The organism is Variovorax sp. YR750 (genome assembly GCF_900109805.1).
In the GTDB taxonomy this organism is placed as follows: Bacteria; Pseudomonadota; Gammaproteobacteria; order Burkholderiales; family Burkholderiaceae_C; genus Variovorax; species Variovorax gossypii.
The window spans coordinates 55,844-99,843 of sequence record NZ_FOBJ01000024.1; the positions used below are offsets into that span (position 1 = coordinate 55,844).

Below are 44,000 nucleotides of genomic sequence, written 5' to 3' on the forward strand. Positions count from 1 at the left end.
CTGTCGTTCGCGCGTGGTGCACCACTGCATCGCCACTTCCAGGCCATGCTCGACATCACGGTCGGCCAGCGGGATGCGGCTGCGGAAATAGTCCAAGCCCGAGGTGTCGATCCACGGATAGTGCGTGGGCCAGCCCGCGAGCCGGTCCTTGTGGATGCGCGGCGCGAACATCTCGGTCAGCGAGGAGATCACGGCCTCCTGCCAAGGCGCCGTGCGCGCGAAGTTGACGTAGGCATCGACGGCGAAGCGCACGCCGGGCAGGACGAGCGCGTGCGACTCCAGCACATCGCGGCGCAGGCCGGTCGCGAGGCCCAGGCGGGTCCATATCTCGATGCCGCCGGCGTGGGCGCCTTCGTGGTCGCCGTGCCCGTCGTGGTCGAGCATCCTCACCACCCAGCGCCTGCGCGTCGCGCGATCGTCGCAGTTGGAGAGGATCGCCGCGTCCTTCACGGGAATGCGGCACTGATAGTAGAACCGGTTCGCCACCCAGCCCCGGACCTGGAAGGGTTGCAGTTCGCCGGCGTTGAGCCGCCGGTTGAACGGATGGTGGCTGTGGTAGCGCGACTCCATCGCGCGCAGCTGCGACTCGAAGACCTGCGGCGGCCAGGGCTCCTGCCGCATCTGTTGTTGCTGGTGCGTCACGCGTCAGATCTCCAGTTCCATGCCGTCGAAGGCCACCTCGATGCCGCGGCGCACGAGCTCGGCGCGCTCCGGCCCGTCTTCGTCGAGGATCGGGTTGCTGTTGTTGATGTGGATGAGCACTTTCCTGCGAGCGGCGCAGGCGTCCAGCGCCCTCAGCATGCCCGGCCCGTGCGGTCCGTCGCACTGCGGCAGGTGGCCCATGTCGGCGGCGTGCTTCTTGCCGAGGCCCGCCGCGACCATCTCGTCCTCGCTCCAGAAGGTGCCGTCGACCAGCACGGTGTCGCAGCCGTCGAGGCACCGGCGCTCGGCCTCGCCGACCCGTGCGAGGCCCGGTGCATAGAGCACGCGCCTGCCACTGGCCGGGTCTTCGATCAGCACGGCCGCGTTGTCGCTTCGCGCCTCGGCCTGCCGGCGCGGCGAGTAAGGGGGCGCCTTGCCGGGCACCGGCACCGCCTGCAGCCGCAGGCCGGCGATCTCGTGCCACGCACCGCCGCCGGGCTCGAGCGGCATCGGGTGCCAGTTCACGCCGCTGTAGCTTTCGAGCGCCTTGAGCAACGGCAGGCTGCCGGTGAGGTCTTCATGGGATTCGGGCGTGCAGTAGAGCTGCAGCCGGGATCCCTCGCGCAGGCTCAGAAGCCCCGCGACATGGTCGATCTGCGAATCCATCAGCACCACGGCCTCGATCGCGGAATCGCGCAGGCCATGGCGAGGCCACAGCACCGGCGAGGCGCGCAACTGCGCGCCGATGTCGGGTGACGCGTTCAGAAGCACCCAGCGTTCGCCGTCGGCCGACACGGCCATCGAACTCTGCGTGCGAGGCAGGGCCCTGACCTGCCCGGTTCGCTGGCCGGCGCACAGGCGGCAGTTGCAATTCCATTGAGGGAAGCCACCGCCCGCTCCCGAACCAAGAACCAGAATCTTCATGGGGCACAAGAAAAAGACGGCACCGGCGCGAAGCCGGTGCCGTCGGGGGCCGCGCTCAGCGCGCGGAGATGTACATCGTGATCTCGAAGCCGAAACGCAGCTCTTCGAACTCAGGCTTGCACCATTTCATCGCATTGCTCCTTCAGTGGTTGGGGGCTAGGAAACGGAATCAGTACACGACGATCTTGCCCGTCGGGCGCGGGCTATGACAGTCGTTGTAGAAGTATTCGCCCGGCGTGTCAAAGGTGTGGGTCGCGGACTGGCCCGGAGCCAGCCTGAAGTCGAACCTGCCTTCGAAGAACTGCGTGGCGCAGTGCGTGTTCGCATTGGTCCCCGGATTGGTGAAGGTCACGGTGGTGTTCGCCGGCACGCGCATGAAGGTCGGCGTCATGGCATTCACGGCCGTCGATTCGGTGGCGCCCGGCTCATTCGCAGCGGTCTGCACACGCGCCAGGAACACCGTGTTGGGCGTCGGCAATGCAGCGCCCTCCACCGCCGAACCCGACACCGGCCGGCGCACGACGGGCGGCACCGGTGTGGGCGCGGGCGCGACGGAGCCTCCGACCTTGAAGGCCCACAGCCGGTCGCCGCGCGGTGCCGAATCGCCGTACGGGATGCCCGTGCCGCCCGAGAACACCGAGATGTACTGCTCGCCATCGATCTCGTAGGAGACCGGGCTGGCACTGATCGCGGCGCCAGTCTGGAAGCGCCACAGTTCGCTGCCGTCATGCGCATCCAGGGCCAGCAGGTTGCCGTCGGGCTGGCCGATGAACAGCAGGTCGGAGGCCGTGCTCAGGATGCCGTTGCCGTGCGCCAGCGAATACGGCATCTGCTTCTTCCACTTCACGAGGTTGGTGCTCGGATCGACCGCCACGACCGCACCGGTCATGTAGGTGCCCGGCGGACGCAGGCCGTTGCTCGATTCGGTCAGCGAGTGCGCCGCCGACACGTAGCCCATGCCCGTGTAGACCAGGCCCGTGCGCTGGCTGAAGGACTGGTGGTTCCAGTTGGCACCGCCGCCATGTCCCGGAATGGACAGGATCGGCACGTCCCAGTGCGCGTCGTAGAGGCAGCCCTTCACGTAGTTCGGGACCGCGCGGTTGGGGTCGCCGGGGATCGCCGTGCCCAGCGGCTGGTCCACGATGCAGGTCTCGGTCCAGGCGCCCTGGCGCGGCAAGGGCTGGGTGGGCCAGCTGGCCTGGCGGGCGTCCTGCTTCACGGGCACTTCGTCGATGCCCAGCGGCGCGCTGCCGTCCTTGCGATCGAGGATGTAGTACATGCCCGTCTTGCTGCCGTAGATCACGACCTTGCGGTCCTTCCCGTCGATCTTGACGTCGGCGAGCACGGGAGACATCACGTTGTCCATGTCCCAGATGTCGTGGTGCACGGACTGGAAGTGCCACTTGTACTCGCCGGTCTTGAGGTCGAGCGCAACGATCGAATTGGCGAAGAGATTCAGGCCGGGGCGCGTGGAGCCGTTCTGCGACGAACCGCCGCGCACGTTGCCGAAGGTCCAGTAGACCAGGCCCAGTTCGGGATCCACCGCGGGGTGGATCCACGGCGTCGCGCCAGTGCGCTCGGATTCGGCCGCGCCGCCCCAGGTGTCGTAGCCGATCTCGCCGGCGCGCGGCACGCCCCAGAAAGAGGTCAGCACCTTGCCCGTCAGCGCATCGGCGGAGAACGCGGCGCCGCGGTTGCCGTCGTTGGTGCCGAGGTAGAGCCGCTTGTCGTGATAGACGAGCGCCACCTTCTGCAGCGCGCCCTGGTAGTCGGGATCGGTGGTGCTGCTCGGGTACTGCTTGATCCAGGCGATGGCGCCGGTGTCCGTCCTGAGCGCCACCAGGCGGTTGCCGGTGGCGACGGTGAAGACCAGGCCCAGGTCCTTCGCGACGGCCACCCCGCGGCGGGTGATGGCGCCGTAGGGCGTGGTCCACTTCCATTTCGTGAGGCCTGTCTTGCCGTCCACCGCGATCACGTTGCCCAGCGCGGACTCGATGTAGAGCACGCCGTCGACGACCACGGTCGTGCTCTGGTTGGTGCCGGTGGTCATGCCGCCCTCGATCTGGTTGACCCAGGCGCCGCCCAGCTGGCCGACCAGGCCCTTGTTGATCTTGCGCAGGCTGGAGTAGTTCTGGTTGCCCAGATTGCCGCCCACCTTGGGGAAGTCCTTGTCGCCGGCCGTGCAGCAGTCGGACAGGTCGGCCGCGGGCGCGGCGGCCGCAGGCGGCGATGCCGCTGGCGGCGCGCTCGATGCCGGCGGTGGCGCGGGGGCCGGGCTGATGGGCAGCACCGGCGCACTGCCGCCGCTCGAGCCGCCGCAGGCGCCGATCAACAAGGGGGATGCGAGCACGCCGCAGGAAACCAGCAGCGTGACCAATGATCTCTGTTTCATGGATGTCTCTACCTGGTGAAGTTGGGAAACGGATGCGCGCGAGGCCGCACGCACCGCAGGCTGGGCGCGTTGCGCGAAGCCGGCCTCGGCAGCCAATTGCTCGGTCGCTATTCGGTGCAGAAGGGCGTGAGACCCATGGCCGACTTGACGCCCTGGACCACGAGCTTCTGGAACTCGATGGCCCCCACGCCCGAGAGGTCCGCGGTGAAGGAGTGGGCGTTGTGCCCGAGGGTCGTGAGCCATGCCCGGCCACCGTCGTAGTACTGGCACCAGGCGACCGGATGGAAGTCCGCATGGCCCGGATGCGGCGCCGCCGTCAGCGGCTTCAGTGTCGAGGTGTCGACCTTCGCCAGGAACTTCACCTTCGTGGGGAAGGGCATGAGGTTGTACCACTCGTCCTGGAAGGAAAAGCGCTTGGGCACGTCCTTCGTCGACGGGTCATCCGAGACGATCTCGACATCACCGGCGCGATTCGGCCCGTGGTTGTAGAAGTTCGCGTTGCCGAGCAGGCCTTCGTAGTAGGGCCAGTTGTACTCCGCGCCGAAAGCGTTGTGCAGGCCGACGAAGCCGCCGCCGCGGCGCATGTAGTTGCGCAGCGCGGTGCGCGCGGCGTCCTGGCTCGTGCTGACCGCGCCGTTCCACAGCGTGTCGCGGTTCGAGCTCGCGAAAATGATCGCCTTGTAGTTGTTGATGCGGCTGCTGAGGACCGCGACGTCCTCCGTCCAGTCGACCGTGATGCCTTCGGCCGACAGCATGCGAACCAGGCCCGCCTGCATCACGTTGTCCGGATTCATCACCGGGTTCAAACCCGCGGCCATCGGCGTGCCCAGCACGGCATGACGCGGCCCCGCGGTGCGCGAATAGACCAGCACCCGGTCCGGCGTCGAAGCGAAGGCCCCCCAGTCGTTGTAGCACTTGGGATTCGTTCCCCTGCAGACGTTGTAGTAGGTGTCGAAGCTGTCGTCGGGGGCTTCGGCCACCGGGTCCGTTGGCTGAACCGGTGTCTCGCCCGCAGGCTCGGTCGGATTGCTCGGTGCCGCCGGCGCCACGGGAAGGGCCGTGAGCGGCACCCCTCCACCACCTCCGCTTCCTCCTCCGCATGCAGTCACGGCCAGCGTCACGGCCGCCGCCAAGGCGAGCCTGAGAGTCAATGATTTGGCAAATTCCAAGGGAGTCTCCTCGTTCTGATCGATGGCGCAGAGTGCGAGCGCTCTGCCGATGCTGGCCGACCGTTGCGCTGCGGCGGGGTTGACCGGGGGCGATCATAGGAATTTTCTGGAAAGTATTTCCATCATGGAAATCCCTTCCTATTTCAATCGATCTGAAGATTGGCGCCCTCGGACTGACCCCGCGGATTGCGCAGTGGGAGCCGGCATCGGTGTCTAGGCGGCCGCCATCAGCACCGGCGTCGGGACGGTGATCGCGCTTGGCGTGGTCGCGCTGGGCTAGGAAACTGCTCGCCGGACGAACAAGACAAACTGCACGACGACTACAAGCAGAAGTGCGGGCAGTCCGACAGGCTGGGTGCCTGCATGGCCGGCCCGAGCCCATCCCAGCGTTCGGCGAGAAGACAGGTTTTCGGACAATGCGCGCGAGCGCGCGAGTAAATCATGGACCCGTGCTTTGCTCGGAGCACTTCATCGAGATGCACCTGGACCTCGGCAACGTGTTCAGGGACGAAGACCCCGCTTCCTCGCATCCCTGGGCGACGCGCAAGCCGGATGCGTTGCGCCGGTGCTCCTGTCTCGCATCGCGAAGAAAGGCAATGGCGCGCCTGCGCCAGGAGGCGCTGGACCGTTATTTGGGACTCTTCCTGCCTGCAAGCGCACGAGATCCGGCCGTGCGCCACTGGACCCTGTCACGACGCCCGCAGCGGCAGTGCTCAAAGACCATCGCAGGAGGTTTCCTGGATGCCGCAGATCTTGTTGAGCCATGTCCGGAACCGTCCCTTGGGTACGCCTGCACGCGCCGCAGCAGCGATCTGCAACGGCCGCAGGTTGGCGGGGAAGCGGGCTTCCTCGTACTCGACCTGGACCCATCGCCCCCGGCAGTCGACGGGCCGGCCGGCGGCCACGGTGCTGTCGCCATCGAACAGCGAGTCATCCTGCAACCGGATCGTCGCGGGCGCACCTGGCGACGGCGCCGCACGTCCTGCCTTGGCCTGCGACTTCACGACCAGCTTGCGGCCGCTGACCCAGCCTTCGCCCTTGTAGACGGGCCGGGGTGCCTGCCCGGTCAACATGTCGTCGTCCGCTGCCTCGCGGATCTTGAACCAGCCGTTGGCGCTGGCCGTGACACCCACGCGAACGCGCACTCGCAGTCCGGATCCATCCGACCAGACCGACGGCAGCTTGCCAAGCACCTTCGCCGTGGGGGCGGGCTCCGCGCGCACATTGAGGCCGGCGGGGTCGGTCTCTTCGACGAAGGCCGTGAACTGGCAACTCGACGATTCCGGCGAGCCACCCGAGGCCTGGGCTGTCCCACCAAGGAGGGCAAGCGCCAACAGCAGGGCCGGCGCCACGGAGAAATTTCGGTCATTGGCCATCAACGAGCTCGCAAAGAGAAAGGAGGAAGGAGTAAGCCAGGCCGTCAGCAAGAACGAGGCTTCCTTGATGGGTTCCTCGGGACCACATGTTCACGACTGGCGCATTGTCAGCGCTGTTCCAGTGACTTTCCAGGAACTGCACCGCGCGTTCGGAGTGAATTCCTTGGGTGACATTTCATGCAGCCATCCGGCGACACGCCCAGCCTCCACGCGCCGACGCATGCTCACATGACAAGGTTTTCGCGGGCATCTGGGTCAGCGCCATCCTGCGATCCCGCAGCACGTGCAGGCCACCTTCCGCCCCGTGCACCAAGGCCCGCCGGCGAACCACGGGGGAATGCACGCGAGCCCACTTTCCAAACACCATAGCCCACCCTCGAAACGCATTGCCCCTCTGGCTGCTGCTGGCGGCAGCGCCATGCCCTGCCGCAGGCATCGAGGACATGCGCTCCCACGGCTCCACGCAGGGCCTGTACGAGATCCGTGAACGGGCCCGCGCATTCGTTGCGCAGCACAACGCAAAGGGCGGCGTGATCTGGCACGCTGGCGAGCCGAATCTCAAGGTCTTCGTGCCACGCTGCGCTGTCGCGCTGGATGCACGGTGGGACACGATTCGCTGGTCGTCGACCGACGCGCGGGGTGCCGTGATACCGCAAAGTCGTCGTGTGATCGCAGTGCGATGCGCACGCACCGTCGATCCACCGCAGCAATGGGACGTCCACGTTCCCGTGACCACAAACGGCTCGGCACCGAGAGAAAGATAGGGGCGGACCATTCAGCGAATCGGCCGTATGGTGCTTCCATGGCCATGGGCGCACGGTGCAGGCGGGCCCGTGCCATCAATGGTGAATCAAGCGACCCTCCGCAGGCTGTCCGCCAGGCGCTGACTGGCTGACATTGGCGGACGGCGTACCGCTTCCTTTCTTGTACGCCAAGGTCACCACGCCACCGATCGGTGCATGCGGCAAGGCCGGCACGATGCGCTGGAACCTCGCAGTTCCCTCAGCGGACGACATCGGAATGGCGCAATTCAGCGGCGCGCTGCCGGACGGCTTCCCGATCGATGAACTGGCTGAGGATCGACCACTGGCGCGTGATGGTGGTGACATACATCCTGAGCGCGCCCACAAAGCCCGCAAGGAACGGAACGACCAACAAGCCACGGGCGACCTGCGGCCCCATGAGACAGACGAAAAACGTCGCGGACAAGGTCAGCCACAGGGCGATGCCCAGGCCCCACGATGCCAAGCGCCAGCGCTTCGGCGATGGGTCCTCGCTGGTCAGCAGACGCTCCAGCGCGAAGACCACCTGGCGTTCTCGTTCTTGATGATTCACGGTTGTCCAATGTGTGACACGAACAGACGGTTCGAGGCGGAGATGAAGTGACCTGGGCAGGCCGTTCGCTCGGGCTGACATTCGTCGACTGCCGGGCGCGAAGGCTTGCATGGATCTTAGTCCGGGTGCCGTGTTTGCCATGCGCAAGCCGGCCCATGGTTCAGGACCTTTTTCTTGAGCGCGTCGACCTTCTCCCCCTGGCCAGGTTGGCCTTCCGATCCGGCGGTTGGACTTCGGCCTTAGGCCAGAATCTGGCTTTCGAAGTGGCTTTCCAGCCGCTAGATGACAGACAAGAGGAGCGAATGAACAGGACTCAGGCCGCTTGGGCATACGCGCTGCACGGGCACGACGACGACACGTACATGCTGGGGGACGAAACGTACAAGCCCGATCCTCAGAGTAGCGAGTGGCGTTTCGGGAGCATGGGTCACCCGCATCCAGCCACCTGTCCGGAATGCGGCGGCAAGGTCGACCCCGACTACATCCATCCCGGGTACCGCGTGAAGAAGCGCCGCAGAGACATCACTGCGACTTATGACGGCTACCTCCTGGTCTCCGCGCACCTGCGCAAGGTGCTCCAAGACCATGGTGCAACGAGAGAGGACTTTGTTGCACTACCGGCGGATCCGGACTACTTCTGGCTGCGCCCGCAAATCGCACTGGACTACGCTGCGGCCGAACGCGCGAGACATTGCGCGTCGTGCCGCCAGTTTGCCGATGAAGTCGTCCCCATCCCGGTGTTCTTGGGAAAACTTGCCGAGCCCATCGCGGCAGGGGTGTATCGCTCCTGCCTTGAGTTTGGCTCGACGCCGCTGAAGGCATTTCAAGTCGTCGTCGGGGTGCGTACCGCACTGGCGATCCAGGCCCACCCCCTGGTGGGCATCGAGCTGGAGCAACTTCGCGCGTAGCTGACGAACGTTCGGCCAGGGGGATGATGTCCAACCGGATCGATGCGCAGCACGCCGATCGCAGGCAGCGCCATCGACACCCCGATCATCTTCCAGCTCTCGTCGGCTGGGGATGTCCGAACGCTCATCAAGAAGCATACTTTCTCGCATGACACGTTCCACATCGCCCCTTGTCGATCCAGGCGCCATTCTTCGCAGCCTCTCGGAAGCGGAAGCTGCAGCGCTTGTCACCGCATGGCTGCACGCGTTCGGTCAACAACGACAGGGGCTCAACTTGAAAGCCTACCTGTGGCACGTATTCAGCGGTGGCGCTCATGCGAGCTGGGCGGGCAAGCAGGCACTGGCCGGGTACGAAGCCATGGAAGCACCCGAATACCTTGTCCTTTCCAATGACCGAAAGACGGCTTTCTCCACCGATCAGCGTCCGGTGTGTTGGATTCCGCCGATCTCTGACCCAAGGGGGGTGCGGACAAAAACTTGGACTACCAGGAGGTAGTTCATGTATTCCTACGAAGATCGGATTCGAGCTGTTGAGCTCTACATCAAGCTGGGCAAACGCGTCAGACCCACCATCCGCCAGCTGGGTTATCCAACCAAGAATTCTCTGAAGGGCTGGTACAACGAATACCAGCAGAAGCTCGACTTGCCGACGGGCTATGCGGGCCGAGCAGCCAAGTTCTCGAAGGAACAGAAGGCGGCAGCGATCAAGCACTACCTCACTCACGACCGCTGCATTGCGGCCACCATGAGGGCACTGGGCTACCCCGGCAGGGGGACGCTAACTTCCTGGATTCGCGAGGCCCTTCCTGAGGCCAGAAGGGCTGTCGTCGGCAGTGTGAAGCGACGAAGGCATTCCACAGAGCTGATGCAGGCTGGAGTCATGGGGCTTTGCACGCGCGAGGAAAGTGCCCAGGCGATAGCCGACAAGTTCGGCGTGTGCCGGCCAACGCTGTACAACTGGAAGAACCAACTTCTTGGACGTGAGGCACCCGCATCCATGAAACGCACCCATCCATCTTCGCCTTCGCAGGAGCGCGACGAGCTCGAGCGCCAGGTTGAGTCGCTGCGCCGAGAAGTCAGGCAACTGCGCCTCGAGCAGGATCTCTTGAACAAGGCCAACGAACTGTTAAAAAAAGGCCTGGGCGTCGACCTGCAGCTCCTGTCCAACCGGGAGAAGACACTGCTGATTGACGCCCTCAGGGAGCACCATGGCCTGCCAGAGCTCCTTGCACAGTTGGATCTTGCGCGCAGCTCGTACTTCTACCATCGGGCCCGTGCAGCGGTGGGGGACAAGTACCTGGAGGTGCGGCAATCCATCACCGACATCTTTGAGTCGAACCACCGCTGCTATGGCTACCGCAGGCTGCAGGCTTCGCTCGCGAGGCAGGACGTCACGATCTCCGAGAAGGTCGTGCAGCGATTGATGAAGCAGGAAAGCCTGGTTGTTCCAAGGCCCAGGAAGCGCAGATATGCGTCATACCTTGGCGAGATCAGCCCAGCGCCGGAGAACCTCATCAACCGTGACTTCCAGGCCGCAGTCCCCAACGCGAAATGGCTCACAGACATCACAGAGTTCCAGATCCCGGCGGGCAAGGTGTACCTCTCGCCCATCATCGACTGCTTCGATGGAATGGTCGTCAGTTGGACCATTGGGACCAATCCGGACGCGGAGTTGGTCAACACGATGCTGGACGCAGCCATCGAGACGGTGGCCGACACGGCTGATCGGCCCGTGGTTCACTCCGATCGTGGCGGCCACTACCGCTGGCCAGGTTGGCTATCAAGAATGAGCGACGCAAACTTCATTCGCTCGATGTCTCGCAAGGCATGCTCGCCCGACAACGCAGCCTGCGAAGGCTTCTTCGGTCGGCTGAAGAACGAACTGTTCTATCCTCGAAACTGGAAGAACGCCACCATTGCGCAATTCATCGAGGCGCTCGACTCGTACGTCCGCTGGTACAACGAGAAGCGGATCAAGATCTCTCTTGGCTCTCTCAGCCCCATCGAATACCGGGTGAGCCTTGGACTTGCGGCATAAACCAGTCCAAGTTTTTATCCGCACCCCCTTACTGCGTTTAGAGGGTCAATTTTCGGTGGCAATCAACACTCCGACGATTTCGAGGCCTGCTCAGCTCTCGATGCTGATCTTCAATCAGTCCCACTTTGGACTGCCACTCAAGCCAGCCCCGCCGTCGGAGATGGCGGCGAGATTCACTAGCGCGCAAGGAATGCGAGCGCCCTGCGCACGAAATCGCCATGGAACTGGAACACCGCGCCGTGTCCGGAATCGGGATAGATGATGAGTTCGCTGTTCGGGAGCCGCTCGGCCAGATCGCGGGTGTTTCTGCTCGGGACCATGCGATCGCTGTCGCCGTTCGCAACGAGGACGGGGTGATGAACCTTCGACAAGTCCGCAGGCGCCTTGTTGCCCCACCGGCGCAGCGCCTTCAACTGGGCCTGCAGCGCGGCCACGGTGATTTTCTTGTCGCGATCTTCGGTACGTTCCTGGATGCGCAGCAGGAACTCCTTGCCCGCGCGGATCCCGGAGGGCGTTCGGGTAAAGAACAGGAATTGCTTCGGGTCCTGGAAGCTGAGCCAGCCCCGAAGCATGTCGAGGTACGTCACCCGCGCCACCTTGCTGATGCCTTCGCCACCGGCGGGGCCCGTCCCCGTGATGATCATCTTGCGCGCGAGCGCGGGCTTCATCAACACGATCTCCTGGGCGATCATTCCGCCCATCGAGAATCCGAAGAGGTCGACCTGATCGAAGCCCATTGCCTCGACGAAAGCGATCGCGTCCTGCGCCATCTCCTCCATCGATGCCGACGGAGAACCACTCGAAGCACCGACACCGCGGTTGTCGAACGCGATCACACGATGTCTGGCCGCGAACCCGTCGATGACCCGGGGATCCCAGTTGTCCAGCACCGCGGCCAGATGGATGAGGCACACAAGCGGTGGGCCGGGGTTGTCCGCCCCGAGTTCCCGGTAGGCGAACTTCACACCGCCCGCCGTGATCGTTCGCGTTCGTACGCTTTTCCAGGTGCTCTTCAATTCTTGCGGCTCGTTCATGTTGCTCCACCCTCACGGTGCTCATGTGGTCGGCTGATCAGCCTTGCTCGGCGTCTTGACTCGATCGTTGGTGCCGCTGGCGTCCCTCAAGCGACAAGGACCGGATAGTCGGTGTAGCCCCTGGGGCCGGGGGTGTAGAACGTCGCCGTGTCGATGACATTCAGCGCCGTGTCGTTTCGCATGCGCTCCACCAGATCGGGATTGGCAAGGAAGGAACGGGCAAAGGCGATGAGGTCCGCCTGGCCCGCTTCGAGCGCGCTTTCGGCCTTGGCGCGATCGAAGCCGCCGGCGAGGATGAACAGGCCCTGGAACGCGGTGCGCAACTGGGCTTTCAACTCGGCAGGCACCGGCGGAGCGCCCATCGCCGAGTGGTCTAGCAGGTGGACATACTGCAGGCCCAGCTTCGACAGTTTCTCTGTGAGCGCCAGGTATTGCGCCTCGACCTCGGGAAACGCGCCCGTGCTGTTGAACACGCCATACGGCGACAGCCGGATGCCGACACGCTGTGCACCGATGACGGCCGCGGTGGCACTGGCGACCTCGAGCGCGAAGCGGTTGCGCCCTTCGATGCCTGCGCCATAGGCATCGGTACGCTGGTTCACATTGGCGTTCAGGAACTGCTCGATCAGATAGCCGTTTGCGGCATGGAGCTCGACGCCGTCGAATCCTGCTTCGATGGCAAGCCGCGCAGCGTTCGCGTATTCGTCGACCGCGCGGGCGATATCGATCGCGGTCATGGCCCTCGGAGCGCTGTGCGGTTGCATGCCCTGGGAGTCGGTGTGCATGTCGCCCGGGCACGGGCTGGCCGTCGGTCCGAGCACTTCCGCACCCGCAGGCAGGTTGGCCGTGTGGCTCACGCGGCCGGTGTGCATGAGCTGGACGAAGATCTTGCCGCCCTTGGCATGGACCGCATCGGTGACAACCTTCCATCCGCGCACATGCACCTCGTTGAAGAGGCCGGGAATGCGCGCATAGCCCAGGCCGTTGGGCGATGGCGAAGTTCCTTCGGTGATGAGGAGCCCCGCCGAAGCGCGCTGGCCGTAGTACTCGGCCATCAGGGTGTTGGGCGTATTGGCGTTGACCGCGCGGCTGCGCGTCATCGGCGCCATGACGGTTCGGTTGGCGAGCCGGATCGAAGGGGTGACGAGAGGTTCGAAAAGCATGGAAATCCTGGACAGATGGAGGTCGTTCGAGGCCTGGTCAGAGGCAATGGGCAGCTTCAGCGATCTGGCGCGTGTCGGGCTCACGACGCCTGCGGAAGGTAGCTGGGCCGCGCCGCGGTCATGCCCTGCTTGACCTGCAGGGTGAGGTCGTCCGCCAGCACCTCATCGAGGCCCGATTCGAGGCCATCGAGCGCGCGCCTGACGATCTCCTGCGCACTGGACTTCGGAACGTCGAAGCCACGCGTGAGGTCGGTGTCGACATAGGCCATGTGCAGCCCCAGCACTTGCGTCTTCTGCGCCGCCAGTTCGCTGCGCAGTGCATTGGTCAGCGACCAGGCCGCGGACTTGCTTGCCGAATAGGCAGCGAGCTCCCCGCCGTTCACCCACGAGGCCACGGACAGGACGTTGAGCAATGCCCCGCCGCCGTTGCCTTTGAGAATCGGCGCGAAGGCCTTGCTCATGCGCAGCACAGCGAAGAAGTTGGTTTCGAAGATCCGCCGTGCGACGTCCTCGCTGTCGGCCGCCAGAAAGCCTCCTGGCTGCGCAATGCCGGCGTTATTGATCACCAGCGTCGCATCGGATGCCAGCGCCGCAGCGGCCGCCACATCTTCCGGGCGGGTGACATCGAGCCGGAGGGTCTGCACACCGTCCTGTGTGACGGTTGCGGGATCGCGCGCGGCTGCGTAGACCTTGCGCGCACCGCGGGCGAGCAGCGCGCGCGCGAATGCCAGGCCGATGCCGCGGTTGGCGCCGGTGACGAGGGCAACAGTGTTTTCGATCTTCATGGGAATCTCCAAGGTGGAAAAAAGCAGCTTCACTTGAACTTGATGACGACCTTGCCCTTCGCTCGGCCCGCTTCGACATAAGCCAAGGCCTCGTTGATTGACGCGAAGGGAAAGATCCGATCGACGACGGGATGGATCGCTCCGGCTTCGATGAGGCGGGTGATCTCGCGCAGCTGGCTGCCGTTGGCCTTCATGAAGAGGAACGCGTAGTCGATGCCCCGGCCCTTCGCCTTGCGTCGAATGCCAGAGCTCAGCAGCCGCATGACCAGTTTCACGAAACCGGGTGCCGCGATTTCCTTGCCGAATTCGGGATCGGGCGGCCCGGAGATGGAGATGAGCTTGCCGCCCCTCTTGAGCACCCGCAGAGACTTCTCGAGCGTCTTGCCATCCTGGCTGTTCAGAACCACGTCGTAGCCGTGCAGGATGTCCTCGAAGTCTTGCGACTTGTAGTCGACAACGACATCCGCACCGAGGGTCTTCACGAGCGCGACATTGCCCGTGCTCGTCGTGGTGGCGACCGTGGCGCCCAGATGCTTGGCCAACTGAATGGCAAACGTGCCCACGCCGCCCGAACCCGCCTGGATGAAGGCCTTCTGTCCCCTCTTCAGATTGGCCTTCACAACCAGCGCCTGCCACGCCGTCAGGCCCACCAGAGGGATGGAAGCGGCTTCCTCCATCGTGAGACCCCTGGGCTTGAGTGCCAGCGAGGCCTCCTTGACCGGCACGAATTCTGCGAAGGTGCCAATCCGGAAATCGTCGACTCGCGCATAGACCTCATCGCCTGTTCTGAAGTGCTGCACGCGCGGCCCCACCTTGGCCACGACGCCCGCAACATCGTGGCCCAGTACGAGAGGCAGGCGATAGGGCAGGATGAGCTTGAATTCGCCATCCCGTATCTTGGCGTCCAGCAAGTTGACGCCTGCGGCGTGAACCTGAACCAGAACCTCGTCGTCACGCAGCTCCGGCATCGGGATGTCTGCCGATCGCAAGGCAGCCTTCTTGCCGTATCGATCGAGAACAAATGCTTTCATGGTTCTCCTCCTTATTCCTGGCGCAACCAGGTCTGCGAACGACCCAGCATGGGCACACCGATGTAACCGCGCACGTCGAGCTTCTTGCCGTTGTCGCTCAGGCGCAATTTGCTGCGGTAGACCTTGCCGTTGTCCGGATCGAGGATCTGGCCGCCGACGTACTCGCCCCCCTCCCTGCTCAGACCGCTCAGGATCTCCAGACCGACGACAGGTGCGTCCTTGTTCGTGCCTTCGCACTTGGTGCACCTCGGATTCGGGTCTTCCTGGGGACCAGGAAACACCTTCTCGATCCTGCCCAGCAGCATTCCGCCCGACTCCGTGATGCGGATCAGGGCTCGCGGCTTGCCGCTGACGTCATCCATGTTCTTCCACAGGCCTGTGGGCGATGTCCGGTCGGCGCGCGCATTGACGGACGCGAGCACTGCAGTCAGCGACATCGCCAGGAAGGACAGCGCGAGCCGGATTGCGAGGCGGCGAGAAGCGGGTTTGGCGGTTGTGCGTGCGTGCCATGCTGAGGGGCGGGAGTGATGCCCGACGTTTTTTCCTCGCCCATGCGACTCGTGCCCCATCAAGGCCGACAGGCCCGGCCAAGTGGAGAGAGGGGCGTTGCGTCGAAGGGGAAAACCCAAATATCGCATGATGATCATCATATGTAGATGCGAGCAAAAAGCCGTGTGGATCGGTGAATTCAGGAATGGGCCAGGTGCTTCAGTGCCGCTTCGCGCAGGCTGTTCGACAGCGCTGGCTCGTCGACTGCACGAGCCAGCAACAAGGTGCCCACCATCGTGGCAATGGTCACGAGTGCGCGTTCATGCGCGCCGGGCTGCCCCCAATCAGGCGACTGGCGGGCGACGAGATCGATCATTGCCTTGATATGCCGGGTGGTCACCCGGCGTACTTCGGGCGCTTGGCGCGGCGTTTCCGATCCCAGCGCGGCCAAGGGGCATCCCATCTCAATCTGCTCCAGATGCTCCTGCGAGAGATAGGTGCGAAGCATGCACGCCAGCGCTTGTTCCGAGGACACATTGGCAACAACGTCCGCCGCTGCTGCGGCAGACTCGGCGCACGCGCGGCCCGCCGCTTCCGCCAGCATGGCCTCGCGCGATTCGAAATGGGCATAGAAGGCGCCATGGGTCAGACCGGCCTCCTTCATGATGTCGGCGACCCCGGTGCCGTCATAGCCACTGCGACGAATCGCCCGCGCTGCGGCCACCACGATCCGTTCGTGGGATTCTTCCTTGGCCGCTGCTCGGGCGTTGCCTTTTGCATTTCGCATGATGTTCATCATACATTAATTCAAAGCGCCTGTGTCGCGGTCCGATGGAGCTCGGTTCGTTGAAGAAGTCTGCAACGCCAAGCAGCTTGGCTTCGAGAACCCACGGGACCGGCCCCAGACCCGGCTAGGCGCAGCGGGACACAGACTTGCAGCAGGGGCTGCGCTCAGCCATCTCCGCTTGGTGAGGCAACGGCTCTTCGAGGCTGTCCCGGAGCGGAGCGTCCATGGATAGCGCCCCCTGGGGCATACCGCCCGGCCTTTTTCCGGACCGCGGAGCTCGGGTCCGACTGCACGGCCGCTTCGATCGCAGCCGCGGCATGCCGGTTGCCGTGGACGAACCGGCCGACGACCTCGATCGCCATGGCCCGAACATGCGCGCTGGGATCTTTCGCCAGCAGTTCCATCGCCCGCGGAAGAACCTCGGCCTCCTCCGGCTGGCACGATCCCTCCTTACAACGATCGCAAGCCAGTGTGTGCAGTGTCGTGATCCGCACGCGCTGATCGGCGTCGTCCAGCATTGCGAGCAGGTCCGCCAGCGTGTCGGGCTGCAGGGTATCGATCGAGAAACCGGCAGCAGTGAAAACGCACGTCGGCGTTGCCGTGTCGCAGCCCGGCACGAACCGCGGGAAGCGCCCGCGCTCCCAACTGCAGCAGGCTCCTGTAGGCGGCGGTCGCCCGATACGGCACGGCCAGCACCTCTATCAGGTCGGCGGCTTCGTCTGATCGGCGCAAGGAAATCACCATGAGGCAACCCTCCATCTCAACGGGTCGGCGGACGGACCGGCATGGTACGCGCTGCCTCGAACGGCTGCCATGAAGAAGCGGCAATGTCCGCAACCGGCCCCGAGACCGCCTTCGACCTGCGCTGTCAGTCGTGCGTAAGCGGTTCGTCGATGCGACTTCGTTCAAGTGGGGCGGTCATGGTCAGCACACCGTGAAGGTGCCGTCCGCAAGTGCAGTGTTCATCGATTGCCGAATCAGCAATCAACCGTTCCAAACATTGTGCTAGTAGCACCGCATTGCCATTCCTAGGATGAGGCCCTTTTTCTTGACTCTCCAGAGCCCACTCGATGAACCGTCTTCCTTTCGAAGTCGAGCTTGAGGCACGCAGAAAAACGACATCACGTTCCACGATCCATTAAGCTATAAAAAATAACCAAAAAAGTGATCCGTACCCGCGGCGCTCCATCACCCTCTTCTCTCGTGAATGCTTGTTCGCGAGAGGGCCAACACGAAGCAATGGCAGATTTCGAACTCGCCCAGAAAGACGTCGCGTTGATGGAGCATGCACTGAGGCTCACCTCGGGTTTTGGTCCCTGGCCCGCAGGCTCGATGCAACGACTGCTCGCAAAGTCGCGCGTCAGGCGCTTCGCCCGGCACGAGCTTGTCGGGGTCGAGGCAGGTGAGCCTTGGACCTTCACGATCATCTCGGGTCACGTCATCGTCAGCCGCACGCCGCCCAGAGGGCCGCGCGCGCCGGTGACGCTGCTCGGCCCTGGCAGCCTGATCGGTCTGGTGCGTTTGCTTGAGAACACGCAAGGCATGGAAAGTCCGGAACCGGACCAGCGGGTTCTCTATGACTTCAGTGCCTGTCTGGATACGACAGTCGTTCAGATGCCGACGGCGCTGATCCTGCAGTTTCTCGACGAACAGCCTGCGCTGTGGAGAGACATGGCCGTCATGCTGATGAAGCAGCACCGACAGGTCCTGGATACCCTGCTCGGCGCCTGGATGGGCTCCTTTTCCCAGCGTCTGGCATCGACACTCGAAAGACTGGCGATGCTCTACGGAAGCAAGGACGGATCAGCCATCAAGATCGGCCTGCGGATCACCCAGGAAGACCTCGCGGCCCTGTTGCAGGTCACGAGGCAGTCCGTCAACAAGGCCCTTCGCAAGCTGGCCGAAAGCGGCGCGATTGGCCTCAACTACAACTCGATCAGCGTGCTTGATCTGAAGGTCCTGCGAAGTCATGCGAGTGCAGTTCCGTAGGCTCGCACAGGAATCGCCGAGCACAGCCCAGGCGCAGCAGCCGGGCTAAGCCTGCGTCTGCGACGAGCACGGCACGCTGATCGCACAGGCGGGCAGCGGGGACACGAACAGTGCGGGGGCACAGCCCGCCCCCCGCTTCCCCGAGCGACAGAAGGCGTGCGCAGACGCATGCACGAGGGTGTCAAACAACGGGAATGAAGCCCTTTCTTTGCTGGAAGACTTCGTTGTGCCCGAATGTTCCCTGCGGTGAAATCTTGAAGTAGCGCAGGATGATGCGCTCGATGATGCAGGCGGCGTTGTTGTACGACTCCGGCGTGGGATGGCCTGCCTGCCAGCCCTTATGGGTAAACAAGAGCAACAGCCCTTCCAGCGTATACGGCACGCCTTCCAAACTGAGGGGCGTGCATTTTTCTTCCCTGAAGAGCCGCTCCAATGTCTCGACACGCGCATTGTTCCAATACAGATTCTGAGGATCGTTGGGCCCCTGAAGTGCCTTCTTGACGATCCGCTCGTGGCGCAGGGTGTCGTTGTGGTCATCCTGGATCAAGTCGAGCTCGTAGGTTGCGAGCATGTCCTCACCACCCGCAACCATGAACGCCGGATACAGCCCATCGTCTGTCTTCAGGTAGTTCGAATTGGCGAGATAGGGGTGAGGGGTGCTTTGCGCGCGCTGCCGGAACGGTGCCTTGATGGACACGAACTGCTGAGTGGGCGACGCAAAGTCCTTCAGGCGCGGATAAGGCACGTTTGCGAACGGCTTTGGAACGGGCTGCCTTGTGGGGTAGCCGACCCCAAGCCCGACGATCGGCTTGGCAAACTGATTGTGCAGGTCCGTGACCTTGCGTTGCACGTCGGGCCTAGTGTGCCGCGTCCCTTCGGTCTGAGCCACATCCTGGTCCATCAGAAGAATCTGCTGAGGTCGGTACGGCAAGGAGTCGGCAAACGCCAGTGCCGCGGCGCGGGCAGCACCAAAGCCGGTCATCTTTCCGCCGTCCCAGCCGATCAGGTGCATGTTCCGGAAGCTGTTCATGATGCGCGACAGCGCACCCTGATAGGTCCTGAAATCGAGCTTGTGGACGAGGAGATACAGCGGCTCGTTTCGAAGATTCGCCGGATGCCATGCAAGGCTGTGGTCCGCGTTCAGATCCTGGGCCAGTTTCAGCGCGTTCCCTCCGCTGATGACGATGACAGGCACGCTCGAGGAGCGCAGATGAGGCGTGTGGGAGGGACCTGCACGCAGGAACGAGAACCAGCCGGTGCCCTGCAGATGAGGGTTGTCGTTTTGCGTCGCGAGCAAGCGGCACGTGTTGACGCGTTTTTCCAGGACCTCCTTCATTGTCTGAATTGCTGGCACGCTCTGGATCTTCTCGACAACGATCGGCGCATATTTGCATGCGGGGCGCGTCGCAGGATCGGCCCAGTCTGGGTTGATCCTGATTTCGATGGGTGCGGACATTGGCTTTCCTTTGTCTTGACTGACGATAGAGCCTCATGCAGCAGTGGACCCATCCACGCCCGAGATTCGACTCTCGGATCACGCCGTGCGTTGGTACCCAGTTCACGCGGTACGAAGAGCTCGACAGCCCTCTGTCCTGTTCCCGGATTGCAATGAAGACAAGCCTGGGCCGTTTCGTTTGCCAGACATGTTGAAGACCGCGGGCACCGGCGACTGTGGAACTTGACCTGGCTGTCGAGGCTCGGGGAGGTATCTCCACCGCAATCAGAAGACACAACGCAAAGCGAATGCTGCAGGCACGAAGATCATTCCGTCCCTCTCAAGACGATCGCCATCCCCAGAATACGGGAGGGCCCGAGACTTCTCTACTTCCTATTTCTTACTATCTGCAGCAAAAGGAGTTGCAGGCATCTCCGCTCATGCTCTCCAGCAGCGAAATCGCGGGGTTCCTGCGCACCAGACTCCCGCTGATGGAGGGTTCGCGAAGCTCAGGCTCGCACCGAAGAAGTCCAGTTTCTTCCGGCAACAGCACAACCAGGAATTCGCTTGTGCTTCGGAAATCTGCAGCGGAGCGCTACCGCCCGGGTTCCCTCGGGCGGCAGCGCTCTCGCTTCTCACTGGTTCGTCTTCGTCTGAGCCAGGATGTCCACCACGACACGGCGGTCCGGCTGCAGACAGGCAATCAAGCGTGGCGTGCGCTGCGTGCCTAGACAATCGCGCGTCACAGGCTCGCGCTCCCCCATCGATCGCACGTCCATGGGCACATTCACGCCCGCCCCCTTGAGGTAGTCGCGCACGGTGTTGGCACGTCGCAGCGCCAGCTCTTCGTTGTAGGCCTCTGCGCCGAGTCGGTCGGTGTGCCCCGTGATCGTCAGGCCTTGCACCTGCATCTGCTGGTCTTGCAGCGCGCGAGCCAGCGTGTCGAGTTCGCTGCGCCCCTTCGGCAGCATGTCGGCCGCACTCCAACGATCGAAGGCAAAAAGAGCATCCGCACTGAGGGTCACGCGCTGGATCGTCGGCGCCGCCGGCACCTGCACTGGCGCGGCGGCCGGTGGCATGACGGGTGTGAGTGCGCAGTTCTGCCCTTGGCACCAGTTGTAGCGCTCGTCGTGCAGGCTGCTGCAGCCGGCGAGCACGAGCGCGGCAACGGCCGCAGTGCCGAGAGCGAGCAAGCTCGGCGCGCTCTTCTTCGGAGTGTTCTTCGTGTGCATGGGTTGTTTCCTTGTCGTTGTCGAGAGTTGCGCCGCGCTCACCATGCCACCCGCACACCGAGCTGCCCCGAGACACCTTCGCGGTGGGCGCCGCTGAGCGAGCGCTGGTACTGCAATCCGCCATAGAGGTAGGTCGTCCTGCTCAGCGGCAGCTGTGCCCCGACACCTACCTCTGCCCAGGTCTGCTTGCCCCATTCACTCACCGCGGTGCTGCCGATGGTCACGGCCTTCGGATCCTTGAACTCGTGCAGCAGATTGGCCGTGAAGTAGAACGTGTTGGTGCGCGCGAGCTGGTCGCTGCGCTCGGCCTTGTCGTTCCAGGCCAGGCGCGCTCCCACCCGGCCACGCAGGCTCTGGCTGGTGAAGCCGTCCACCGGGGACACGTTGTCTGCGAAGCCGCGGTAACGCGTGACCTGGTAGGTCAATTGCGCCTGCGGCTCGATCAGCCATTGGCTTTCTCCAATCTGCCAGGGGCGTCCCACCTCGACGCTCAGCCCCAGGCCGGTGCCCTTCTGTTTGCCCTCGCCGCCGTATCTGTCGGTGTAGTCGTTGCGCACCGAATGCAGCTGGCCCACCAGGTCGAGGTAGCTGCCGTTGTCGGCATAGCGCGTGTGGTACGCGCCCAGAGTCAGCATCTCGCCCTTCATCTTGCCGGTGTCGTAGCCCATGCCCGCATCCCCGCGGCGGCGGTCATTGAAGTTGACGTTGGTGCGCCCATAACCCGCGCTGATGCCGGTATGGCTGCGTGAATTGTCGCCGGCATCACCGCTGTAGCGGATCGCCAGGTCCTTGCCGAGCTGGAAGTACTGCATCTCCTGTTCGAAGCCGAACTGGCGCTTGCCATCCGCGTCCAGGCGCTGCGCGTGCAGGCGCATCCAGACCTGGTCCTCCGGCGCCTTGGCGTCGCAGCCGCAGTAATCCCACTTGAGCGTCTGCTGCTCGCCCACCCGCTTGTGCAGACTCCCCAGCAGGCCCAGGCCCAGCTCGGCCGTGGCCAGCTGCCCCATCACGTAACCCGACGCCGCGGGACGGAACACCTCGGGCGCCGGCACCGGGGCCGGTACAGGTGCAGCTCCCGGAATCACCCCGGGGATGGGTGCGGGGTTGTACACGCTGCTCAGATAGAAGCTGTTGGCGTCGCCGTCGGTGCGACCGCCGCGGTGCAGCCCGTACTCGAACGCGCCGGCCTGCACCGGGGCGGCCAGGGTGAAGTTGCCCTCCGATGAGGTACCGGTGACCTTGACCACCTGGATGCCGTTGATCGTGGCGGCACCGGTGCCGCCCGCGTTGTTCACGAGTACGCGGGTGGTACCGCTGGTGTTGCCATTGACGACCAGCTTGTCGGTGACGCTCGCATCATTGCCGAGCACCGTGTTCAGCTGCACGATGCCATTCGCCCCGGCGTAGTTGCCGAAGATGCTCAGCACGTTGCCCGGCACGCCGGACGCACTGCGCAGGTTGATCAGGCCCGCGTTGTGCACGTCGCCGTTCACGGTGAAGGCGGACTGCCCCAGCGACACGCTGCTGGAGGACCGGATGAACAGGCCCAGGGGATTGCCGCTGCCGTCCACGCCCGCGCCCACCGTCAGAGGCGTGCCGGCGAGGATCAGGCGCGTGTTGTCCAGGGTGATGCTTTCCCAGTTGCGCAGCGTGTCGCCGCCCGCGGTGGCCGTGACGCCCTGCAGGGTCAACCGGTCGACCCAGCCATCGGCCGCAGACACATCGTCGCCGCCGTCGAGGATCTGGCTGCCGTTGTAGCCCGCTGCGGACACGAGGGCCGTGTCGGAGCCGTTCTGACCGAAGAAGCCGCCCGACAACGTACCGCCGGACCAGGTGAAGCGGTCGTCGTCGGCACCGGCGTCGATCTTGCCCTTGACCGAACCTGCGACCAGGCTGATCGAGTCGTTGCCGGCATTGGTGAGGATGTCCCCGGTCAGGGAGCCGGAACTCGTCACCGCGACTGCGCCGGTTTCATCCAGGACAGCAATGCCGGAGCGGGAGCCGTCGAGCATTGCGCTCGAAGCGATGTCGATGGTGCCGCCACCAGCCCCCGAGGTGTGCACCGCCGCAGCAGCGCTTCCCGAGCCACCGATCGCCGATCCGGCCACCGAGACCGCATAGCGCCCGCTTCCTCTCGCATAGGCTGCGATGCCGTTGCTGTTGGCGCCAGTCGCCGATGCCGTGAGGCCTGCAGCCTGAACCGCCGTCGCCGTGCCGGCACCCGAGGTGACTGCGGCAACCGCGATGGCATTGATGCCGTTCGCCGTCACGCTGCCGCCGCGTTGCTCCGTCGTGGCGTTGCCGCTGCCACTCGCCACGGTACCCAGCGCACCGCCGAAACCGTTGGTGATGATCGAACCTCCCGTCTGTACCGCGTGGGCATCGCCGGTGCCCAAGGTCTGGGCGACGACCCCGGCGTTGGTGAAGGTCGAGGACGCAGCGTTGATCGATCCTCCGGTCTGCGTCGCCGTGGCGCTGCCGTTGCCGCGCGCCAGTGCATAGACCGCATGCGATCCGTTCGTCGTGATCGAGCCCCCGTTCTGCGTGGCGACGGCGGCCCCCGTGCTGTAGGTCTCGGAGAAAAGCGCCACGCCGCTTCCTCCCGTACCTGTCGTCGAAATCGAGCCACCGTTCTGGATCGCGGACGCGGTGCCGCCGCCGTCCGTGCGCACCGCGATGCCGAAGGCGTTCTCGCCCACGGCGTTGATCGTGCCCCCGTTCTGCACCACCAACGCATTGCCGCCTTGTGTCTGGTACGCCTGCGCGCCGATGGTGGGGCCGCCGGCCGTGCCCGCCATCGTCGTGATGCGCACATCGCCGTTGATCTGAACCTCGCGCGTGCCGGCGCCCGCGCCGCCGCGGTTGGCCACCGCGATCACGGGCGTGGTGGGCTGGACCGTCAGGGTGCCGGCGGTCCCGTCCAGGACCAGCTTCACGTCGGGCGTGGAGTAGAAGATGCCGCTGGCATAGGGTGCGGCATCGGTCGCGGGCGAACCGTCGCCGTTGCAGCTGACGGTGCCACCCGCCGCGACGGTGCCGCACTCGCTGACCGCCCAGGCGGGTGATGCGCCACCGAAAGCCGCTGCGGCCAGGAAGGCTGCGCCAAGCGCCGCCCCTGAAGATCTCTTGCCGCGCGCAGCGCTGACCTCGCTCGCCGCAACCCAGGCGCCAAGCGCTTCGTTGTAGACACTCCGAAAAGTCCTGTTCATCCTGTTCCCTCGTACTCCATATAGATCGGTCGCCGAATGCGCAGCCGTGTTGGGTGATTGGCTCGAATGCGGAAGCTCGCCGCCATCGAGAACACCAAGCGGGTCGCGATTTCGAGGCTGTGCGACCGTGCGAGGCCTCGAAGTGGCGCGGAATCTATCCGTGCGAAGGAGGGAGAGGAGAGACTGATTTGCCTCGAATGTCTGGCACCCGACATTCAAGGTGTTTCTTCTTTTCAAATTGTGAACAATGCCCAGCCGCCAGCTCCTTCATGTCCAGGCCGGATCTGGCGAAGAGGGCTCGAGACATCCATGCCAATAGATCCGCTCATGCGATACGGCCGCATGCGGCTTCTGCCTTGAGGCAAGACGCAAAGCGTTGACGCGTGGACAGGGGAAACAGAAATACGCAAGCCCACGGGTGGTCGCTCTCCACGAGATGCCGAGCGTGGGACAAATGCTGCCAAGGAGGTCGGCAAGCGATATGTCCGTGATCCGCCTGATGATCATCGGCTTCGAAACGACCGAGCGCAGCAGCACATGATCGTGATATCGGCTGCCGCGCCGATCGTCGAAACCGCTTGCCATGCGCGGGCAGCGGTCGTCACGAGCCTGGTGCCCTTGACCACGCTCCGCGATCACGATCCGTGAACCTCGCGAACTCAAGGACATCCTCAATCACCTGCCGGGCCTCCCAAGATCGCGCCGCTTGCGCTCGTCGAATGTGCGGGACGGGCTGCTGCTTGCTCCCAACCATGCCTCTGGTGTGTCGTGAAGCGAACGGCCAACACAGGAATCTAGGCTGCCAGATTGCGTTCCATGATGATGGTGCGCTCGTCTCCGTGAAAGCAGTCTCTGACGGGTTTGAATCCGAGCCTGGCGTAAAAGGGCTCCGCCGTGATTGAAGAGGGCACCGACAAGACCGCCACCCTCTTCTCTTGTGCCGCTTGCTCTACAACGGCCATGAGTTGGCGACCGATTCCGCGCGATTGAACTTCGGGAGCAACAAACACAGTGCGAACGGCATGTCCGTCGAGACTTGCAGTGCCAACGATGCGGCGGTCATGAATGGCAACGAAGACCCATCTGTGCGCAATCAATTTCTCCACGGCCTCGGGACTGAAGTTGGTCTCGATGCGAGCAATGATTTCGGCTGAGTAGTCCTTGGCGTTGCTTTCTCGAAGTGATCTGACAATCACCTGGCTGATGCCCATCGCGTCCTCAGGCAAGGCCGGTCTGACTTGCGTCGTCATGTGCTCAATTGCGGTCATGTGGCTTGCCCGCTCCGTCGTGCGAATGGAAGTGATGAAAGTCTGCTCTACACCTACGACGGCAGTTTAGCCCGCACGCGCGAGAGCGGCCACCTGTCAATATGGAACCGCCAAGCGCTCACTGTCTACGCGCGCCGTGTACGAATCGGATGCGCGGATCACGCCTGCCGAGTGACCAATGGCGGCCCTCCTGCAATATCTGCGGGGACCGACATCTGGCGGGCCCTGGCGGCCAGCGCATCGACCCACGCTGCCTCAGCGGGGTCCACGACACCGTATCTGTGCGGAGGAAAGAATTTCCAGTGATGTGCAGCCCTGGCCAGGTCCTGGGTTTCCTGTCCAGACAGCAGGTAGCAGGTCAGAACCAAGGGCACAGCCGGACCGCTGAAACGAAGCCCGAGGCAGATGTTGGTCCTCGGTGCAAACACAATCGCCAGTTCCTGCATAGGCTGCAGCCGCTTCTGGGAGATGGGAAAGGAAAGCCGCTCGTGCAAGATCGATTCCCCCGAAGCCAGGTGGCTGAGCACAAGCCAGGAGTCCGTTGCCGTCTTGGCCAATATCCACTGGCGAGTGCCGCTGCCGGCGAGCGTTTTCAGCTTTCCGTCAATCCACTCCTCCACGTAGTTTCCTTCCGGATCGCGCTCGTCCGACCACAAGACCATCGCGAAACGGAGCGTGTGCGGTTCCTGCTCCGCCTGTCCATGAAGCGGCATTTCCCGCCAATACCGAGCTCGGGCGCCGTACCTCGAGGTCAACCAGTTCTTCACGATCCATGCGCCGATGAAGAGGATGGTTGCCCAAAGCAAATCGCTTGCTCGGTCACTGATCAGTGTGTCGCCATCGGTGCCCGACAGAAGGGCGACACCGGCGAACAAGAGCAAGGGGATCCAACTCCCGACCAGCAGGGGCGCCAGAAGGATTTCGATCCAGCCAGGCACATGGACGACGGCCTTTGACTGGGCACGTGCCTGCTCCTGCGGATTCATCTGCACCGAGCACCTGGGCGCAATCCTTGGGTCGGGCGTATGGAAAGCCTCGTACTGACGGTAGTCACTATGTTCCATGAACGGGATATCCTGGGTCAGGAAACGGAGTGGCGGCAGATCAGCCACATGGACCAATTGAGGTGGCAAGTTGGAGCGTTTCCATCACGTTGCCCTCACCGTGGAAGTTTCATGGCGCGCAGCAAGACTGTGCGCCGGCACCCGCCGTTCGCGCAGAGATTCACGCGCAGGGCAACCTCTTCAGGAACAAGCTCAGCGGCAATTCCGCCTTCACGGCATGGGTGCTTCACGCTCGCGCTGCCATCGCTCGATATCCACCGCATGGTGCGCCAGATGGTTGCCCAGCCTTCGGAAACGCCTTCGTGTCGCTCTCCGGAAGATCCGGTGCACCACGGGCTCCATGAACCAGCGCGCCGCTGCCGGCCATGTTTCCAATGTGTAGGCATAGACAAGCGTCGAACAGCCACTGGTCTCGAGAACGTGGCGCATCGATGCCGCCCATCGTGCAAAAGGGAACGGCCGCCCTCGCATGGTCGCCGCAGCCAGGTGCGGCCGGTCGAATGCGACGAACTCGGTCGTCATGGACAACGCTCGAAAGAAGCCTGCACCGGCATTGCTCGACACCGCGCCAACGAACGGACATTCGGCATCGCCTTTCACGTACGTATGGCCGACCAGCGAGTCCGATTGCTGCTTCCACCGGTGATAGTGAAACGCATCGAATACCACGTGCGCCTCAGCGGGCATCGAGAACACGAGCTTTCGATGAGTCATCAGGATTCAATCCGGAGGCTGCCAGAACAACTACAAGCCAGCAGAGGGCTGCGAGCGAGGGGTTGCCGGCATACCCGTCGAAGCGATCTGCGCAGCGTACGCCAGCAAGGCCGGCCCGATCGACCTCACCCGTGCCGTGGCGCGCCAGCGGTGCACCGAATCAACGACACTTGACATCGTAGTCGACAACGTTCGGGAGATCCGCTTCGCCCGCGGTGATAAGCGACAGCGTGCCGGACGGTCCGGCATAGTTGAAGCGGCAATGGGCGAGGCCCGTTCCCGAGCAGGATTCGACTTCGACGATGCCGCGCTTGATGAACGCCGCCTGACGCCATCCGCCGTTCGCCTTGGCGCGCACGGGCTTCCAGCCTTTGCTGGCCAGCGCCTTGCGGGCTCTATCGATGGACCTGTTGTACATGTTCGGCACCTTGGCACGCCCCTGGCAGACCGCATCCTCATCGGCCACCTTGGTCAAATGCAGGGCCCCACCGGCCTCGACGCGCAGATCGCCCACCGGCGAGCCGACGATCTCGCCGTCCCACACACGCACGGTGCCGTCTTCCAGTGGATCCAGGTCGCCGATGGCAGCATCTTCGCTCGACTTGCCATGGACCAGCGCGACGAGCTTGTCGCCATCGAACACCCCCACGTAGCCTTGCGTGATGTAGCAGGTTCCGCTGGTCCTGGCTTGCATCTGTCCGGCAAAGCTGATGGCGCGATAGGAGCCGAGCGGCACGTCGGCCGTCACCGCCCAGCCCTGCGCGGTGACCAACCTGGCCGCGGCCGTCTTCGGCTGGATGAGGTGCCACCGGCAGCTGTCACGGTCACTGGCGCTGCCGCCAGCTTTGGGCAGGCTGGCGAGTGCTTTCATCGAGATGTCCTTCAGATCGGACACCACGCGAGGTGCCGGCGCTGGCGTATTCCTCTGCGCCGATGCGGGCGACACCATGGCAAGCCCGAACACAAGTGCAGTGCTCCATGCGGCAGATAGATCGATATTTTTCAGAAATGGTCGTGACAGCATGGCGGAAGACTTGGTGAAAGTAGGTTCTATACACGGCGCTGGCATGGAGCAGATCGCCCAGGGTGGATAGCAGCGAACGTGGCCGACGCAGCGCACCGTCGCGCCAGCCGCTCCGAACGAGTTCCTCGACTGGCTCGCATCATCGACACCGAGAGCGCATCCAAAGTTGAATCCAATACTTACTTCTTGCTCAGCGCCTTTACGCGGAGTTCTGCAAGTTCTGCCAGCGACAGTCGAATCGTCCACGGGCGCTGGTTCTCCTTTCCATGAGGGCCGCCATAAGTTCCATGGACATACAGCCATGGCTCTTCAATTTCAAAGCGCTCGGCCCTGAAGGTCAAGGGAAATTCAGTCGACCACGGCGTCAGCGGTGCCGTCTGTGCAGCCCAAAGCGTTTTGCCTGTGAAGTCCACCCCGAACACCGCGACACCACGATCTGCACTAGTGGCCTGCACCAAGATGAGCTGAGAATCCGCAGCCCCCCACATGCCATAAACCCCAAGGGACTCGATCTCGCCTATCGAGTTTTTTGAGGGAATGACCAGACGATTCTCGTAGACCCACGCGCCGTGCTGGACGCTTGCTGCGTAGGCTTCAGCCCAACTCGGGCGGCGCAGCCATTTCTCGGAAGGATTGCGAAAAGGGGCGTCGCTGGAACGCAGATCACTAAGTTCTCCGTCCTCTCTTAACTTCTTTACGCCGGCATACTTCAACGAAAGACCACTCAAGAAAATCTTACCCTGGCTCATCACCCGTGAAGTCGATGCTTCAACTGCGGCAACAGAGCCCCGCAAGCGATCAAGCAAGGCGGTGTACCCACCATCGTCACCATCGCAGCGGTTGCTCTGCGGTCTTTTTCGATTCCATGCTGGGACAGCAGCCGGATACCTGGATTTTCGAAACGCATCCGTTATCGAAGCGACTTCATTCGCGCTTGCTCTTTCCGTCAACACCCAGTCGCTGAAATCTGAATTCGCCTTGTTTGATCGTTCAATCAACGAAAAGCTTGCGGTTGGCTCATTCAGATACGTCACACGCAGACAGGTCGCAGGTCGAACGGGAGGCCGATTGACGAAATCCAGTGCGGACATGCCTGTCGGTGAGAAACAGTCCGGAGAAGTCATGTCACCCAACTCGAAGCGCGCATAGCCGCTACGGGGAATGGAAGTTTGAGTGGAACCGGACTTTGTCTGGTCGCTCAACCTGGACCGCATCGATGTCAAATTCAGCTCAACAGCGCGCAGTCGCACAACCGTGAGCAGATGCGCGACGTCTTCCCATTTCAATCCGCCCGTCTCATCGACGAGGTCATCCATTGGAAGTGTTGGCGGAAGCCTCGCCAGTTCGGCGCTGCAAAATTTACTGATTCTTTCTCGATAGAGCGCCCAGCGCGCGTCCATCCACTTCATCTTCACCAGGGGAAGCCAGAGGGGGGATAACAGGGTAATTGCCAGGACGACATGCAGCGCTTGAGACCTTCGCTGTGCAATGGTGGACGGAGACAGGAAAGGCAGTGGGGGCGTTTCAACATTGGCATCTGTAGAAGCCGGCGTCGCAGGAGGATTCGGAGGCTGCTCGGGCGATCGTTGAAACAGTGCAATGATCCCCCCGATGAGCAGGAGTAGGAAGTAGGCGATCAAACCCCACGTCAACAGGACGGCGATCATCACGAAAGCACTCGACCCTCCATAGGGTATTACCGAGAGAAACGCCAATATCCATGCAATCGCGACCACCGCGACAAATGCAAAAACCTTCATTGATTCGAACCTTCAACTTCTGAGATTTGAATTGATACGAATTCTCGGCAAGATCGAATCAGGCCAACGACCGCTTGAGACTTGCCAGCACCAGCTGTCTCTGCAGATGGCTTCCAGATTCCCGCTCGCACGCCATCCCAGAGTCGCCAGAGCCATGGAAGGATTTGCCCAGCATGCAGGCACATCTCCAACCCTCCGTGGGCCAAGCTCGCAAGCGACTTGTCGCCCGCTGACATGCTCAACGGCCCGAACGACATCCAGCACCGAGTGCCCTCTGCCGGTCCCGAGGTTCAACGTTTGCAGCCCCTGCTGCCACGGTCGCTGCTGCATGTGATCCAACGCGAGTACGTGCGCCCGTGCGATATCCATCACGTGGACGTAGTCCCGAATCGTTGTTCCGTCCCACGTTGGGTAGTCACTGCCTTGCACCTTGAACGTCTGACCCAAACCCGCAGCGGCCTGGCAGACGGCTGACACCAAATGAAGAGGCGTCCCGCGCGGGAATTCTCCGATCAGCCCGCTTTCATGTGCGCCGGCAGGATTGAAGTAGCGCAACACTGTCACGCGCCACGCCGGGTCTGCCACGCAAAGCGCTGTCAGTGCTCTTTCGATCTCGCGCTTGGTACGACCGTAAGGGCTTGACGGCCTGCATGCTGCAGATTCAGGAACAGGGCTGACGTCGGGAGAACCGTACACGGCTGCGGACGATGCAAAGATCAGGTTCTTCACACTCGCAGCACGCATCGCCGCGATGAGCGTGAACGAACCCACGACATTGTTCTCATGACAGGCGATCGGATCGCTCAACCCGTCGCTGGCGGCCTTGACTCCGCCCAGATGGATCACCCCCTCGACACACTCCTCGCGGAACAGCCGGTCCAGCAGCGCCCGATCGCGCACATCCCCACGGATGCACCGAGGCGGTCTTCCGGTGATCCTGCCCAGCCGTTCGACCACACCCGGATCACCGTTGCTGAAGTTGTCGAGAATCAGCGGCGTGTAGCCGCCGGCGCTCAACGCGACACAGATATGGCTACCGATGAAGCCCGCGCCTCCGGTGACGAGAATGCAGGAGCGCATGCGCGCGATCAGTTCTTCGGCGGCCCGATGCTCGAATCCGATGAGGCTTCGCAATTCCCCATGGATCGGACCTCGGGCCTTTGCGCCATCAGTGCCAATTGGCCGCAATAACGGTGTTCAGGCTGCTCTGGTAGTCGGCCGGCAAACTGGTCTGCCCCGCTGCTGGCGGCGCGAAGCCCGCCATCGCCTGCACGAGGTTCTGCACTTGGCTGTCGAGCAGGACCATGCCGTCGCTGGTCTCGAATTGTTCGACGTGATGCTGATCGCCCAGGTACCAGTCCTGAATCGTCATCTTGTCGTCCCCCCCGATGATGCTGACCTCCAGGCTGTCGCCCACCCGCTGGAACCACAGTTGGCTGGTCGACACATCGGCACCGAACTCGACCATGTCCGTGTTGTCTTCAGTGGCGTCGTCCTCGACCACAATGTCCGTGCCGCCGCCGCGCCCGAAGAGGTAGGTGTCGTCGCCCAGTCCTCCTTCCAACCGGTCGTTGCCCAGGCCGCCATCGAGCACATCGCCGTCCTCGCCACCCAAGAGCGTGTCGTCACCCGCCCCGCCCATCAGGGTGTCGTAGCCAGTGCCCCCCATCAGGATGTCCGCACCCGCCCGGCCGTCGAGCACGTTGTCTGCGGAGTTTCCTGTGAGCGTGTTCGCCAGGTTGTTGCCGATCGCGGTGATGGCGTCCGTGCCCGTGAGCGTCAGGTTCTCGAGATTGGCGCCAAGCGTGTAGTTCACGCTGCTTCGGACCAGGTCGGTCCCGCCATCGACGCTCTCATTCAGGACGACATCGGCGGAATCGACCACATAGGTGTCGTCGCCACTGCCGCCGTACTGTCCGATCTGGCTCAGCAACGCCTCAAGACTCAGCACGTTGCCATCGGCGAACCGGAAGAGTTCGACACCCGCCGTCGAGAGGCTCGCCTTCGTGACGCCGGCTTGCTGAAGATCCCACGCGCTGAGCTCCCACTTGGGCTGGGCCTCCTGGGTGTGATAGTCGATGGACAGGAAATGGCGTCCGTTCTCGAGCAACTCGAGCGTTCTGTAGCCATCGCCCACCTGCTCCATGTTCCATTGATAGCTGAGGTTGCTCAGCTGCACGCTGCCATCGAACTCCACCGTGTCCTGGTTCGACCGGCTCAGGTCGCCGCCGTACATTGCGAAGAAGAACGGCTCCATGTCGCTGCCGAACTCCGCGAGATCGCTGATGCGGTCGACCCCGCTCTGGCTGGCATCGACGATGTAGGTGTCGGCACCGGCCTGTCCGTCGAGCCAATCGTCGCCGGCCCCACCGATGATGACGTCGTTGCCGTCCGTGCCACTCACGGTGTCATTGCCGTCGCCCGCATCGATCCAGGCGCCCAGGCCGTGGTCCCTCATGCTGGCGACCTGGAAGCTGGGCGAGGCGTCCGGCTTCAGGACCGCCCAGTCCCAGTAGCGGCTGCGTGCATTGCTTTGAGGCTGGTCGTTCCAGTCGGGGGCGATGTCCACCGACTGGAGCTGGACGAGATCGTCGCCGGCGCCCGTTTCGATGACGCCGCGGAACGCCTTGCCGTTGTCGACCTCCCCCTGCGTGGCGCTGCGCACCAGGTCCGCGCTCTCGGTACCGGTGATGAGTTGCTGCGTGGCCGTGTCGGTGGTGGCGACCTGCGTCTGCTCTTCCGTGGTGGTTTGCCAGCCGATGATCCTTCGCGAGTCCGTCGACTGGGCGATCTGCGCGTCGGGAACAAGCCATCCGACAAGCCCGAAGCTGTTGCCTACCGTGCCGCCGCCCGCCGTACCTTGCGATGGCCCATATACCGGCTGTGCATTAGCCGGGAGTTCGGCATATCCGTTCGGTCCCGAGGCGAGGCCGGACAACGCGATGTATTGACCGGTGACCGGCTGCTGGGCCACGGTCGACCTCACCTGGGAATAGATGGGGGCTGTGGTCTGCACCTGCGTCGTGGTCGTCTGGCTCGACAGCGCCAGGTAGTGCGCGTAGTTCAGCTCGACACCCTCGCTCATCTGCAGCGTGGACTGCGTGACGCTCTTCGCAATGGCTTGGCCGCTGTCGCCGTTGACGTCCCATCCAGGCCAGTACTGCGACATGGAGCGCAGCTGCCATTGCTGCTGGTCGACGAAGGCCTGCTTGCGCGTCGCCAGGGCATCCGGCGCTGGGCTCGTGGCCTGCTCGAGAAAGTCCGATACCGACAGTGCACCATCTTCCGTCTCGACGCTCCATTGGCTGGCCATGGTCGCCGTGAAGCCGGTCACGTGCACCTGGTCGCCGGTCGAGGTCCGAATCAGCAGATCGCCGTCGACCAACGAAGCCGTCAGACTGGCCAGGTCGATGCCGTCGAAGCGAAGCACGCCTTGCTCGCCGAGCGTCGGCTGGATCAGGTCCAGGCTGCTGCCGGCCTCGAACACATAGGTGTTGCGGCCATTGCCCCCAATCAGCAGGTCGTTGCCACTGCCTCCGCGAAGCTGATCGTCACCGTCCTGGCCCCTGAGCTCATCGTTGCCCGCGCCGCCGTCGAGCGTGTCGGCGCCCATGGCGCCGATCAGCCGGTCGTCGCCGCTGGTTCCGATCGGCAGGATGGCCTGCACAAGGCTTTGCATGCTCAGCACGGTACCGTCGGCGAAGGTCAGATCCGTGATCTGCGCGGCTGCACCGGCCTCGATCTCGATCCGGTCGTTGGTGCCATAGGTCAGCAGCAACGCGACGTTGCCAAGGCTGTCGCCGCTCAGGCGCGTGATCTGCAGGCCTTGCGGCTGGATGCCCGTCGCAAAGCGGATGCCGTTGCTGCCGCCCGCCTGGGCGCTGTCGGCCAGGATGCGGTCGTAGCCGTCCCCTGCATTGAAGAAGAGCAGGTCGGCATCCGCCGCGCCGCCGCCGCTGAGCTGCAGAATGTCGTCGCCCGCGCCCCCCGTGAGTTGGTCCTGGCCTTCGCCACCGTCCAGGAAGTCGCTGCCGGCGCCGCCGCTGAGGGTGTCGTTGCCGGCAAGTCCGGCGATCCTTTCGTTCGATGCCGTGCCGGTGATGACGTCATCGCCCGATGTCCCCTGGATCCATTCGCCCTGGGCCGAGATCTCCGCATAGGTGAAGGAGCGGCCGTCCTCGAACTCGAAGAGGAAGTTGTCGAACGTTGCCGATGTGATGACATCGGTCGAACTCTCGCCAACCTGGATCACCACGCTGGCGCTGCCTGTGCTGATTCGTAGGCTCTCGGGCGTGATCCCCACGCCGAACACGATCTTGCTGAACACATTCGCACCCTGGGCATCCGTCGGGGCGCTCGTGTCGTGGATGAGGTCGGAGCCATCGCCCAGCGAATAGAGATAGGTGTTGTGGCCGCCGCTGGCCTCGAGCGTGTCGTTGCCCAGGCCGCCGCTGAGGGTGGCGTATCCGGTGGTCGCGGCGATCTGGTCATCCCCCTTGCCGCCGAGCAGATGGCGGTTGCCCTGCGCGTCCGTGGCGATGGCGATGCCCTCGGTGAACGTGCCCAGCAGCTGACTGGTGGAGTAGGTACTTCCGTCGGCGAGCTGATAGGTATTGCCGCTGTTCGCGACCCCGTTGACGATGACCAGTCGATCGGTGCTCGAGGACTGGATGCCCAGATCCCCCGAACTGTCGTACTGCACCACGAGCGAGCTGGCCTGTGCACCTTCCAGGATGATCGTGTTGCTCCCCTCGTTGTCGTCGATCGACTCGCTTTCGCCGGCAGCATTCACCGCACCGTCGCCGCTGGCCAGGACGTACGTGTCGTTGCCGGCGCCGCCCTTGAGGATATCGGTGCCTGCGCCCCCGACCAGGGTGTCGTCTCCCTCGTCACCCCAGAGCACGTCGTCGCCGTCGCCGCCGAGCAGGTAGTCGTTGCCACCGCCGCCCATCAAGGTGTCGTTGCCTGCCTGCCCATCCAGGATGTCGTTGCCATGTCCTTCCAGAGCGACATGGTCGACTTCGTCATCGCCGTGCATGAGATCGTTTCCGGCGCCCCCGTACAGCACGTCGTCGCCACCACCGCCCACCAGTTGGTCATCGCCATCGCCGCCGTCCAGGTAGTCCTTGCCCTGGGCCTCCAGGGGCGTGACGGACTCGCTGTCGTCTCCCCATAGAAGGTCATTGCCAGCGCCACCCAGGACCGTGTCATCGCCGCCACCACCGTGGAGTTGGTCGTCGCCGTCACCTCCATCCAGGTAGTCAGCGCCTTGATACATGACGGGCTCGTCAGCGCTTCCGGAATCTCCCCAGAGGAGGTCATTGCCGGCGCCGCCGAAGAGGATGTCGCTCCCGCCGCCGCCGATCAGTCGATCCGCGCCTTCGCCGCCATCGAGGTAGTCGTTGCCATGCAAGCTCCAGGGCGTTCCGCTCGTGGCCTCGTCGCTGTCGTCGCCCCAGAGCCAATCGTCCCCGGTGCCTCCCATGAGTTGATCGGCACCGCCCTGTCCTACGAGGACATCGTTGCCTGCGCCGCCCGACAGGAAGTCGTCGCCGTGGGTATCGTTCGGGGTGTAGATGCCCGAGACGGGGTCGGCAGAATACCCATCACCCCAGATGAAGTCGTTCCCCGCGTCGCCGAAAAGCCAGTCGGCCCCGCCCATGCCGACGATGTCGTCGTCGTCATCGCCACCATGCACAATGTCCGCGCCGTCGCCTGCGGCAATGTAGTCGTTGCCTGCACCACCGTCGATGGTGTTGCCCGTCGTCTCCCCTCCTGGCGTGATCGTCGCGCCCAGCACGCCCACGTTCAGAAGGTGGGCGACATCGTCGGTCCATCTCGGCAGCGCTCTGTGCGCTGCAAGCCAGGAGAATCCGCGCGCCACCTCATCGGCCGCTTGCGTGAAGTCCGTGAGGGCCGGCGGCGTGAAGTCCACCTTCGAGGGGCGATTGATCGCGCCTGCTGCACTGCCGAAGATCACGTCGTTCCCAGCGCCACCGGAAATGGTGTCGGCGCCGAAGCCGGCGAGCACCAGGTCGTCGCCTTCGCCGCCCTCGATGTAGTCATCGCCGTCGCCCGCGGTGATGCCATCGTTGCCGCCGAGACCTTGGATGATTTCTGCGCTGGCGGTGCCAACGAGGATGTCCGCGGCGTCGGCTTCCAAGCCTGCACCCGCGTAGCCGCTTGCGCTGGTGACATAGAACCCTCCGCTGGTCTGCTTGAGGATGTCTCCGGTCAAGAGCGCAACGTCGCTGGGCGCGTCGGGATCCACATCGGGCAGCGTGATGCCCAGGCTCTTGCTGCTGCTCCAGTCGCGAACGATGATGAGATCGGTGCGATCGGAGAAGCTGATGTACAGGTCGTTGTGCTCACCTTCGCCGGGAACCAGGACGTAGCTGATCTTCTTGTCGTCCGTCTGCCAGATGTTCTCGGCAACCTTCTTGGCTCCGAATCCGGTCACAGTGCCGATACCGGTGACATCGATCACGCCATTGCCGTCACTGTCCTCGATGATGTCTGTGCCCCAGCCGGAGGAGAACTTGTAGACGTCGAAATCCGCCCCACCGACGAGCGTGTCGTTGCCACTCCCCCCTTCAAGCCAATCGCTGCCGGCACCGCCTTCAAGGTAGTCATTGCCGCCTTTGCCGTAGAGCTTATCGTTGCCCGCCATACCGTAGAGCGCATCCGAGAGCCCCGCACCTTCAATGACGTCAGCTGCCTTGGTGCCAAAGACGATCTGATGGTCGCTCAGCGAGATTCCTGTACCGTCGATCGCCAACGTCAGCGGCTGGCCGCCTGGAATGCGAGTGGAGAGATCCACGAAGTCCCAGTTTCCCTGAACGGAGTTAGTGTCCCAATCCTCGTTGTAGGGCTTGGCACCGACGCGTGCCCCGTCGTCATCGTCGCGTGCCCCATTGACCTCGTATTGGAGTTTCCATGCCAGCATGGCAGCCCGATCCGCCAGATAGCGATCGGTCATCGTGCCCAGACCTGTCTCTGGATCCAGCAAGTCGAGTGACCCATCGGTGTTGTGCCGCGAGTAGTCGACGTCCGTCACCACGAAGCCATTTAGCTCTCTGAGCGCATAGCGCCAGGCAATGTCGGTTCGTGCCTTGGCCACCATCTCGTCACGACTCAAGCTGGCGTCGATAGTGAACTGCGCGCCGTCCAGATCCGCAGGTAGCGGCGTCGTGATGGTGGAATTCGCCCCAAAAAACAAGTTGGAGAGACGATCGACGATGTCACGGCGGCCATTCTTGTCCCGGTCACCCATCAGGTGATACAACTCGGTGGCGCCAGAGCCTCCAAAAAGCCCGCCAAGCAATGTCGCGCCGAGTACCAAGGCCCCTGAGACCGGAGCAGTCAACGTCGCCCCGACCGCCGCCAGCGCAGCCACAGCGATCCCGCCAACGGCATTACCCACGATCGCGCCAATGCCGGAGCCCGCGGCGTCAACCGCCCACTCCTTCATGATTTCTGTCGCCCTCTCCGTATTCCCTTGGGCTTCCGCGTCCGAAGAGGCTTTGGCAGCCATGACAAAGCCTAGAAGACCACCAAGGACGCCCAGTTTGTTCAGTGCCGTCGGCACTCCGCTCAAACTCGCGGCCTTGGCGCCTTCTTCCATGCTCTTGACGCCAGCTTGCAGATTGAGTTTCTGATCGGCAGGAAGCCCATCGATCAAAGTGTGAAACGCTGCGAGCTTGATCGGATCTTTAAGTGCGGCCTCCAGATCGTCGGGATTAAATTTGAGGTAATCGGCCGGGTTCGTTGCAGACAATCCGCTGAAGTGAACCTGCTCCAAGGAGTGTGCAGAAATAGCACTCTTGACTGCATCTAGGCCGCCAGAAGAATCTCGCAATCGCACCAGATCTATGCGAGACACACCGTCAATGGTCGTGACGTTGGGGTTTGCAAGCAGCGCTGGCAGTTCGCTTTTTGCAAAGATGCTCATCTCATCTATCTTGCCGGGAGCAATGATGCGAAATTCACCTTTGGCTTCTGCAACAAACTGGTTTGACGCAAAATCCCAGAGCGAGGACGAGCTAATCCTGTTACCCGTCGAATCTCTCCCGCTCTTGTACAAATCCGCCTTCTCTTTGATTTGGCTCAGTTGCTCTGGTGTTGCGTCCTGAAGAACAATTCCTAGTTCATCTGCCACAGCAGCATTTAATTTTTCATCGAATACTGGCAGATCCAGCAATTTACCCACGTCGCTGGATAGCAGGTCATGCACACCATTGGTTGTACTGGTAACGACAGCATCGGCAATAACTCCGGTTGAAGTTCCATCTGGCATGTTTCCTGTAAACAGGATGTACGTGTCGCCCAGATTGGCATTGCTTACAGCGCCGGACGTACGTGCAACCAATTCAAACAAGGAGCTGACAGTATGTTTAACCGATGAGTCAGTCAGCTCGAGCTTGGCCGCAAGAAAGCTGATACTCATTGCTGACTCCCGTTGCTCTCATCGAGATTGAGAACGTAAAGAGGCACCTCGTACTCCGATTGAAGAACAGGGAATGCGGCCTTCAATTCGCTGAAAAACTCGCTCCGAGTTGCCTCCGGCGGCAACTCATCCATTTTTGCGACCTCGTTTTGCCCGAATCTCTTGACCCTGAATTCATAGGTGGTCGACTGGAAATGAAAATAAAAATGCACATAATCCGATCGCGCCCCAACCGTAGGCGCCCTCAGCAAATAGTTCCCTCGCCCCCTGTCAATTGCCCAGCCAACATCACTGTTATCCGAGAAGAATCCTCCGCGTGCTTGCAAACGACTTTGCTTAGCTTCATCCGCGTCCGAGAAAATCTTCTCGACATCATTGCTGGTGATTTTTTCAAGCTTGTACGTCATAGATCTCTCCAATTTATTCAACCCGTCTCGGAAAATTCAATGAAAACTGGTTTTCTGTTTCAAGAGGCTATTTATTGAGGAGCCTGTTCCTCTGTTCGTTGGCCTGATCAAGATGTCATGCTCCTCGTCGCGATACTCCGGCGCGCAACGAGACTCATCACAGTTCTTCAGCAACCGGTCGTACCCTGCCAACCCATCTGCGAGGCTGTAGCGCTGTACATGGTCTCGAGCGTTGTGCCCCATACGCCGTGCACTCTCCGGCTTCGTCAGACTACCGAGCACAGCCTCGGTGATACGTCCGATGTCGAAGAGATCCACCAATCGCCCCATCTTGCCGTCCTCGATTACCTCGCGCACCGGCGCCGTGTCCGAGGCCACGATCGGCACGCCGCAAGCCATCGCCTCCAGCAGCGACCAACTCAGCACGAAGGGATAGGTCAGGTAGACATGGCAGGCCGACACCTGCAGCACGCGCAGGTAGTGCGCACGGGGCAGGCGACCAAGAAAATGGGTCCGGGTGGGATCCAGCTTGACTTCCTTCAGCATCCGCTCCCGCCAGTGGGCTGCAGCCTTGGGACGCCGCCCGTAGCTCACCTCGTCGCCACCGACGATCAGCGCATGGCACTTCGGGTGCGCGCGCTGGATCTTTTCGAGCGCACGCATGAACACATGGAACCCTCTGTACGGTTCCAGGTTGCGCGCCACGTAGGTGATCACCGGATCACTCGCCCGGAGCGTCACGCCACCGGGCGTCGTGAAGGTCGCCTGCGGGTCGGGCCGCAGGGCATGTGTGTCGATGCCTTCGTGCTGCACCACGATCTTGTCGCGCAGCGCTGCCGGGTAGCGGCTCTTCTGCCACTGCGTGGGGCTCACGGCCGCATCGCACTCGAGAAGATTCAGCGCATGCTGCGCGTTCCACGTGCGCACCCGCGCGCGGTCATCCAAGCTGATCGGGAATTCAGGATCGAAGCCCACGTCCGCGCCTTCAGCGCTGTAATACCACTCGCAGAAGTGAATCAGGCGGGCATCGGGAAACACGTCCCTGGCATAAAGGCTCTCGCCCCAGCCCGGATGGGCCAGGATCACGTCGGGCGTGAAACCGCCTTGGCGCATCTCGACCATGGCTCGAACGGCGCTCTGCCCATGGAGCACGGCGTTCTCGAACTGGCGCAGGTAGGGGTGCTGATTCGCACAGCCGGCCCGCGGAAGCGGGTAGCGCACCAGTTGCCCGAAACCCGGTAGTCCCGGCGCGCCTGGCCGTCCCAGGGCACGCACCTCCCAACCCGGCCGCGCGGCCCAGACACGCACGAGATGGCCGAATTGCCCCGGAAAGTTCTGATGGATGACGAGGATCCGCACTACGGTCCTCCCACGCCTTCGCCATGGGACACACACCGTGCGTCCTCTGCCTTGCCCATCAACCGGTCCAGGAACACGTCCCTCTGGCGATCAAGCTGCCGCTCACCGTAGCGACGTCCGATGTGCAGGGCCGTGTCAGTCAACGCCGGATAGTTCAAAACCCAGTCAATGGCCCACCGAAGACTTCCCTTGCTGGCGTGCCATGCGAGGCCCGCCCCCCGCCGCTCGACGCGCCGCGCGAACATCAGCTTCTCCATGTCCGTCGGCAGCATGAGCTGAGGCTTCCCTGCTAGCAGGGTCGCATTCAGGAAACCAGAAGAGCCGTAGTTGATGACCACATCGGCCTGACTCAGCACCAGCGACAGGTTCTGCGGCTCTCGCGTCACCCGCACCGACGTCCCATCGAATCGACGCAACTCGTCGTCGGAGGCATCCGGCCACAGACAAAGAGTTGCCCGGCCCAGTGACTGCAGTGCCTCCAACACCGTGCTCGTCTCCCTGCCTCGCAGGTAGGCGAAGACCCGCTTGCCCTTTGCGTCCTGCTCTTCGCCCGGCCAGCTTGGCGCACAGACAGGGGTCGATGACGCGAACGGGCCGATGTAGACGGCGTTGGCGCGCGCACCATAGGGATCCGTCTCCGGAATGCCGTCGATCACCACGTTCGGCCATGCCATGAAGTCGGCCAGACACAGGCCCGTCGCGCCCAGGGTTCGCCCCACGCGGGTTACCGTCTGATCCAGTTTCGCGATCTTTTGCGCATTCACCCGCTCCAGATAGGGGCCGCGCACGGTCGAATCGAACAACGGGAAGTCGGGCGGCGGCGCATCGAAGCCGTTGGTGATCTGGGTCGCAGGAATGCCAGCCACGCAGGCGGCCAACAGCGCAAAGGGGGCGTAGTCGCACAGGACGGCTGTGGGCTGAACGGCTGCAAACAGCTTCAGCCATCGGGTGACGGCAACTTCAACGGCCCTGACATCGTGAAACCCCAGCACCAGCAGCACATCGGCGAAGGAAGACAGGCGCGTAGTTGCTTCCTGGCCGGCCGTAGCGATACCTGGGATTGCTGGCGAGGCGAAGGTTGGAGCGACATGGACCGGTTCGCCACGCCCTGCAATCAACGGGTGGCCGGTGTACTGCGGAGGAACGGCCCAGGCAACCGTTCCTGCACGTGCCCTGATCAGGTTGGCGATCTCCGACGACCGCACCAGGTGACCCATATTCCTGCCGTGCTCCCACGCCACCAGAATGCGCGGGCTGGCGATGCTGCCTGGAATCATCATCGCTCCCTCAAACTTTCACTCGCTGCTCTCTGAACTGGACTGAGCAGGAACTCGATGATTCGCCGCTTGCCCGTCTTGATCTCCGCCGTCAGGTTCATCCCCGGGCTGAGCTTGATCGGCCTGCCGTCCACATCGATGGTGGTGGAGCTCAGGTTCAGCGTGACGGGGAAGATCGCCCCGCGCTTCTCGTCATTGACCGCATCCGCCGTCACCGTCTTCACGGTCGCGTTCACCGTGCCGTAGCGCGTGTACGGGAACGTCTCCAGCTTGATCGCCGCTTCCTGCGTCGGGCTCACGAAGCCGATATCCTTGTTCTCCAGCGTCACCTCGGCCGTCACCTGCGCCCCGTCGGGCACGATCACCATCAGGGGTTGCGCTTCCGTGACGACACCGCCTTCGGTGTGGGCGGCAAGTTGCTGGACCGTGCCGGCCACAGGCGCCTTGAGCGTGGTCAGGCGTTCGCGCTGACCTGCTTTGGCCAGGTCCTGCGTGCCTTGCTGGCGCTTGAGTTCGGCTGCGGCCTCCCGCGTCCTCAGGCTGTGCTTCGTCTCGGCGATGTAGGCGGCCCTCGTGTTCTCGCTTTCCCTCAGGGTCGCGTTGGCCTCAGCCAGTCGGGCGCGCTGCGTCGCCAGATCCCGCTCCATCTCGATGCGCTCGCGCGTGCGGTCCTGGTTCGCATGGCTCGACATGAAGCCCTGATCGGCCAGTTGGCGGAAGTCGGCTTCTCTTTGTCTTGCGATGGGAAGCGTCGTCTCCAGCTTGGTGACCACCTCGCGCGCGGTCGCAATCTCGGCCTGTCGCCGGTTGATCTCGGCGGCCGCCTTGGCCAGCTTGGCCGTGATGTCGCTCCATTCGTCATTCAGCTCTGCGCGAGCTGAAGTGAGGTCCTCATCGGACCAGCCTTGTGGAATCGTCTTGCCTAGGTCCGGCGCATGTGGCTCAGCGGCGTTCAACGCCTTCAGCAGTGCCCGGGTGCGCATGACCTCGGACTGCGCCGCCTTCAGCAGCTCATTGACGTTCGTCCTGTCGGCCGTGGCCATGGTGGGGTCAAGCTCGACCAAAGACTGGCCTGCCTCCACATGGTCTCCATCCCTCACCAGCACCCGCTTGACCACGCTCACCTCCAGCGGCTGGATGATCTTGGTGCGCTCGCTCACGATGATCTTGCCCGGTGCCACCGCCACGATGTCGACCTGCCCGAAGATGGCCCAAGCCAGCGCAATGAGGAACAGCGCGATCAGCGCATAGGCCAGCCGCCTGGGCACCGGGTGCACGGGGGTGTCCTGCAGGCTGAGTGCTGCAGGCAGGAAGGCCGCTTCATCGGCCAGGCGTTTCGGGCCAGCCAGTTCGTGGCGATGCTTCCAGGCAGCCTTGAAGATCGCGCCATAGCGGCCCAGCAACTCGAAGACAGGATGGCGCATGTCTCTCACTTGAGGCGCATTGGCCGAAGGAGCCGTTGTAGACACTTCAGGCGTCATGCAGGCGCTCCCGCACCCTTTGCGCTGTTGCTGCCTTCTGTCTCCGTCGGATGCCCACCGCCCTGCATGTTCCACAGGTGCGCATAGATGCCCTTGGGTCTGCTCAGCAGACTCTCGTGCGTGCCGCCTTCGACAATCTTCCCCTTGTCCATCACGATGATGCGGTTCGCATGCCGCACCGCGCTCAGGCGGTGGGCGATGATGAAGACGGTTCGCCCCTTGCAGATGTGCGCCATGTTGCGCTGCACGATGGCCTCGCTCTCGTAGTCCAGCGCACTGGTGGCCTCGTCGAAGATCAGGATGCGCGGATGGGTGAACAGCGCCCGTGCAATCGCGATGCGCTGGCGCTGCCCGCCCGAGAGGCTCGCCCCCTGCTCGCCGACCATGGTGTCGTAGCCCTCGGGAAGCTCGCTGATGAACTCATGGGCCCCGGCCAACTGCGCCGCCTGGATCACCGCGTCCAGCGGCGCCGCCGGATCGACGATGGCGATGTTCTCGCGCACGCTGCGGTTGAAGAGGGTGTTCTCCTGCAGGACCACCCCCACCTGCCTTCTGAGCTGCGCCGCATCGATCAGGCTGATGTCGATGCCATCGACCAGCAAGCGCCCTTGCTCGGGGGTGTACAGGCGCTGGACGAGCTTGGTCAGCGTGCTCTTGCCCGAGCCCGAGCGCCCGACGATGCCGATGACTTCGCCGGGGCGCACATCCAGACTGACGCCATTGAGAACAGGCGCTGCCTCGGGGCGGTAGCGGAAAGTGAGGTTGTCCAGCGTCACGCGGCCCTTGAGGGCCGGGAGCTGGGCGGCGGTGCTCGGCGGCACCTCGGTGCGGGTGTTCAGGATGTCCCCGAGCCGGGCCATGGAGATGCCGGTCTGCTGGAAGTCGGTCCACAGCTGGGCCATGCGCATGATGGGCTGGCTCACGCGCTGGGCGAACATGTTGAAGGCGACGAACTGGCCGACGGTCAGGTCGTTGTTCATCACAAGGTGCGCGCCGTACCAGAGCGTGGCGGCATTGACGAGCTTGCCGATGAGGTTGACGCCTTCATGGGCCCAGCTCGCGAGGTTCTGGGTTCTGAAGCTGGCGGAGACGTAGGCCGCGAGCTGGTTGTCCCAGCGCCGGGCGAAGGCGGGCTCGAGCGCGGTGGCCTTGACGGTCTGTACGGCACTGACGGTCTCCACCAGCATCGCCTGGTTCTCCGCGCCGCGCGCGAACTTCTCGTCCAGGCGCCGGCGCAGGATGGGCACCACAGCCAGGCTCAG

At 63.3% G+C, this 44,000-nt stretch carries 35 protein-coding genes (1 of these 35 cut by a window edge); 6 read left to right on the top strand and 29 right to left on the bottom strand.

The annotated features are described in order from the left end of the window. From pqqC to BMY35_RS34915, 6 genes are all read right to left on the bottom strand, one after another. Positions 1-621, bottom strand: partial view of a pyrroloquinoline-quinone synthase PqqC gene (gene pqqC / locus BMY35_RS34890; RefSeq protein ID WP_093209369.1) — the 5' portion only. 108 nt of this gene lie to the left of the window's left edge; only the first 621 of its 729 coding nucleotides appear in the window; its start codon is at positions 619-621; the stop codon falls past the left edge of the window. Positions 622-645: 24 nt separating this feature from the next. Further along, complete coding sequence (pqqB, locus tag BMY35_RS34895) at positions 646-1,566, bottom strand: pyrroloquinoline quinone biosynthesis protein PqqB (protein WP_093209371.1); 921 nt, start codon at positions 1,564-1,566, stop codon at positions 646-648. A gap of 55 nt (positions 1,567-1,621) precedes the next feature. Further along, complete coding sequence (gene pqqA / locus BMY35_RS39180; protein ID WP_080898329.1) at positions 1,622-1,696, bottom strand: pyrroloquinoline quinone precursor peptide PqqA; 75 nt, start codon at positions 1,694-1,696, stop codon at positions 1,622-1,624. A gap of 39 nt (positions 1,697-1,735) precedes the next feature. Beyond that, the gene (locus BMY35_RS34905; RefSeq protein ID WP_093209372.1) at positions 1,736-3,958 is read right to left on the bottom strand and encodes an outer membrane protein assembly factor BamB family protein; all 2,223 of its coding nucleotides are present in this window, start codon (positions 3,956-3,958) and stop codon (positions 1,736-1,738) included. Between the two features lie 107 nt (positions 3,959-4,065). Next, positions 4,066-5,127 carry a ThuA domain-containing protein gene (locus BMY35_RS34910; protein WP_093209374.1) on the bottom strand — a complete coding sequence of 354 codons (1,062 nt, stop codon included), beginning with the start codon at positions 5,125-5,127 and terminating at the stop codon, positions 4,066-4,068. A 713-nt stretch (positions 5,128-5,840) separates the two neighbouring features. Next, positions 5,841-6,554, bottom strand: a complete 714-nt coding sequence (locus BMY35_RS34915) for an SH3 domain-containing protein (RefSeq protein ID WP_093209375.1) — start codon at positions 6,552-6,554, stop codon at positions 5,841-5,843. 335 nt (positions 6,555-6,889) lie between these two features. Here BMY35_RS34915 and BMY35_RS38105 point away from each other — a divergent pair, with 335 nt between their 5' ends. Then, complete coding sequence (locus BMY35_RS38105) at positions 6,890-7,267, top strand: hypothetical protein (protein ID WP_143080805.1); 378 nt, start codon at positions 6,890-6,892, stop codon at positions 7,265-7,267. Positions 7,268-7,505: 238 nt separating this feature from the next. On the opposite strand, the gene BMY35_RS34920 is transcribed toward BMY35_RS38105, so the two are convergent. Next, a complete protein-coding gene (locus tag BMY35_RS34920) occupies positions 7,506-7,838 on the bottom strand; it encodes a hypothetical protein (RefSeq protein WP_143080806.1) in 333 nt (110 codons plus the stop codon). 155 nt (positions 7,839-7,993) lie between these two features. Between BMY35_RS34920 and BMY35_RS34925 the strand changes: the two genes are divergently transcribed. The 3 genes from BMY35_RS34925 to BMY35_RS34930 all read left to right on the top strand — a co-directional run bounded on the left by BMY35_RS34925 (position 7,994) and on the right by BMY35_RS34930 (position 10,784). After that, entirely contained in the window at positions 7,994-8,746 is a 753-nt protein-coding gene (locus BMY35_RS34925; RefSeq protein WP_093209378.1) for a hypothetical protein, read from the top strand. 148 nt (positions 8,747-8,894) lie between these two features. Continuing rightward, positions 8,895-9,242, top strand: a complete 348-nt coding sequence (locus BMY35_RS38110) for a hypothetical protein (RefSeq protein WP_143080807.1) — start codon at positions 8,895-8,897, stop codon at positions 9,240-9,242. Positions 9,243-9,245: 3 nt separating this feature from the next. Further along, positions 9,246-10,784: an IS3 family transposase gene (locus BMY35_RS34930; protein WP_093209380.1), complete on the top strand. Its 1,539-nt coding sequence runs from the start codon at positions 9,246-9,248 to the stop codon at positions 10,782-10,784. Between the two features lie 176 nt (positions 10,785-10,960). On the opposite strand, the gene BMY35_RS34935 is transcribed toward BMY35_RS34930, so the two are convergent. The 7 genes from BMY35_RS34935 to BMY35_RS39185 form a co-directional block, all read right to left on the bottom strand. After that, a complete protein-coding gene (locus BMY35_RS34935) occupies positions 10,961-11,818 on the bottom strand; it encodes an alpha/beta fold hydrolase (protein WP_093209381.1) in 858 nt (285 codons plus the stop codon). Between the two features lie 86 nt (positions 11,819-11,904). After that, entirely contained in the window at positions 11,905-12,981 is a 1,077-nt protein-coding gene (locus BMY35_RS34940; protein WP_093209383.1) for an alkene reductase, read from the bottom strand. Positions 12,982-13,061: 80 nt separating this feature from the next. After that, positions 13,062-13,766 carry an SDR family oxidoreductase gene (locus BMY35_RS34945; RefSeq protein WP_093209410.1) on the bottom strand — a complete coding sequence of 235 codons (705 nt, stop codon included), beginning with the start codon at positions 13,764-13,766 and terminating at the stop codon, positions 13,062-13,064. Positions 13,767-13,795: 29 nt separating this feature from the next. Beyond that, on the bottom strand, positions 13,796-14,797 hold the full coding sequence (locus BMY35_RS34950) for an NADP-dependent oxidoreductase (protein ID WP_093209384.1): 1,002 nt from the start codon (positions 14,795-14,797) through the stop codon (positions 13,796-13,798). A gap of 11 nt (positions 14,798-14,808) precedes the next feature. Next, a complete protein-coding gene (locus BMY35_RS34955; RefSeq protein ID WP_093209386.1) occupies positions 14,809-15,234 on the bottom strand; it encodes a DUF2147 domain-containing protein in 426 nt (141 codons plus the stop codon). A gap of 251 nt (positions 15,235-15,485) precedes the next feature. Then, positions 15,486-16,085, bottom strand: coding sequence for a TetR/AcrR family transcriptional regulator (locus BMY35_RS34960; protein ID WP_093209387.1), 600 nt, complete (start codon positions 16,083-16,085; stop codon positions 15,486-15,488). A gap of 152 nt (positions 16,086-16,237) precedes the next feature. Continuing rightward, positions 16,238-16,690, bottom strand: coding sequence for a HEAT repeat domain-containing protein (locus BMY35_RS39185; protein WP_093209389.1), 453 nt, complete (start codon positions 16,688-16,690; stop codon positions 16,238-16,240). Between BMY35_RS39185 and BMY35_RS38490 the strand changes: the two genes are divergently transcribed. Together BMY35_RS38490 and BMY35_RS34970 are read left to right on the top strand one after the other, a co-directional pair. Further along, entirely contained in the window at positions 16,650-16,796 is a 147-nt protein-coding gene (locus tag BMY35_RS38490; protein ID WP_177213783.1) for a hypothetical protein, read from the top strand. The two genes, BMY35_RS39185 and BMY35_RS38490, sit on opposite strands and share 41 nt — an antisense overlap. Positions 16,797-17,312: 516 nt before the next feature. Further along, positions 17,313-18,062 (top strand): Crp/Fnr family transcriptional regulator, encoded by a 750-nt coding sequence (locus tag BMY35_RS34970; RefSeq protein ID WP_093209390.1) that lies wholly within the window; start codon positions 17,313-17,315, stop codon positions 18,060-18,062. Between the two features lie 181 nt (positions 18,063-18,243). Here BMY35_RS34970 and BMY35_RS34975 read toward each other — a convergent pair whose 3' ends face one another. The 15 genes from BMY35_RS34975 to BMY35_RS35040 all read right to left on the bottom strand — a co-directional run. Continuing rightward, on the bottom strand, positions 18,244-19,518 hold the full coding sequence (locus tag BMY35_RS34975) for a hypothetical protein (RefSeq protein ID WP_093209392.1): 1,275 nt from the start codon (positions 19,516-19,518) through the stop codon (positions 18,244-18,246). Positions 19,519-20,132: 614 nt separating this feature from the next. Beyond that, positions 20,133-20,729, bottom strand: coding sequence for an OmpA family protein (locus BMY35_RS34980; RefSeq protein ID WP_177213784.1), 597 nt, complete (start codon positions 20,727-20,729; stop codon positions 20,133-20,135). 38 nt (positions 20,730-20,767) lie between these two features. Next, positions 20,768-23,938, bottom strand: coding sequence for an autotransporter outer membrane beta-barrel domain-containing protein (locus BMY35_RS34985; RefSeq protein ID WP_093209395.1), 3,171 nt, complete (start codon positions 23,936-23,938; stop codon positions 20,768-20,770). Positions 23,939-24,732: 794 nt separating this feature from the next. Beyond that, entirely contained in the window at positions 24,733-25,206 is a 474-nt protein-coding gene (locus tag BMY35_RS34990) for a GNAT family N-acetyltransferase (protein WP_218153038.1), read from the bottom strand. Between the two features lie 158 nt (positions 25,207-25,364). Next, on the bottom strand, positions 25,365-26,270 hold the full coding sequence (locus BMY35_RS34995) for a hypothetical protein (RefSeq protein ID WP_093209414.1): 906 nt from the start codon (positions 26,268-26,270) through the stop codon (positions 25,365-25,367). Positions 26,271-26,480: 210 nt separating this feature from the next. Continuing rightward, positions 26,481-26,984, bottom strand: coding sequence for an SRPBCC family protein (locus tag BMY35_RS35000; protein ID WP_093209396.1), 504 nt, complete (start codon positions 26,982-26,984; stop codon positions 26,481-26,483). Positions 26,985-27,144: 160 nt separating this feature from the next. Beyond that, positions 27,145-28,008 carry a hypothetical protein gene (locus BMY35_RS35005; RefSeq protein ID WP_143080809.1) on the bottom strand — a complete coding sequence of 288 codons (864 nt, stop codon included), beginning with the start codon at positions 28,006-28,008 and terminating at the stop codon, positions 27,145-27,147. Positions 28,009-28,187: 179 nt separating this feature from the next. Further along, on the bottom strand, positions 28,188-29,768 hold the full coding sequence (locus tag BMY35_RS38115; RefSeq protein WP_143080810.1) for a hypothetical protein: 1,581 nt from the start codon (positions 29,766-29,768) through the stop codon (positions 28,188-28,190). A 12-nt stretch (positions 29,769-29,780) separates the two neighbouring features. After that, positions 29,781-30,848, bottom strand: a complete 1,068-nt coding sequence (galE, locus tag BMY35_RS35010; RefSeq protein ID WP_093209415.1) for a UDP-glucose 4-epimerase GalE — start codon at positions 30,846-30,848, stop codon at positions 29,781-29,783. Positions 30,849-30,936: 88 nt separating this feature from the next. Next, positions 30,937-38,214: a calcium-binding protein gene (locus tag BMY35_RS38975; protein ID WP_143080811.1), complete on the bottom strand. Its 7,278-nt coding sequence runs from the start codon at positions 38,212-38,214 to the stop codon at positions 30,937-30,939. Next, positions 38,211-38,621 carry a hypothetical protein gene (locus tag BMY35_RS35020; protein WP_093209401.1) on the bottom strand — a complete coding sequence of 137 codons (411 nt, stop codon included), beginning with the start codon at positions 38,619-38,621 and terminating at the stop codon, positions 38,211-38,213. Before BMY35_RS35020 ends, BMY35_RS38975 begins: the two co-directional genes overlap by 4 nt. Positions 38,622-38,657: 36 nt before the next feature. Next, complete coding sequence (locus tag BMY35_RS35025; protein WP_093209403.1) at positions 38,658-39,980, bottom strand: glycosyltransferase family 4 protein; 1,323 nt, start codon at positions 39,978-39,980, stop codon at positions 38,658-38,660. Beyond that, positions 39,980-41,260: a glycosyltransferase gene (locus tag BMY35_RS35030; protein WP_093209404.1), complete on the bottom strand. Its 1,281-nt coding sequence runs from the start codon at positions 41,258-41,260 to the stop codon at positions 39,980-39,982. The genes BMY35_RS35025 and BMY35_RS35030 overlap by 1 nt, the downstream gene beginning before the upstream one ends. Beyond that, the gene (locus BMY35_RS35035) at positions 41,257-42,681 is read right to left on the bottom strand and encodes an HlyD family type I secretion periplasmic adaptor subunit (protein ID WP_256230485.1); all 1,425 of its coding nucleotides are present in this window, start codon (positions 42,679-42,681) and stop codon (positions 41,257-41,259) included. Before BMY35_RS35035 ends, BMY35_RS35030 begins: the two co-directional genes overlap by 4 nt. Positions 42,682-42,734: 53 nt before the next feature. Beyond that, positions 42,735-44,000, bottom strand: a 1,266-nt coding sequence (locus tag BMY35_RS35040; protein WP_143080812.1) for an ATP-binding cassette domain-containing protein, incomplete at its 5' end; no start/stop codon positions are given.

Coding starts and splice junctions, on each gene's coding strand:
- pqqB (WP_093209371.1), bottom strand. CDS start 1,566: ATGAAGATTCTGGTTCTTGGTTCGGGAGCGGGCGGTGGCTTCCCTCAA.
- BMY35_RS34905 (WP_093209372.1), bottom strand. CDS start 3,958: ATGAAACAGAGATCATTGGTCACGCTGCTGGTTTCCTGCGGCGTGCTC.
- BMY35_RS34925 (WP_093209378.1), top strand. CDS start 7,994: ATGGTTCAGGACCTTTTTCTTGAGCGCGTCGACCTTCTCCCCCTGGCC.
- BMY35_RS38110 (WP_143080807.1), top strand. CDS start 8,895: ATGACACGTTCCACATCGCCCCTTGTCGATCCAGGCGCCATTCTTCGC.
- BMY35_RS34930 (WP_093209380.1), top strand. CDS start 9,246: ATGTATTCCTACGAAGATCGGATTCGAGCTGTTGAGCTCTACATCAAG.
- BMY35_RS34935 (WP_093209381.1), bottom strand. CDS start 11,818: ATGAACGAGCCGCAAGAATTGAAGAGCACCTGGAAAAGCGTACGAACG.
- BMY35_RS34940 (WP_093209383.1), bottom strand. CDS start 12,981: ATGCTTTTCGAACCTCTCGTCACCCCTTCGATCCGGCTCGCCAACCGA.
- BMY35_RS34945 (WP_093209410.1), bottom strand. CDS start 13,766: ATGAAGATCGAAAACACTGTTGCCCTCGTCACCGGCGCCAACCGCGGC.
- BMY35_RS34950 (WP_093209384.1), bottom strand. CDS start 14,797: ATGAAAGCATTTGTTCTCGATCGATACGGCAAGAAGGCTGCCTTGCGA.
- BMY35_RS34955 (WP_093209386.1), bottom strand. CDS start 15,234: ATGTCGCTGACTGCAGTGCTCGCGTCCGTCAATGCGCGCGCCGACCGG.
- BMY35_RS34960 (WP_093209387.1), bottom strand. CDS start 16,085: ATGATGAACATCATGCGAAATGCAAAAGGCAACGCCCGAGCAGCGGCC.
- BMY35_RS34970 (WP_093209390.1), top strand. CDS start 17,313: ATGGCAGATTTCGAACTCGCCCAGAAAGACGTCGCGTTGATGGAGCAT.
- BMY35_RS34975 (WP_093209392.1), bottom strand. CDS start 19,518: ATGTCCGCACCCATCGAAATCAGGATCAACCCAGACTGGGCCGATCCT.
- BMY35_RS34980 (WP_177213784.1), bottom strand. CDS start 20,729: ATGCACACGAAGAACACTCCGAAGAAGAGCGCGCCGAGCTTGCTCGCT.
- BMY35_RS34985 (WP_093209395.1), bottom strand. CDS start 23,938: ATGAACAGGACTTTTCGGAGTGTCTACAACGAAGCGCTTGGCGCCTGG.
- BMY35_RS34990 (WP_218153038.1), bottom strand. CDS start 25,206: ATGACCGCAATTGAGCACATGACGACGCAAGTCAGACCGGCCTTGCCT.
- BMY35_RS34995 (WP_093209414.1), bottom strand. CDS start 26,270: ATGGAACATAGTGACTACCGTCAGTACGAGGCTTTCCATACGCCCGAC.
- BMY35_RS35000 (WP_093209396.1), bottom strand. CDS start 26,984: ATGACTCATCGAAAGCTCGTGTTCTCGATGCCCGCTGAGGCGCACGTG.
- BMY35_RS35005 (WP_143080809.1), bottom strand. CDS start 28,008: ATGCTGTCACGACCATTTCTGAAAAATATCGATCTATCTGCCGCATGG.
- BMY35_RS38115 (WP_143080810.1), bottom strand. CDS start 29,768: ATGAAGGTTTTTGCATTTGTCGCGGTGGTCGCGATTGCATGGATATTG.
- galE (WP_093209415.1), bottom strand. CDS start 30,848: ATGCGCTCCTGCATTCTCGTCACCGGAGGCGCGGGCTTCATCGGTAGC.
- BMY35_RS38975 (WP_143080811.1), bottom strand. CDS start 38,214: ATGAGTATCAGCTTTCTTGCGGCCAAGCTCGAGCTGACTGACTCATCG.
- BMY35_RS35020 (WP_093209401.1), bottom strand. CDS start 38,621: ATGACGTACAAGCTTGAAAAAATCACCAGCAATGATGTCGAGAAGATT.
- BMY35_RS35030 (WP_093209404.1), bottom strand. CDS start 41,260: ATGATGATTCCAGGCAGCATCGCCAGCCCGCGCATTCTGGTGGCGTGG.
- BMY35_RS35035 (WP_256230485.1), bottom strand. CDS start 42,681: ATGCGCCATCCTGTCTTCGAGTTGCTGGGCCGCTATGGCGCGATCTTC.